At 57.0% G+C, this 57,671-nt stretch carries 51 protein-coding genes (1 of these 51 cut by a window edge); 43 read left to right on the top strand and 8 right to left on the bottom strand.

The genetic code is table 11. The features are described from left to right. The 13 genes from DQX05_RS04630 to hemW all read left to right on the top strand — a co-directional run. Positions 1 to 821: the 3' portion of a bis-aminopropyl spermidine synthase family protein gene (locus DQX05_RS04630; protein ID WP_182914616.1), read on the top strand. The gene continues 220 nt to the left of window position 1, outside the view; only the last 821 of its 1,041 coding nucleotides appear in the window; its start codon lies beyond the left edge, outside the window; its stop codon occupies positions 819 to 821. 12 nt (positions 822 to 833) lie between these two features. Beyond that, positions 834 to 2,507, top strand: coding sequence for a carbamoyltransferase family protein (locus DQX05_RS04625; protein ID WP_119791265.1), 1,674 nt, complete (start codon positions 834 to 836; stop codon positions 2,505 to 2,507). Continuing rightward, on the top strand, positions 2,504 to 3,238 hold the full coding sequence (locus tag DQX05_RS04620; RefSeq protein ID WP_119791263.1) for a radical SAM protein: 735 nt from the start codon (positions 2,504 to 2,506) through the stop codon (positions 3,236 to 3,238). Before DQX05_RS04625 ends, DQX05_RS04620 begins: the two co-directional genes overlap by 4 nt. Beyond that, positions 3,204 to 3,992, top strand: coding sequence for a glycosyltransferase family 2 protein (locus tag DQX05_RS04615; RefSeq protein ID WP_119791262.1), 789 nt, complete (start codon positions 3,204 to 3,206; stop codon positions 3,990 to 3,992). The genes DQX05_RS04620 and DQX05_RS04615 overlap by 35 nt, the downstream gene beginning before the upstream one ends. Beyond that, complete coding sequence (locus tag DQX05_RS04610) at positions 3,989 to 4,783, top strand: class I SAM-dependent methyltransferase (protein ID WP_119791260.1); 795 nt, start codon at positions 3,989 to 3,991, stop codon at positions 4,781 to 4,783. The genes DQX05_RS04615 and DQX05_RS04610 overlap by 4 nt, the downstream gene beginning before the upstream one ends. Further along, positions 4,761 to 5,420, top strand: a complete 660-nt coding sequence (locus tag DQX05_RS04605) for a PIG-L deacetylase family protein (RefSeq protein ID WP_119791258.1) — start codon at positions 4,761 to 4,763, stop codon at positions 5,418 to 5,420. The genes DQX05_RS04610 and DQX05_RS04605 overlap by 23 nt, the downstream gene beginning before the upstream one ends. A gap of 19 nt (positions 5,421 to 5,439) precedes the next feature. Then, positions 5,440 to 6,441 (top strand): ABC transporter ATP-binding protein, encoded by a 1,002-nt coding sequence (locus DQX05_RS04600; protein WP_119791450.1) that lies wholly within the window; start codon positions 5,440 to 5,442, stop codon positions 6,439 to 6,441. Next, positions 6,404 to 7,234 (top strand): ABC transporter permease, encoded by an 831-nt coding sequence (locus DQX05_RS04595; protein ID WP_119791257.1) that lies wholly within the window; start codon positions 6,404 to 6,406, stop codon positions 7,232 to 7,234. The genes DQX05_RS04600 and DQX05_RS04595 overlap by 38 nt, the downstream gene beginning before the upstream one ends. Before the next feature lie 3 nt (positions 7,235 to 7,237). Next, the gene (locus tag DQX05_RS04590; protein WP_119791255.1) at positions 7,238 to 8,026 is read left to right on the top strand and encodes an ABC transporter permease; all 789 of its coding nucleotides are present in this window, start codon (positions 7,238 to 7,240) and stop codon (positions 8,024 to 8,026) included. A gap of 29 nt (positions 8,027 to 8,055) precedes the next feature. Next, positions 8,056 to 8,709, top strand: coding sequence for a 7-cyano-7-deazaguanine synthase QueC (queC, locus tag DQX05_RS04585; RefSeq protein ID WP_119791253.1), 654 nt, complete (start codon positions 8,056 to 8,058; stop codon positions 8,707 to 8,709). Continuing rightward, complete coding sequence (queD, locus tag DQX05_RS04580; protein ID WP_119791252.1) at positions 8,706 to 9,191, top strand: 6-carboxytetrahydropterin synthase QueD; 486 nt, start codon at positions 8,706 to 8,708, stop codon at positions 9,189 to 9,191. The genes queC and queD overlap by 4 nt, the downstream gene beginning before the upstream one ends. Beyond that, a complete protein-coding gene (gene queE, locus DQX05_RS04575; protein ID WP_119791250.1) occupies positions 9,191 to 9,943 on the top strand; it encodes a 7-carboxy-7-deazaguanine synthase QueE in 753 nt (250 codons plus the stop codon). Before queD ends, queE begins: the two co-directional genes overlap by 1 nt. Positions 9,944 to 10,155: 212 nt before the next feature. Continuing rightward, positions 10,156 to 11,367 (top strand): radical SAM family heme chaperone HemW, encoded by a 1,212-nt coding sequence (gene hemW / locus DQX05_RS04570; protein ID WP_119791248.1) that lies wholly within the window; start codon positions 10,156 to 10,158, stop codon positions 11,365 to 11,367. A 119-nt stretch (positions 11,368 to 11,486) separates the two neighbouring features. Here hemW and DQX05_RS04565 read toward each other — a convergent pair whose 3' ends face one another. Further along, entirely contained in the window at positions 11,487 to 11,669 is a 183-nt protein-coding gene (locus DQX05_RS04565; RefSeq protein ID WP_119791246.1) for a hypothetical protein, read from the bottom strand. 257 nt (positions 11,670 to 11,926) lie between these two features. On the opposite strand from DQX05_RS04565, the gene DQX05_RS04560 reads away from it, so the two are divergent. From DQX05_RS04560 to DQX05_RS04520, 9 genes are all read left to right on the top strand, one after another. Continuing rightward, positions 11,927 to 12,388 (top strand): N-acetyltransferase, encoded by a 462-nt coding sequence (locus DQX05_RS04560; RefSeq protein WP_119791244.1) that lies wholly within the window; start codon positions 11,927 to 11,929, stop codon positions 12,386 to 12,388. Positions 12,389 to 12,490: 102 nt separating this feature from the next. Further along, positions 12,491 to 13,519: a heat-inducible transcriptional repressor HrcA gene (gene hrcA, locus DQX05_RS04555; protein WP_119791242.1), complete on the top strand. Its 1,029-nt coding sequence runs from the start codon at positions 12,491 to 12,493 to the stop codon at positions 13,517 to 13,519. 17 nt (positions 13,520 to 13,536) lie between these two features. Next, positions 13,537 to 15,111, top strand: coding sequence for a TCP-1/cpn60 chaperonin family protein (locus DQX05_RS04550; protein ID WP_119791240.1), 1,575 nt, complete (start codon positions 13,537 to 13,539; stop codon positions 15,109 to 15,111). Between the two features lie 101 nt (positions 15,112 to 15,212). Then, complete coding sequence (grpE, locus tag DQX05_RS04545; protein ID WP_119791448.1) at positions 15,213 to 15,764, top strand: nucleotide exchange factor GrpE; 552 nt, start codon at positions 15,213 to 15,215, stop codon at positions 15,762 to 15,764. Positions 15,765 to 15,839: 75 nt separating this feature from the next. Continuing rightward, positions 15,840 to 17,675 carry a molecular chaperone DnaK gene (dnaK, locus tag DQX05_RS04540; RefSeq protein WP_119791238.1) on the top strand — a complete coding sequence of 612 codons (1,836 nt, stop codon included), beginning with the start codon at positions 15,840 to 15,842 and terminating at the stop codon, positions 17,673 to 17,675. 185 nt (positions 17,676 to 17,860) lie between these two features. Continuing rightward, positions 17,861 to 18,985, top strand: coding sequence for a molecular chaperone DnaJ (gene dnaJ, locus DQX05_RS04535; RefSeq protein WP_119791236.1), 1,125 nt, complete (start codon positions 17,861 to 17,863; stop codon positions 18,983 to 18,985). A 243-nt stretch (positions 18,986 to 19,228) separates the two neighbouring features. Beyond that, positions 19,229 to 20,998 (top strand): ABC transporter ATP-binding protein, encoded by a 1,770-nt coding sequence (locus tag DQX05_RS04530; RefSeq protein ID WP_119791234.1) that lies wholly within the window; start codon positions 19,229 to 19,231, stop codon positions 20,996 to 20,998. A gap of 67 nt (positions 20,999 to 21,065) precedes the next feature. Continuing rightward, positions 21,066 to 21,740 carry a response regulator transcription factor gene (locus DQX05_RS04525; protein WP_119791233.1) on the top strand — a complete coding sequence of 225 codons (675 nt, stop codon included), beginning with the start codon at positions 21,066 to 21,068 and terminating at the stop codon, positions 21,738 to 21,740. Continuing rightward, positions 21,737 to 22,879: a sensor histidine kinase gene (locus DQX05_RS04520; RefSeq protein ID WP_119791231.1), complete on the top strand. Its 1,143-nt coding sequence runs from the start codon at positions 21,737 to 21,739 to the stop codon at positions 22,877 to 22,879. Before DQX05_RS04525 ends, DQX05_RS04520 begins: the two co-directional genes overlap by 4 nt. A gap of 256 nt (positions 22,880 to 23,135) precedes the next feature. Here DQX05_RS04520 and DQX05_RS04515 read toward each other — a convergent pair whose 3' ends face one another. From DQX05_RS04515 to DQX05_RS04500, 4 genes are all read right to left on the bottom strand, one after another. Next, positions 23,136 to 23,846, bottom strand: coding sequence for a glycerophosphodiester phosphodiesterase (locus DQX05_RS04515; RefSeq protein ID WP_259391771.1), 711 nt, complete (start codon positions 23,844 to 23,846; stop codon positions 23,136 to 23,138). An 82-nt stretch (positions 23,847 to 23,928) separates the two neighbouring features. Beyond that, positions 23,929 to 25,266 carry an ABC transporter substrate-binding protein gene (locus DQX05_RS04510; RefSeq protein ID WP_119791227.1) on the bottom strand — a complete coding sequence of 446 codons (1,338 nt, stop codon included), beginning with the start codon at positions 25,264 to 25,266 and terminating at the stop codon, positions 23,929 to 23,931. A gap of 54 nt (positions 25,267 to 25,320) precedes the next feature. Then, the gene (locus DQX05_RS04505) at positions 25,321 to 26,142 is read right to left on the bottom strand and encodes a carbohydrate ABC transporter permease (protein ID WP_119791225.1); all 822 of its coding nucleotides are present in this window, start codon (positions 26,140 to 26,142) and stop codon (positions 25,321 to 25,323) included. Further along, a complete protein-coding gene (locus DQX05_RS04500) occupies positions 26,139 to 27,071 on the bottom strand; it encodes a carbohydrate ABC transporter permease (RefSeq protein WP_397334914.1) in 933 nt (310 codons plus the stop codon). Before DQX05_RS04500 ends, DQX05_RS04505 begins: the two co-directional genes overlap by 4 nt. 289 nt (positions 27,072 to 27,360) lie before the next feature. Between DQX05_RS04500 and DQX05_RS04495 the strand changes: the two genes are divergently transcribed. The 9 genes from DQX05_RS04495 (at position 27,361) to deoC (ending at position 34,180) form a co-directional block, all read left to right on the top strand. Then, on the top strand, positions 27,361 to 27,933 hold the full coding sequence (locus DQX05_RS04495) for a glycerol-3-phosphate responsive antiterminator (protein ID WP_119791221.1): 573 nt from the start codon (positions 27,361 to 27,363) through the stop codon (positions 27,931 to 27,933). Between the two features lie 100 nt (positions 27,934 to 28,033). Beyond that, entirely contained in the window at positions 28,034 to 28,231 is a 198-nt protein-coding gene (locus DQX05_RS04490; protein ID WP_119791219.1) for a YfhD family protein, read from the top strand. After that, positions 28,228 to 28,422, top strand: a complete 195-nt coding sequence (locus DQX05_RS04485; protein ID WP_119791218.1) for a hypothetical protein — start codon at positions 28,228 to 28,230, stop codon at positions 28,420 to 28,422. Before DQX05_RS04490 ends, DQX05_RS04485 begins: the two co-directional genes overlap by 4 nt. 156 nt (positions 28,423 to 28,578) lie before the next feature. Then, complete coding sequence (prmA, locus tag DQX05_RS04480; protein WP_119791216.1) at positions 28,579 to 29,574, top strand: 50S ribosomal protein L11 methyltransferase; 996 nt, start codon at positions 28,579 to 28,581, stop codon at positions 29,572 to 29,574. A gap of 271 nt (positions 29,575 to 29,845) precedes the next feature. Next, positions 29,846 to 30,529 carry a site-2 protease family protein gene (locus tag DQX05_RS04475; protein ID WP_119791214.1) on the top strand — a complete coding sequence of 228 codons (684 nt, stop codon included), beginning with the start codon at positions 29,846 to 29,848 and terminating at the stop codon, positions 30,527 to 30,529. A gap of 99 nt (positions 30,530 to 30,628) precedes the next feature. Beyond that, complete coding sequence (locus tag DQX05_RS04470; RefSeq protein WP_119791446.1) at positions 30,629 to 31,393, top strand: 16S rRNA (uracil(1498)-N(3))-methyltransferase; 765 nt, start codon at positions 30,629 to 30,631, stop codon at positions 31,391 to 31,393. A gap of 3 nt (positions 31,394 to 31,396) precedes the next feature. Next, positions 31,397 to 32,746: a tRNA (N(6)-L-threonylcarbamoyladenosine(37)-C(2))-methylthiotransferase MtaB gene (mtaB, locus tag DQX05_RS04465; protein ID WP_119791212.1), complete on the top strand. Its 1,350-nt coding sequence runs from the start codon at positions 31,397 to 31,399 to the stop codon at positions 32,744 to 32,746. Positions 32,747 to 32,908: 162 nt separating this feature from the next. Continuing rightward, on the top strand, positions 32,909 to 33,334 hold the full coding sequence (locus DQX05_RS04460; RefSeq protein ID WP_119791210.1) for an NUDIX hydrolase: 426 nt from the start codon (positions 32,909 to 32,911) through the stop codon (positions 33,332 to 33,334). Between the two features lie 132 nt (positions 33,335 to 33,466). Then, positions 33,467 to 34,180: a deoxyribose-phosphate aldolase gene (gene deoC, locus DQX05_RS04455; RefSeq protein ID WP_119791208.1), complete on the top strand. Its 714-nt coding sequence runs from the start codon at positions 33,467 to 33,469 to the stop codon at positions 34,178 to 34,180. Here the strand turns inward: deoC and DQX05_RS04450 are convergent. After that, complete coding sequence (locus DQX05_RS04450; protein WP_119791206.1) at positions 34,113 to 35,078, bottom strand: Na/Pi cotransporter family protein; 966 nt, start codon at positions 35,076 to 35,078, stop codon at positions 34,113 to 34,115. The two genes, deoC and DQX05_RS04450, sit on opposite strands and share 68 nt — an antisense overlap. 150 nt (positions 35,079 to 35,228) lie before the next feature. On the opposite strand from DQX05_RS04450, the gene DQX05_RS04445 reads away from it, so the two are divergent. Further along, a complete protein-coding gene (locus tag DQX05_RS04445) occupies positions 35,229 to 36,617 on the top strand; it encodes a class I SAM-dependent rRNA methyltransferase (protein WP_397334877.1) in 1,389 nt (462 codons plus the stop codon). 84 nt (positions 36,618 to 36,701) lie between these two features. Here the strand turns inward: DQX05_RS04445 and DQX05_RS04440 are convergent, their stop codons facing one another. Further along, positions 36,702 to 37,667 carry a DUF1835 domain-containing protein gene (locus DQX05_RS04440; protein ID WP_119791204.1) on the bottom strand — a complete coding sequence of 322 codons (966 nt, stop codon included), beginning with the start codon at positions 37,665 to 37,667 and terminating at the stop codon, positions 36,702 to 36,704. Between the two features lie 322 nt (positions 37,668 to 37,989). Between DQX05_RS04440 and addB the strand changes: the two genes are divergently transcribed. The 5 genes from addB to DQX05_RS04415 all read left to right on the top strand — a co-directional run bounded on the left by addB (position 37,990) and on the right by DQX05_RS04415 (position 51,672). Further along, complete coding sequence (gene addB, locus DQX05_RS04435) at positions 37,990 to 41,532, top strand: helicase-exonuclease AddAB subunit AddB (protein WP_119791202.1); 3,543 nt, start codon at positions 37,990 to 37,992, stop codon at positions 41,530 to 41,532. After that, complete coding sequence (gene addA / locus DQX05_RS04430; protein WP_119791200.1) at positions 41,513 to 45,880, top strand: helicase-exonuclease AddAB subunit AddA; 4,368 nt, start codon at positions 41,513 to 41,515, stop codon at positions 45,878 to 45,880. Before addB ends, addA begins: the two co-directional genes overlap by 20 nt. Before the next feature lie 351 nt (positions 45,881 to 46,231). Then, entirely contained in the window at positions 46,232 to 47,428 is a 1,197-nt protein-coding gene (locus tag DQX05_RS04425; RefSeq protein ID WP_119791198.1) for an exonuclease SbcCD subunit D, read from the top strand. Then, positions 47,425 to 50,916 (top strand): AAA family ATPase, encoded by a 3,492-nt coding sequence (locus DQX05_RS04420; protein ID WP_119791196.1) that lies wholly within the window; start codon positions 47,425 to 47,427, stop codon positions 50,914 to 50,916. Before DQX05_RS04425 ends, DQX05_RS04420 begins: the two co-directional genes overlap by 4 nt. A gap of 555 nt (positions 50,917 to 51,471) precedes the next feature. Further along, complete coding sequence (locus DQX05_RS04415; protein ID WP_147385151.1) at positions 51,472 to 51,672, top strand: hypothetical protein; 201 nt, start codon at positions 51,472 to 51,474, stop codon at positions 51,670 to 51,672. A gap of 103 nt (positions 51,673 to 51,775) precedes the next feature. Here the strand turns inward: DQX05_RS04415 and DQX05_RS04410 are convergent, their stop codons facing one another. After that, a complete protein-coding gene (locus tag DQX05_RS04410; RefSeq protein ID WP_119791193.1) occupies positions 51,776 to 52,543 on the bottom strand; it encodes an alpha/beta hydrolase in 768 nt (255 codons plus the stop codon). A gap of 115 nt (positions 52,544 to 52,658) precedes the next feature. Between DQX05_RS04410 and DQX05_RS04405 the strand changes: the two genes are divergently transcribed. The 6 genes from DQX05_RS04405 to DQX05_RS04380 all read left to right on the top strand — a co-directional run bounded on the left by DQX05_RS04405 (position 52,659) and on the right by DQX05_RS04380 (position 56,963). Next, on the top strand, positions 52,659 to 53,009 hold the full coding sequence (locus DQX05_RS04405) for a histidine triad nucleotide-binding protein (protein WP_119791191.1): 351 nt from the start codon (positions 52,659 to 52,661) through the stop codon (positions 53,007 to 53,009). A 170-nt stretch (positions 53,010 to 53,179) separates the two neighbouring features. After that, positions 53,180 to 53,353, top strand: a complete 174-nt coding sequence (rpsU, locus tag DQX05_RS04400; protein ID WP_005547957.1) for a 30S ribosomal protein S21 — start codon at positions 53,180 to 53,182, stop codon at positions 53,351 to 53,353. 15 nt (positions 53,354 to 53,368) lie between these two features. After that, complete coding sequence (locus DQX05_RS04395; protein WP_006676232.1) at positions 53,369 to 53,812, top strand: GatB/YqeY domain-containing protein; 444 nt, start codon at positions 53,369 to 53,371, stop codon at positions 53,810 to 53,812. Between the two features lie 152 nt (positions 53,813 to 53,964). Next, on the top strand, positions 53,965 to 55,338 hold the full coding sequence (locus DQX05_RS04390; protein WP_119791189.1) for an NfeD family protein: 1,374 nt from the start codon (positions 53,965 to 53,967) through the stop codon (positions 55,336 to 55,338). A gap of 133 nt (positions 55,339 to 55,471) precedes the next feature. Beyond that, positions 55,472 to 56,467: a flotillin-like protein FloA gene (floA, locus tag DQX05_RS04385; RefSeq protein WP_119791187.1), complete on the top strand. Its 996-nt coding sequence runs from the start codon at positions 55,472 to 55,474 to the stop codon at positions 56,465 to 56,467. Between the two features lie 10 nt (positions 56,468 to 56,477). After that, complete coding sequence (locus DQX05_RS04380) at positions 56,478 to 56,963, top strand: hypothetical protein (protein ID WP_119791185.1); 486 nt, start codon at positions 56,478 to 56,480, stop codon at positions 56,961 to 56,963. Positions 56,964 to 57,671: the final 708 nt, after the last annotated feature.

Here is a 57,671-nt window from a genome sequence, read left to right as displayed (position 1 = left end):
CGCTGCGCCTACTGGAAGTATGCCGGCATGCGGGCCTCGTAGACATACAGGGTGACGGAGCATTGCAATGGAAGCAACCATTTGCGAGCTGGCGCTCTCGCTCTCCCGCCCGCATAAATGATAGCGAGCTGCGCAAGGTCAATGAAGGGCGATACGGGCAGTTTCGGGCGGATTGGACGAGCTCCGAACTTCGCGCCCATATTATTCATGAGGAGATTCCGTCGACGCAGCGTATTTTCTTCTGCGGAGACGATGACTATTCAAGTGTTGCCCTGGCGTTGTACGGGGAGCGGGATATAACGGTAGGGGACGTGGATCCCGAAGTATTGCAGCGTATTGACTCCGTGGCGGAGGCGCACCATTTGACCATGGATACGCTTCGGTTCGATGTGGAACAGCCTGCGCCTTCCGATCTGATTGGCCGGTTTCACGCGTTTCATTGCGATCCGCTGGACAGTGGCAAGGGGCTGGGGCTATGGCTGCTGCGTGCGGATGAACTATTGAGCGGGGAAGTAGGCGACACGTTATTTATAAATGTAAGCATAGAGCGATTGGGGGCAAGGGTGTCCTATTTTCAGCAATATTTGATGGGAAAAGGCTTTTGTCTGGATCGGATATACCGGAATGCGAATAATTACCCGTTAAGTGAAGAGCCGTTCATCAACAGAGCAGCGCTGCAGCAGAAGTTGAACCGGCTAGAGCTCCATTCACTTGCGTTGGATACCTTGTTTATACATACAGATATGCTTGTTTTTATTCGTACAACAGATGAACTGCCGTTATTTCCGCAAGAGTTCATTGAATTCAGACGTGAGATATAAGGAGGCTGCTTCATGTATGTGCTGGGTGTAAACGGATGGAACAGTGGAACTCACGATGCAAGCGCTTGCTTATTCCGGGATGGCCAGATGATTGCCGCGGCGGAAGAAGAGCGTTTTTCGCGCCAAAAAAAAGCGTTTAATGCGCTCCCTTATCATGCTATCGGTTATTGCTTGCACGAAGCGGATATTTCCGCCTCGGTGATCGATCAGGTCGCCGTGGGCTGGGACATCGGCAAATTAACCGGAAGTGAAGTGACGGCGCAGCAAGTCTTGAACACCATACTGCCCAAACATTTGTTTCCCCGCAAGAGAGAACCGGAATGCCGAATGTATGCCCATCATGCGGCCCATGCGGCGGGAGCGTACTTCAGTTCCGGTTTCGATCAGGCGGCCATTCTCGTCATCGACGGTTCTGGCGAAGATATTTCCGCGACGATAGCCAAGGGGGACGATGGGACCATCCGTATGATGGATACGATGCGCATTCATCAATCCATCGGAATTTTTTACGAGGCGGCGAGTATATACCTTGGTTTTGGGCGATTCAACGAAGGGAAGACGATGGGACTGTCTTCCTATGGCGACGATGTATACTCTTTTCCTGATATTTTGGCAGGTCCGCCCGGGTTCACTCCAGGGACGCTGGCACCCGATGAGCTATACTCACGCACGACAGCGGCGTGGATTGCGTATATGCAAAAAGTCACCCGGCTGCCGTTGCTTCAACCAAAGTATGCTTACAGCGTCCTGGACGCCAAACTGAAAGCTGGCTCGGATGTGATGCCGTATCGTTCCCTGGCCGCTTCCGCGCAGAAGGCCCTTGAAAGGGCCGCTGTCGCGCTTGTCCGGCAAGCTGTAGAACGCACAGGCTGCCGGCATGTCTGTATTTCGGGCGGTGTCGGTCTGAACTGCGTCGCCAATGGTATTGTAGCGGGATTGGAGCAGGTGGAGGAGCTGTATATCCAGCCTGCCGCTTCGGATTCGGGGACAAGCATCGGTGCGGCGACGCTCTTGCTGAGCGAACACGGCATTCGGCCTCATATCGATCGCACGCATGTTTATTCGGGTCCGGAATATAGCAGTGATGCGATTGAACGTTTGCTCCGGCACAATAATATCAACTATGAAGTGCTCGGGGATAACAGTGCCGATCGCATATCCGAGCTCCTGCTGCAAAATAAAGTAGTGGCCCGGTTTCACGGCAAGATGGAATTCGGCCCACGGGCGCTGGGGAACCGCAGCATTATTGCCAATCCGCAGCAGAGGGACATGTTAGTGCGCGTTAACAGGATCAAGCACCGGGAACAGTGGCGTCCTCTTGCTCCCAGCCTGATTGAGGAAGCGGCCGGGCAGGTGCTGAAAAATGCGGTCGGCGGCTCGCCTTATATGATTCTGAATGCCTACATTACAGATGAGTATAGATCGCAAATACCGGCTGTCGTGCATGTGGACGGATCGGCAAGAGCACAAGTCGTTGATAAGGCATTTAACCCGGAATACTGGCGGCTGATTCGCGCGTTCTGGGAGAAGAGCGGCGTTCCGGCCGTCATAAATACTTCATTTAACATTGGCAACGAGCCCATCGTATGCTCTCCCGGCCATGCCATCCGTTCCTTTTTCGGTTCCGAGCTGGATGCGCTGCTGCTTGAAAATATATTATTGGTAAAGCAGGTGAACATCGGATGAGTAAAATCAACAGTCTGAATCGCAGGACGTATCCCGGTTTTCCGGAGTACATTCTCCTAGATCTTATCGGGGAGGGAGACACGTTTTTTAAGCGCGGCGCCAAGCCGGAATTTCTTTACCATCCGCATTTTGAACAGTGGCATCGATACTTTTGCGGACCGGATTATCATCCCCCGGCAGGTAAAACGATCGCCTTCTTCCAGACGTGCACTTGGTCGAAACCGTATGACTTCTCGTACATCGGGCGCAAGATTCGCACCGTTACCGATAAATATCCCAATGTGCATCCTATTATTTTATCGAATGCGGGCGTAATTCCTTATGAGTATCAGATGAATCCGACTTTTTGCGCATATGACTGGATTGTAGAGGAGGAAGCCGAGCGGGAGGCCGAGCGCAGCGTCGCCGAACAATACCAGGAAGTGACGCTGAAGAGGATAAGAAACTATTTAACAGCCAACAGGCAGGTTTATGACTCGGTTGTCCATTATTGCATGCCCGTCACGCAGTCGATGTCATCTCACATTCAGAACATTTGCAAAGAACTAGGGCTTCCCTATTATCTTGCGGTTAGCGCGGACGTATATCGGGCGGTTCGGGAGAGGCTGCTGCAATTAAGGGATGTCGGTCAATTTTACATCTTTGACGAAGTGCTTGCCTCCCTGAAGCAAATTTTGGAGAAAGTGAGCGAGCGTTATGGATTTGGCGATAGTCATCCCGGCGTACAATGATCCGCGGCTGGAGCGATGCCTGAAAAGCATCGATGAAGACGTGGAAGTTGTCGTCGTATTAAATGGCGCCACGCCGGAAATCAAGCGGATCGCAAAGTCGCATCCAGTACGGATACGGGAACTGGACGAGCCGAATCTGTCCCGTGCTTATAATGAGGGCATTTTGTCTGCGGCAAGCTCCAATGTTCTTATCATGGATTCGGATTGCGTATTTGAACCCGGCACAATACGCAGCCTGTACCGGCTTCTGGATGAAGCGCCGCTTGCCAAGGGAAGGGTAGTATTCGCTTACCGCTCATTTATCGGCAAGACGGTTGCTAGGGCAAGACATATTCATACCACCCGCAAAAATGCTTACTCTCCACCGCTGGCCTTCCGCAAATCGATTGTCAATAAGATTGGGAACTATTATTTCGACGCCGAGCTGAAGTGGACGGAAGATTTTGACTTCGACGCGCGGGTGCAACGGGCCAAGCTGCCTATCGCTTATGAGCATTCCGCGAAAGTGATCCACCCCGAGTTGACATTGCGGCAAGACCTGCGCAGCGCGTTTCATTATGGCACAGGCCATGCAAGAGGCGTAATCAAGCAAAAAACAGGGTATGGACGTCTCGGCAAGATGTGGGCCGGTCTCCCGAAATTATATTCGCTCATCAAAAAGAAGTACGGCGCTGCGACCGCATCCTATTATGTTGTTTGGCAAATCAGTTTTTGGTTGGGCTACAAAAAACAAATGCGGAGGATGTCGCTATGACTCAATATGACACGATTGCTCCAAACTATGAATCTTTTATACCCGAGCCGGAATATTTTTTCGATTATTATACCCGCTTTGCGAAACCGGGAAGCCGTATTTTAGATATTGGCTGCGGAACGGGGCGGCTCGCGATGAAGCTGGCGGAGCGGGGAGCAGTTGTTACGGCTGTCGATATTTCGCCCGGCATGATCGAGGTGGCACAACAGAAGCTTGCATTGCGGCCGGAGCTGGCTGCGCGGCTGCACTACGAAGTATCCGACGCAACGAGCTATAGAAGCGAGCAACAATTTGATCTGATTCTGATGACGGGGGGCGTGTTTGAGTATTTACTGACGCCTTCCCAGCAAAAGCGGACGCTGTGCGCCATTCGGGAGATGCTTAAGTCAGGCGGGCACTTTGTATTTGATATTATTTCTCCTCCGCAAATATGTCCTTATGCCAAGCGTCAAAAAGACGGAGCCTATTCATTGGGCTCGGGCGGAAATTCCGCCCAGACCCTCAAGTCGTGGAATAAAGTGAGAATTGATCATTTCAGGCAAGTAGTAGAAACGACTTGCTTTTTCGAACTGTACAATGACAAGGAGGAACGGATCAAGCAATTTGACTACAAGTTTATTTCCCGTTATTCGCTTCCGGCCGAAATGATCCATTTACTTGATTGTTGCGGGTTGGCCATCGATCGGTTTTTTGGCAACTACGATCGTTCTCCGTTTCAACGAGGAAGTGAATTTATGATATTCGAGACATCGCTCAAGGAGGACACCCATGACTGTTCAACGGACGCCTAAGCGTCATCTCGTCATCGCCCCTCATCATGATGATGAAGTGATTGGCTGCGGGGGCACGATAGCCAGGGCATTGCAGCTTGGCGATGAGTGCCGCGTTGTTGTAGTGACCCGGGGCGACTTGTCGATTCCCGGGATGCCGGCGGAGGAGCAGGTGCAATTGCGTGAGCAAGAATGCGGGGCGGCCGCCCGTGTGCTAGGGACCGAAGATGTGATCTATTTGCGGGAACCTGATCGTTCGTTACTCTATTCGCGGCGGCTCGTGGAGGAACTGATTCGCCAACTCGCGGATTACGGGCCTCATTATGTATATTATCCGCATGGCGATGAGGCCGATCGCGATCATCGAGTCGTGAACGAAGTGGCGCGCGAAGCGATTATGCTGGGCCAGTCGGCGTTTTATGACATGCCTAGACGAATTCAGCGTTCGCTTCAATATGAAGTGTGGACACCACTGCGGAGCTTTCAGTACAGTACGGACATAACGGCCGTCATGGACATGAAATTAGAAGCGTTGCAGCGCTATGGCTCGCAGTTGGCCCGCATGAGGCTGCTGGAGGGCAGCAGAGGATTGAACGCGTACCGCGGTATGCAGGTGGGCGTGCCTTTTGCCGAGGTCTTCAAGATGGAAAATATGTAAAATGGAGCGGAGCCGATTCATGAGTCAGATCATTCTGAAGGACGTATCGAGATCTTTTGAAAGAGCAAAGATGGATACCGGCATGTGGAATTCGGTCAAGGGGCTGTTTTTCCGCAGGACGGAACAAATTCAAGCGATAAAAAACGTGTCATTTGAAATTGCCAAGGGACAAATCGTCGGCCTGATTGGAGCCAACGGCGCGGGAAAATCAACGTTGATCAAAATGATGACAGGCTTAATCAAGCCGACCTCCGGCACGATTTCGATAGCTGGCCATGTCCCGCATCTGAAGCGGGCTGCTTTTCTTCACAATATCGGCGTCGTGCTGGGGCAGAAAAATCAGCTTTGGTGGGATTTGTCCCCGTATGAGACGTTTATTTTGAACCGGGACATTTATGAGATCGACCATCATCAGTTCGAGCGAACGGTCAATGACTTGTCGGCCAGGCTCAATGTGGAGCATGTACTGAAATCGCCGGTGCGGAAGCTCTCTTTAGGGGAACGCATGAAATGTGAATTGATCTCTTCCTTGCTTCATCAGCCGGGCATCCTGTTTCTAGATGAACCGACCATCGGCTTGGATTTTGTGGCGCAAAAAAATATTCGCGCTTTTTTGAGCGATTACAGCAAAAATAACGGGACGACTATCCTACTGACGAGTCATTATTTGCCAGATATCGAGGAGCTGTGCGAGGACGTTATTATTATGAATCAGGGTCAAGTCTATTATAAAGGAAAACTGGCGAAGTTGAAGGCGAACAATCAGCATTTCCGCTACATTTCATTTAGCGTGCAGGAAGAAATTGATGAGCAATGGTTCCGGCAATGGGGGGAGATTGTGGAGCTTGCCGATCAGACAGTCAAGCTGAAGATTCCGCATGATCAAACGCAAGCGGTAGTGCGGGCTGTAATTCAGACGCTCAGTGTCGTCGATTACCATGTAGAAGAAATGACTACACAAGACTTATTGGAGGAAATCTTTCATGACCAAGCGAAGGAGCCGGTTTTTCAACCGGTGTAAGCCGAGAAAGTATTACAATCCGTTTGCCATGACGATTCAGGCCACCTTTCAATACCGAATGAACATGCTGCTCATGATGCTGTTCTCATTGGTGCCGCTCGTGGCCATCATCTCATTATGGCATGCATTGTTCGCGGAGAGAGAAATGATTGGCGGCTATACGCTGGAAATGATGATTACGTACTTACTGGTGGCCAAAGTTTTGGAACTGGTGCTGCTGCCGGAAATCCATTGGTCCATCCAGGACGAGATTAGTTCCGGAGGATTATCAAAATATTTGATCAAGCCATTTTCTTATATTGGCTATTGGTTTGCCAACAATCTCGGCACGAAGCTGGTTCAAGTGGCTATCGCAGCAGTACCGCTTTCGCTGATTATATTGCTCAATTTGGAATCGTTCCAGGCGCCTGACTGGCAGCATGTCCTTCCCTTCCTGCTCGCTTCGGCGGCGGCTCTGGTGCTCTACTTTATGATTTACTATAGTCTCTCTTTGTTATCGTTGTATTTCGTGGAAATATCATCGTTTTTTTTCACGGTGGACATCATCATTGAGCTGTTGGCAGGCACGCTTATTCCGTTGGACCTGTTGCCTTCTCCATTCAATACGGTGGTGCAATGGTTGCCTTTCGGTTACTTGATTAACTTTCCCGTCAATATTTATTTGGGATATATTCCGGTGAGCGAGATGTGGCAAGGCATTGGGATTCAAGCAATATGGTGCGTTTTATTCTATAGTTTGGGCAGGCTGCTGTGGAAGCGCGGATTGACTAAATATGAATCGGTCGGAGCATAGAACATGATTAAATATTTGAACTTGTTTGGGAGTTTTGTAAAAATCAACGTGGTCAAGGCAATGACGTATCGGGCCAACTTTTTTCTTAATTTGTTGGACAGCGTGCTATGGTTCGGCATTACATTGCTGTTTTTCAATAGTATTTATGGTTATGTGGATGAAATAAAAGGTTGGAGAATCTATGATATTTACTTGTTAATCGGTACGAGCGAACTGATTAAATCCGTCATGTTCACCTTGTTCATTAATAATCTGCCAATGATTCCGAATCTGGTCAACCGTTCACAGCTTGACTTGATTCTGATCAGGCCGGTGAACAGCCAATTTCTGATTTCGCTTCGGAATCTGGATTTCGGCAATTTCGGTAATATTCCGTTGGCCGTCTATTTGATCGTTTATGCGATAATCAACAAAGGGGAAGCGGTTTCCTTTCTCGATCTATGCAGTTATCTCGGGTTGCTGCTGGTCAGCATTATTCTGGCGTACTCGCTCTGGTTCACGATTATGACCTTGTCTATCTGGCTATCCAAAGTTCAAGGCATGCATGAGCTGTTTCTGGGAGCGATGACGCTGATGCGCTATCCTTCCGTCCAGTATAAAGGCGTTGTCAAATTCGTGTTTACGGTTATATTCCCGATTGTGCTGGTCAGCAATGTGCCGGTGATTGCGCTGTCAGATGTGCAAACGTATACGGGACTGTATTATTTTTACGCGTCCACGCTAGCGTACTTTTTATTTTCGATATTTTTCTGGAGATTTGCGCTGCGCTACTATCAGAGCGCCAGCAGTTGACAAGTGGATAAATGGAGCGGAGGGATAACGTGCGCAATGAAAAAGCGATAGTTGTCTTTAGCGGCGGGCAGGACAGCACCACTTGCCTGTTCTGGGCGCTGCGGCGGTTCGGCCAGGTAGAGTCCGTCACGTTTGATTATGGCCAGCGGCACCAGAGCGAGATTGATCACGCCCGGGCCATCGCCAGGGAATTGAACATTCCGCATTATGTTCTGGACATGGGCGTGTTGAATCAGCTTGCGCCCAATGCCTTGACGCGCACGAATATTGACATTGAGCACGCAGATGGCATGTTGCCGACGACATTTGTTGATGGCCGGAATTTGCTGTTTTTGTCATTTTCGGCGGTATTAGCCAAGCAAGCAGGGATCCGCCATCTTGTGGCCGGCATGTCCGAGAGCGACTACAGCGGGTATCCCGATTGCCGCGATGCCTTTGTCAAGTCGCTTAACGTTTCTTTAAATCTGGCGCTGGATTTCTCCTTTGTGATTCATACGCCATTGATGTGGCTGGATAAGCAACAGACCTGGCACCTTGCCGATGAACTGGGAGCGCTTGAATTTATTCGCGAGAAAACAGTCACTTGTTATACCGGGGTGCCCGGCGACGGCTGCGGATCATGCCCGGCATGCAGATTGCGGCGTGCAGGCCTGGAGAAATATTTGGAAGGGGTGAGAGCATGAAAGCGCCAGGACCTTTTCGCATCGTAGACAAGCTGGAGAGATTCGGTGAGGATATTGCGCCAGAGGAGCTTAAGTATCATCATCGGCGCGTGCTTGTCAGCAAGGAGTTCACCTTTGATGCGGCGCATCATCTGCATGCGTATGAAGGAAAATGCAAAAATTTGCATGGCCATAACTATAAAGCGGTGTTCGGGATTAGCGGCTACGTAAACCAAATCGGCCTAACGCTGGATTTTTCGGCCGTAAAAGCGATTTGGAAGGAACAGATTGAACTGTATTTGGATCATCGCTATTTGAATGAGACCCTGCCCCCGATGAATACTACCGCAGAAAATATGGTTGTCTGGCTATTTGAGCAGATGGAGTCGGCGCTGAATGCTTCCCCGTATCGGGAAGAGATTTGCGAAGGCAGGACCGAATTTGTCCGGCTGTATGAAACGCCGACCAGCTATGCGGAGATTAGACGGGAGTGGATGCTGTAATGCTTGCGTCTTCCTTGTCGAGAAAATCGCTGATTCCCGTAATCGAAATTTTTGGGCCGACGGTGCAGGGGGAAGGGGTGCTGTCGGGATGTAAGACGATGTTTGTACGCATGGCAGGCTGCGATTATCGTTGTTCCTGGTGTGATTCCGCTTTTACATGGGACGGTTCGGAGCGGGGGCGAATCCGAATGCTGCACGCAGAGGAGATATGGGCTGAACTGGAGGGTCTTGCCTCCTCCCGCTTCCGGCATGTTACTCTGTCCGGCGGGAACCCTGCCCTGCTGCCGCAGCTCGAATCGCTTGTGCAGCTATTGCGGGAGCATGGTGTCAAGAGCGCAGTGGAGACGCAAGGGAGCTGCTGGCAAGACTGGTTGACCGAAGTGGATGATGTAACGATTTCTCCAAAGCCGCCCAGCTCGGGGATGGAGACCGATTGGGGAAAGCTCGATCGCATGATCGAACGGTTGACAGAGGCGGACAGACAAGCGGCCGTGAGCCTTAAAGTGGTCGTATTTGATCAGGCCGATCTGGAATATGCGGCGGCTATACATAAGCGCTACCCGAACGTGCCGTTTGTGCTGCAGACGGGCAATGATCAGCTTGGCGCCAGTGATCGCGCATCATTGGCCGAGTCGCTCTTGAAGCGTTATGAGTGGCTGGTCGATGCGGTCAGCGCCTCGTCTGAACTGAATAACGTTCGGGTGCTGCCGCAGTTGCATGCGCTGGTGTGGGGGAACAAGCGGGGAGTGTAAGTCCGCTTCTTTGGAACCGGAAGCGGATGGCGTATAGAAGCTTGCAAGGCAATTCGGCTGAGGCGGATCTGAAGCGGCATCAGCAGCCCGCGTTGTGCAAACGGTCATAATATGATACCCTTGTCGTACTGCAGGGGGAGTCCGGCGGCTAGAGCCGGACGGACTTCTCGCGTTTGTATTGACGCCAGTGATTGGATGGATTGGAGGATATCATGGCACATATTGCCGAGTTGCAACTGCGAGAAGACGGGAAGAAAGGCCGCGCTCCGCGCGCGGTCTATATCCACATCCCGTTCTGCACGAATAAATGCCACTATTGCGATTTTAATTCCTATGTGCTTAAGGGGCAGCCGGTGATGGACTACCTTAGAGCGCTGGAGCAAGAAATGGAGCATACCGTTCAACAACATCCCCCTGGAATAATTGATTCGATATTCGTTGGCGGAGGGACGCCGACCGTACTGACGCCGGAGCAGATGGATTATTTTTTGACGTCGGTGCGGCGCGCCTTTCCGCAGTGGAGCCCGGATATCGAGTTCACGATGGAAGCCAATCCCGGCACAACCGATGCGGACAAGCTGCAGGTGATGCGGGAGGGCGGCGTGAACCGGATCAGCTTCGGGGTCCAATCCTTCAACAATGATCTGTTGACCGGCATCGGCCGGATCCATAATACGGACGATGTGTACCGGAGCATCGACAACGCGAAGCGCGCCGGATTCGCCAATATGTCCATCGACCTGATGTTCGGCCTGCCCAACCAGACGATCGAGATGGTAGGGCATAGCGTCGAGAAAGCGTTGGAGCTCGATCTCCCTCATCTGTCCATATACAGCCTGAAGGTAGAAGAGAACACGCTGTTCCATGCGATGTACCACCGCAATGAGCTGCCGCTACCGAGCGAAGAGGAAGAGCTGGATATGTATATGCTTATCATGGATCGGATGAAGGCGGCCGGCTATGAGCAGTACGAGATCAGCAACTTCGCGCGGGCAGGCTACGCGAGCCAGCATAATGCGACCTATTGGCGCAATGAGGACTATTACGGCCTTGGCGCCGGCGCGCATGGATATGTCGGCCGCCAGCGGCATCTGAACATCAAGGGCGTCACTCCGTATAATGACGCCTGCAAGCAAGGCTTGCCGCGGCTGAATTCATTTCGGGTCGAGGAAGCGGAAGCGATGGAAGATTTCATGATGGTCGGCCTGCGGATGCTGGAAGGGATCAGCATTGAGCGCTTCTCGGAGCAATTCGATGGCGCATTGCTCGACAAAGTGTTCGCTCAACCGATCAAGCGGCTGCTGAAGAAGGGACTGCTGGAGCCGACGGAAGCGGGCTATCGGTTGACAGAGCAGGGGCTGTTGTTCGGCAATGATGTGTTCGCCGCCTTTGTCGGCGCCCTGGCACAAGGAACGAAGCAATAAGGTACAAGCAATAAGGTAATGATTCAAGAACGACAGGCATATGGCCGCAGGCGACCGCCGCAACTTGAGCTAATCAGGTTGCGGCGGTTGTGTTTATATGTTAGGGCTCGCAGCCGGGGCTAGCGCTTCAGCAGTAAACGCATGAAGAGGGAGACAGCGAAGCCCATGAACAGCGAGCCGACAAGCAGACCTGCGAATGTGAACACGATATCGCCCATCGACGGCTCGATCATTTGCGGAATCACGAACATGGAGCTGATGACCGCGAAGAACGCGGTAATGAACAACACTCTTTTTGTCATATCGCTCTTACTCACCTGCCTTCTCATGAGACGATGCGTTATTGCTAGTATGTCCCGGGCAAGCGGAGTCATGTACCGCATACATAGGTTTCGCGGCGGCGTCCGTCTCAAGGGCGGCAATAGGAAATGATGAGGGCGCAGGCGATAGAGTGTGGCGGTTTTGCAGGAAGGGAAAATCCCCCTTGAAAAACTATGCATCATATTGTATATTCATACATAAAACAATGTGAGGCAGGTCACACTCGGAGGGACTCAACATGATACCCATCGTAAGAAAAGCTGTACCGGAAGACATTCACGCTTTAACTGAACTTATTCGTTTTTATGCAGAGCAAGGGATCATGCTTCCCCGTTCGCGCAAGGTGCTGGAGGCGCAATTGGAGCACTTCGTTGTGGCTGAGCTCGATGAGCAGTTGGTCGGCTGCGGCTCGTTGTGCCAGCTCGGAAGCGATCTGGTCGAGATCCGCTCGCTGGGCATCGTTCCCGAATGCAAGGGCCGGGGCATTGGTTCGCTCCTGGTTGACAAGCTCCTGGAAGAGGCGGAGGCCCGCTCGATACCGAAGGTGATGGCCTTGACGTATGAAGCGCGGTTTTTTCAGAAGAATGGCTTCGAGATCGTGGAGAAGGAGATTTTCCCGGAAAAGGTATGGACCGACTGCGTCCATTGCAAAAAGCGGCACTGCTGCGATGAAATAGCTGTCCTGAAAGTACTGAACTGACTTGACAATCGTCTTGTCCGTTTGGTATTTTTGTAGTGACGGTTAGCACTCGACGATGATGAGTGCTAACGGATATCCTACTACATCTAAGGAGGGATGCGCATGTTGACGGAACGCCAGCGTATGATTTTGAATGCTATCATAGATGATTATATCCGTTCTGCGGAGCCGGTCGGATCTCGCAGCATTTCGAAGCGGGGCGATGTGAATTTCAGCCCGGCTACGATTCGCAACGAGATGTCCGATCTGGAAGAGCTCGGTTATCTGGAGCAGCCGCACACGTCAGCAGGGCGCATTCCATCTCATAAAGGGTACCGTTATTATGTCGATCATCTCGTTCGTCTTGATCGTCTGTCTAGCGAAGACATCTTGCGGTTGAAATCCGTCTTCGCGGAGAAGATAACAGCGATGGAAGAGATTGTGCAGCATACGGCATCGATTTTGTCTCAATTGACCAATTATACGTCAATCGCGCTGGGGCCGGAAGTTTTCGACGCCTCACTTCGTCATTTTCAGCTTCTTCCGCTGAATGAGAATACGGCGGTCGCGATTGTCGTGACGAGCACGGGCCATGTCGAGAACAAGACCGTCACGCTGCCGGAGGGCGTCTCCGCCTCCGAGCTGGAGACCGTGGTCAACCTGCTGAACGCGAAGCTAGTCGGCGTTCCTCTATATAAGCTGCGCGCGCAGCTGTATAACGAGATTGGACAGGAAATGAGCCATTATGTGTCGCATGTCCAGGAGCTGATGGCGCTCGTGGAAAGCGTCTTGGCCGACAATAACGATCATCGGCAAGTCTATTTGAGCGGGGCCACGAACATGCTGACCCAGCCTGAATTCCAGGATGTCGACAAGATTAAGACGATCTGGGAGCTACTCGAAGAGACGCCGGCCTTGATCAAGGTCGTGGGCTCTGCTCCTACCGGCATCCAGGTCCGTATCGGCCAAGAGAATGTGCATGCCGCGATTACGAATTGCAGTATGATTACCGCAACCTATTCGGTTGACGGACAGACGCTGGGTACGGTGGGCATTCTGGGGCCGACCCGGATGGAGTATGCGAAGGTCATCAATCTGATGAACCATCTGTCCGGTCAAATGGCGGTATTCCTGCATCAATGGTATAAATAAGCGGGAGGGGGCGGCTTGTGACTCAAGGACAAGGACAAGTACAGGAGACCGATGAGCGCTATGCGACGCTCCTGAATAATGCCAATGCCGTCCGGGCGCTCAGCTCGGCTGTCGAAGGCACGCTTGGCCCGAAGGGGCTGGATGTCATGCTGGTCGGCGCCAATGGCGACGTCGTCATTACCAATGACGGCGTCACCATTTTGGAGAAGATGGATGTGACCCATCCGGCCGCCCGGCTGCTTATCCAGGTGGCTCGCGCCCAGCAGAGCGAGGTCGGCGACGGCACGACGACGGCGACGGTACTGGCTGGTGCGCTTGTGCAGGAAGGCGTCGCCCAAGTGACGAGAGGCGTGCCCGCGGCGAAGGTTGTGACCGGAATGCTCGAGGGCATCCGTGTCGCGGCTTCCCGGCTGGCGGAACGCGCACTGCGGCTCGAAGGCTGGGACGACCCGAAGCTGCACCGCGCGGTATATATCGCGGGCCGGGAGCAGGCCGACATCGTCCGGCTCGTGCTGGAGGCGGGACAGGCGGTAGGCTGGGAGCAGCTTCAGGATCCGGCCTACCGGCTCGCTGAACAGATTGTCGCGCACGAGAAGGCGAGCAATGAATGGTTCCACGGCGTGCTCCTGAAGCAGAAGCCGCTGCAGCGGGATTGGCTGCCGGAACGGACCGGATGCCGCGTCCTCATCCTGCAGGATGCGCTCGAGCCGGACACGCTCGACGAGCAGCTGCTGACGACCGAAGCCGGCTTCCAGCAGTATATGGCTCACCGCTCGGCCTTCATGGAGCGGCTGCAGCGTCTTCACGAGCTGGGGGTCGGCTTCCTCGTGCTGGAGCGAGGGCTTCATCCGGAAGCGGAGCAATTTTGTCTCGACCATGATATGATGGTCGTGCAGCGGGTCAGCCGCGAAGATATTATGCGCGTCTGCCGCCTTACGGGCGGCAAGCCGTTGAAGCGGGCCGCCCTGGCCAAGGATGCGGCGGTGCTGGAGCCGCTGCTAGGCCGCACCGCCTGCGTGCGCTACGATGAGCGCCTGGAGCGCGTGCGGCTGTACGCCCCGCAGACGGCGCTCAGCTCTGCGGGCACGCCGGAGCCGGCGGGCCTGCGCCGCGCGCAGGTGACGCTCATCGTGGGTGCGAGCACGCGTGAGATCGTGGGCGAGCGGGCGCGCATCGCCCAGGATGCCGCCGCGGCGCTGCAAGCCGCTATCCAGAGCGGCGTTCTGCCGGGCGGCGGCACGACGGAGCTAGCGCTCTCCTACATGCTGGAGCGCTACAGGGAGACCGTCCGCGGCATGGAAGCCTTCGGCGTGGCCGCGGTAGCGCAGGCGCTCCGCAAGCCGATGGCCCAGATTGTGCTGAACGCCGGGTTCAACCCGCTGGAGAAGCTAGAGGAAGCGCGGGCGGCGCAGACCGCATCGGGATCCGATGCCATCGGCATTGACTGTGACAGCGGAGCGCTGCTTGACTATGGCGACGCAGGCATCGTCGACCCGGCCGCCGTGAAGCTCCATGCGCTGCGGGCGGCCGGCGAAGTGGCCGCCGCCGTGCTGCGGATTCACACGGTCATTATGATGAAGCCGGAAGCGTAAGGCTCCGGCTTCCCGGAGCAGGAAGATAGAAGCTTGACTACATAAGGGAGGTGCAAGGATTGAACCCGGAACAAGAAGAGAAGATCGAGAGAAACGATCAGGTGGACTCGGAGGCTGTGGAGACAGCCGACGTTGAACATAACCAAGAGGCTGCGGAGACATCCGAAGCAGAAGGCAAGACAGCGGAGGAAGCACAGGGAGAGTCGCCGGAGCTGAAGAAGGCCCGCTTGCAAGCGGAGGAGCTTCAGCAGCGCCTGCTGCGTGCCCAAGCGGACTTCGATAATTTCCGCCGCCGCACGGTGAAGGAGAAGGAAGAACTGGCGCAGTACGCATCGTCCAAGTTGGTGACCGAGCTGCTTCCCGTGCTTGACAACTTCGAACGCGCCTTGGCCGCAGCCCAGACGGGCAGCGAGGAGCAATCGTTCGCCAAAGGCGTGGACATGATCTTCCGCCAATTCACGCAGGTGCTGGAGCAGGAAGGCGTGAAGGCGATGAACGCTGTAGGCGAGCCGTTCAACCCGGAATTCCACCAGGCGATTATGCAGGTGGAGTCGGAAGAGCATGAGGAAGGCATCGTCGTGGAAGAAGTCCAAAAAGGCTATATGCTCAAGGATCGGGTGCTTCGCCCGGCCATGGTCAAAGTAAGCGGCTAAGAGATGGCGTTCACATGCTATCCGCTTGGTTAATATGAAATAGATTGAGAGCCAGTTGAGGAGGTTACATTTGCAATGAGTAAAGTTATAGGTATTGACTTGGGAACAACCAACTCTTGTGTTGCGGTAATGGAGGGCGGCGAAGCCGTCGTCATTCCGAATCCGGAAGGCGCCCGCACAACCCCTTCGGTTGTCGGCTTCAAAAAAGACGGGGAGCGCATCGTCGGCGAGACGGCGAAGCGCCAGGCGATTACGAACCCGGATCGCACGATCAGTTCGATTAAGCGTCATATGGGCACGACTTTCCCGACGACGATTGATGGAAAAACCTATACGCCGCAAGAAATTTCTGCAATGATTCTGCAGAAGCTGAAATCCGACGCAGAGGCTTATCTGGGCCAGACAGTAACGCAGGCGGTTATTACCGTACCGGCGTACTTCAACGATTCCCAGCGCCAGGCGACGAAGGATGCCGGCAAAATTGCTGGTCTGGAAGTGCTGCGCATCGTGAACGAGCCGACAGCGGCTGCGCTTGCCTACGGCGCTGACAAAGAAGGCGATCATACCATTCTCGTCTACGATTTGGGCGGAGGCACATTTGACGTGTCGATCCTCGAATTGGGCGACGGCTTCTTCGAAGTTAAAGCGACGAGCGGCGATAACCAGTTGGGCGGAGATGACTTCGACCAAGTGATTATCGACTACTTGGTAGCGGAGTTCAAGAAAGACCAAGGCATTGACCTGAGCAAGGACAAGGCGGCTGTGCAGCGTCTGAAGGATGCGGCCGAAAAAGCGAAAAAAGAGCTGTCCGGCGTATTGACGACGACGATTAGCCTGCCGTTCATCACGGTCGTTGACGGCGTTCCTCAGCACTTGGAGCTGAACCTGACTCGCGCCAAGTTCGAGGAGCTGTCCGTGCATCTGGTTGAGCGTACGCTCGGCCCAACGCGCCAAGCGATGCAGGATGCGGGCATGACTCCATCCGATATCGACAAAATCGTCCTCGTCGGCGGATCGACTCGGATCCCAGCCGTCCAGGAAGCCATCAAGAAACTGACCGGCAAAGATCCGCATAAAGGCGTGAACCCGGATGAAGTCGTCGCCTTGGGCGCAGCCGTGCAAGCGGGCGTATTGACAGGCGATGTGAAGGACGTTGTCCTGCTCGACGTCACTCCGCTCTCCCTCGGCATCGAGACAGCCGGCGGCGTATTCACGAAGATGATCGAACGCAATACGACGATCCCGACGAGCAAGTCGCAGATCTTCTCGACGTACGCGGACAATCAGACGAGCGTCGAGATCCATGTCCTGCAAGGGGAGCGCTCGATGGCGGCGGACAACAAGACGCTGGGACGCTTCATGCTGGGAGACATTCCTCCAGCGCCGCGCGGCGTGCCGCAGATCGAAGTTACGTTCGATATCGATGCGAACGGTATCGTCAAAGTATCCGCTCAGGATAAAGGAACCGGCAAAACGCAGAACATTACGATTACCTCCTCCAGCGGCTTGAATGACGAGGAGATCGACCGCATGATGAAGGAAGCGGAATTGCATGCGGAAGAAGACAAGAAGCGCAAAGAAATGGTCGAAGTGAAGAACAACGCCGATCAATTGGTATATACGACAGAGAAAACGTTGAAGGACTTGGGTGACAAGGTCGACCAAGCCGAAATCGACAAGGCAAACGAAGCCAAGGAAAATGTGAAAAAGGCGCTCGAAAGCGGCAATACCGACGAAATCAAAGCGGCAACCGAGAAGCTGTCCGAAGTGGTGCAGCAATTGTCCGTCAAGCTGTATGAGCAGGCGGCGCAAGCACAGCAGGCCGGTCAAGAGCAAGCGAATGACGGCGCGGCCACAAAAGATAATGTAGTCGATGCCGATTACGAAGTCGTGGACGAAGACAAGAAATAAGCGCGGATAGACAGGGTCAAAGCCGGGTTTCACCCGGCTTTGGCTTTGCCTGTTTACGATGAAGAATGTGGGGCAGCATGGCGTTCGCGCCGTGGTGCATCAACCCGGCAAGCGATCCGCTCTGACGGCACACAGTAGAGCGGATGCATGGAACCGGGCTTTCAAGTTGCAATGGGGGTGGAAGAGTGGCGCAAAAGCGAGATTATTATGAAGTGCTCGGCGTAAGCAAAGGAGCAGGCGAGGATGAGATCAAGAAGGCCTACCGCAAGCTTGCGCGTCAATATCACCCTGACGTGAACAAGGCAGCGGACGCAGAAGAGAAGTTCAAGGAAGTCAAGGAAGCGTACGATGTGCTTGGAGACGATCAGAAGCGGGCGATGTATGACCAATACGGGCATGTAGATCCGAATCAAGGCATGGGCGGAGGCGGGTTCTCCGGCGATTTCAGCGGATTCGGCGACATATTCGATATGTTCTTCGGCGGAGGAGGACGCACCCGCGATCCGAATGCGCCGCAGCGAGGCAGCGATCTGCAGTATACGATGCAGATTGAATTCAAGGAAGCCGTCTTCGGCAAAGAGACGGATATTACGATTCCGCGGACAGAGCAGTGCGACACCTGCTTCGGGACCGGGGCCAAGCCTGGCACGAAGCCGGATACCTGCTCGGCCTGCCACGGATCGGGACAGCAGGAAGTCGTGCAAAATACGGCATTCGGCCGCATGGTCAACCGGCGTACTTGTACGGTATGTCAAGGCAAGGGCAAAATTATTCGCGAGAAATGCGGCACCTGCCATGGCAACGGAACCGTGAAGAAGCAGCGTGTCATTCATGTGCGCATTCCGGCAGGGGTGGACGATGGAGCCCAGCTGCGAATGAGCGGAGAAGGCGAGAGCGGATTGCGCGGCGGTCCGAACGGCGATTTGTACATTGTCATCCGCGTGAAGTCGCATGAATTTTTCGAACGCGACGGCGATGACATCTACTGCGAGGTTCCTCTCACATTCGCTCAGGCGGCGCTCGGCGACGAGATTGAGATCCCGACGCTGACCGAGAAGGTCAAGCTCAAAATTCCGTCCGGCACGCAGACAGGGACCTTCTTCCGGCTGCGCGGCAAAGGCGTTCCGCGTCTGCGGGGTCATGGGCAAGGCGATCAGCATGTCAAGGTTGTCATCGTGACGCCGACGAAGCTGAATGATGAACAGAAAGAGCTGCTTCGACAGTTCGCAGCCAGCGGCGGCGAGCATACGAACGGCGGGCACGAGGAATCGTTCTTCGAACGGATGAAGCGGGCGTTCCGGGGGGACTAGAACTCGGACTCACTTGATCACATGGTCCATATCCTTTATCATACTCGTATAAGTTCATCGCATGGGTCGGAGATACGGATCAGGACCACAACTGCGCATAGAGGACACTCTATCGCGATGGTTGTGGTCCTTTTTTATTCTATGGATACAGCAACCGCTGATCAGTTTACATTCCGTTTACATTCGTTGTATATGATGGATTCCATAACATAGTTGGGTGCAGGTAGGGAAGGAGTGGATGTTATGGACAATGAAATCGAACAGACGAAGGGCGCGATAGGCAATTGGCGTCAATTTCTGGGGCTGATTAATGAGACCAAGCCATCCAAGCTCATGTTATGTGTCGCTCTGCTGATGAGCATCGGCGGGGCGGCCGTATCGCTCGTCATTCCGATGTTCACCAAGGGGATGGTAGACAACTTCTCCATGTCGCAGCTCAATACACTGCAGATTGGAGCATTGGCAATCGCGTTTATCGTTCAGGCGGTGGCCGCCGGCTTGTCCATCTATTTGCTCAATCTTGTCGGACAGCGCATCGTTGCCGGCTTGCGCGACCGGCTGTGGAAAAAGATGCTGGTGCTGCCGGTGTCATACTATGACCGGAACAAGACCGGCGAGACAGTCAGCCGCATCACGAATGATACGGGAATTGTGAAAGGATTCATTTCGGAGCATCTGTCCAGCTTCTTCACTGGCATCATCTCCGTCATCGGCTCGTTCATCGTATTGTTGTATCTCGATTGGCAAATGACGGCCATTATGCTCCTTGTTATACCGGTCGCCGCATTGGTGCTGTTCCCGCTTGGCAAGCAAATGTTCAACATATCCAAAGGATTGCAGGATGAGACGGCCTCCTTCACTGCCGTATTAAGTCAGGTGTTGTCGGAAATAAGATTGGTGAAGGCATCCAATGCCGAAGCGAGGGAATACGAGAACGGGCGCAAGGCCATTAACAATCTGCTTCGGTTCGGCACTAAGGAAGGCGCTGTACAAGCGATGATCTCCCCGATCATGTCGTTCGTACTGATGGTGCTGCTTGTCGTCATTATTGGCTACGGCGGCATGCGCGTCTCGTCAGGAGCGCTGACTGCGGGCGAACTGGTCGCCTTCATTCTGTACTTGATTCAGATTGTGATGCCGATGAGCCAGTTATCCATGTTCTTCACGCAGCTTCAGAAGGCGATTGGAGCAACCGACCATATGCTCGCGATTTTACAAGCACCGGAAGAAGATCATGTGCAGGGGAAAGAGGCCGGTCCGGCGAACCTGCCGATTCATGCAGAACATGTGCACTTTGCATATGCCGAAGGAGAACCTATACTTGAAGATATCAGCTTCACTATCAGTCCGGGCAAGGTAACGGCGATTGTCGGGCCCAGCGGGGGCGGCAAGACGACGCTGTTCTCCCTCTTCGAGCGATTCTACTCGCCGACTTCCGGTGCCATCAAGCTGGGGAATGAAGACATTAATGAATTCTCGCTGCCTTCCTGGCGCGCTCTGATTGGATATGTGTCGCAAGAGAGTCCGCTGATTGACGGGACTATTCGGGGAAATATTTGTTATGGAATGAATCGGGATGTGACGGAAGAGGAACTGAAGCGGGCTGCCGCAATGGCTTATGCGGATGGCTTCATTGAAGAACTGGCCGACGGATACGATACGGAAGTAGGCGAGCGCGGCATGAAGCTGTCAGGCGGTCAGCGCCAACGGATTGCTATCGCACGGGCGCTGCTTCGCAATCCGCGCATCCTAATGCTGGATGAGGCGACGTCGAGCTTGGACAGCAAGTCCGAGATTGTTGTTCAGAAGGCGCTGAACAATCTGATGAAGGGACGGACGACACTGGTCATTGCCCACCGGCTGTCAACAGTAGTAGATGCGGATCAGATTTTGTTCATCGAGAAAGGGAAGCTGACGGGATGCGGCACGCATGAACAACTGCTGGAGAGCCATTCCATGTATCGGGAGTTCGCAGCGCAGCAGCTCAAAATTCAGGAGCAGTACGGAGCCTAAAGGCGTAAAGGCGTGAAGGCTTAAAGCGGTAACGCGTCCAACAACGAGAAAGGCGGTAACATGCGAGATGGCAACCATTCTTGTCGTAGATGACGATCCTTATATTCGGGAATTTGTCACCGTATTATTGCAGAAGGAAGGCTTCCGGACGACGGAAGCCTCTGACGGCGTAGAGGCGCTCCGTCTTATGGAGACGGACAGAGCCGATCTTGTCGTACTTGATATTATGATGCCAAATATGGATGGATGGGAACTATGCCGCGAGCTTAAAGCGCTGCATGATATTCCGCTGTTGATGCTGACTGCCAAGGGAGACACGTCGCAGAAGGTGAAAGGCTTCAATCTGGGAACCGACGATTACTTAGTGAAGCCGTTCGAGCCTATGGAATTGGTCGTGCGGGTCAGGGCGCTGCTGAGAAGGTATCAGATTGCCACATCCCAGATTGTTCAGATCGGCCGTCTGGTGGTGAACCGCCAGACATTCGAGGTGACCTCGGGGAGCAAGAAGATTGCCTTGCCGCTGAAGGAATTCGAGCTGCTTTTCAAGCTGGGCGGAGTTCCTGGCAGGACATGCTCCAGAGAGCAGTTAATCGAGGATGTATGGGGCTATGATTATGAGGGGAACGAACGGACGCTGGATGTGCACATTAACCGCTTGCGCGAGCGATTCTCCGCGACCGAACACGGATTCCGGATCAAGACCATTCGCGGGCTCGGTTATCGGCTAGAGGTGCTCGCATGAAGCCGCTCGAACGAATCGACAAGTTCAAGACAACGAAGACATGGAGAACGATCAAGTTCATAGGCAGCATTGGCGTAATTCTATTGTTCATGTACGCGTCGTGGTCGATTGCCTATCTCATCAATCCGATTCTGCTAAGGTGGTTCGGATGGGAATTGACGGAATACGGGGCGTTTGTCATGACAGGGACGGTCGGTTTCCTGATTCTGTGGGCCGTAATCGGCATCTTTGCCCCTTTTGCGCGCACTAAGCATCTTCTTTTCTATCATTCCATCATCGAAGCCGTCAATCGGATTTCCAAGGGAGATTTCGACGTGACGATCACGATGAATGAAGATTTTGAACATGAATACGGCATGCTGATCGAGAGCATCAACAAGTTGGCCGGCGAGCTGGGGGTGATGGAGAAGATGCGTCAGGAATTCATTTCGAATGTGTCACATGAGATTCAATCGCCGCTTACGTCGATTCGCGGATTTGCCCACGCCTTGCAAAGTAAAGAATTGAGCGAGGAGGAGCGGCAGCATTACTTGCAGATTATCGAGATGGAGACGACAAGACTGTCCAAATTAAGCGACAATTTGCTGAAGCTGACGTCCTTGGAATCAGAACATCATCCGATCAAGCCTCGAACTTATCGCCTGGATCAGCAATTGCGCAATCTTGTATTGTCAAGTGAGCCGCAGTGGGCTGCCAAAGGATTGGATATCGAGTTGAACCTGGATAAGGTTCACCTTACGGCAGATGAGGATATGCTGAGCCAGGTGTGGGTCAATCTGATTCATAATGCCATCAAGTTCACGCCGGAGAGCGGCTTCATTCACATTGGGCTGACGGTGCATGAGCCCTATGTTGAAGTGAGAATAGAAGATAGCGGCATTGGAATTGATGCGGAGCATATCCCGCATCTGTTCGAGCGATTTTTCAAGGCCGATGTGTCCCGCAACCGGATGCATGGAGGCAGCGGATTGGGGCTATCCATCGTGCAGAAGATTGTTCAGCTCCATCAGGGGACGATTGCCGTGAGCAGTGAGAGAGGAAGCGGTTCTCTGTTTTGCGTGAAGCTGCCGCTGCGCATATCGGACCACGATCATCATGTTGAAAAAGAAGGGCTCATTGTTCCATCAAATGAGGATTAGCTTAGCACCGTAATTAAAATTGCGGGCGCCTGTCAAGACGCTAACCTTGGACCGTGGCGGCAACGGCGCATAACCGTACCGATGGTGAGCCCGGTATAATGCATCGGCAGCGGCAATGTTGCATGCCAGCCCGACAGCACCCTATCCGACATGTAGAAACACAACCCCGGAGGCAGAATATTGTCCTAAAAATAAGGCTGCGGAACGCAGCATGACCATGCCCGATCGGGGCTAATCATGAGGACGGGTGCAGCTGTTATCCGAGCTGATCCGGCACGTTGGAGAAGATGCCGTCGATGCCGGCTTGCTTCAGCATGGCTGCCCACTCCGGCCGGTCGACGGTGTAGGCGTATACCTTGCAGCCTGCCCTATGGCATTCCGCGATGAAGTCCGCGTCTGCGAACGAAAAATGAGGATGCACGCTATAGACCGGGAAGGGCAGCGACTGGATATATTGCCCCGGACGGTAGAGACGATCGGCCATCAGCACACCGAGCTTCACCCCGGGCTCCAGCCGGGCAATCGTATCCAGCGCTTGATGGTCGAAGGAGGAGACGATAATCCGATCCAACAGTCCGCGCTTCTTGACGGCGTCGAGTAGCTTTTGTTCGATTCCGTCATAGAAGAATGGGATGTTCTTAATCTCGATGTTGGTGATAAGATCCTGGTCCTCCACCAGATCGAGATATTCATCTAGCAGCGGAATCCGTTCCGCCGTGAAGTCAGTGTGGAACCAGCTTCCCGCGTCAAGCGCCCCCAGTTCCCCCCAAGTCAGGTCCGCGATATAGCCTCGGCCTGACGTCGTGCGGGCGACGTTTTCGTCATGGATGATGACGAGCCGGCCGTCCTTCGTCTGTTGAATATCGAGTTCAATGCCGGCACAGCCGCGATCGAGCGCCGCCCGAAAGGCGGCCATCGTATTTTCCGGCGCATACCCCGATGCGCCTCGGTGAGCAAATATGAACATGTTAACCAACCCCTCGTTCATGATGGAGGCGGACAAGGAAACGGAGGTCATTTTCCCCATCCTTGTCCGCCGGATTAACGGTTTATTTCGGCGCGTTCACCTTGTTGTCCTCTGCGATGAGCTTGTCGATTTTCGTAGTCAAGTCATCAACGGCCTTCTGCGGAGCGTCTCCCTGGTAGAGCTTCTCGATCGCCGTCGCGACTTCATTGCGTGTCTCCGGGAAGACGGAAATCAGCGCGCCGCGGGTAGCCGAACCGATCTTCGTATTCTGGAGCTGCTTCACGGTCGTAAGGAACTGTGGCGCCTGCTCATATTTCTCCTTCAGGACCGGCTCCTCATGCGCGGCCTTCGTGATCGGGAAGTAGCCGGTGCCCGCCGCCCATTCGGCCTGAACGGCAGGGGTGGTCACATATTTCATGAAGTCCCAGGCTGCTTCCTTTTCTTCTTCAGCGACGCTATTCATCAGCCAGAGCGACGCGCCGCCCACGATGACGCCGTTCGCTTCCTTGCCGTCCGGCGTCGGCAGGAACCCCGTGCCGACTTCGAAAGGCGACGCCTGCATTACGCCGGCAATGCCCGCGGTCGAATCCATGTACATGGCGACCTTGCCAGCGCTGAAGGCCGCACGGATATCATCCCATTGCCGCCCGTAGTTGCCGAGCGTGCCTTCCTTGTTCATATCATCGAGCCACTGGAAGATGCCGAGGCTTTCCGGAGAATTGAGCAGCGACTTGGTGGCGAGACTGTCGCGCCCATTGCCGTTATCCACGAAATCGGCTCCTTGGTTGGCCAGCAATTGCTCGATGAACCATCCGTAGATGAGCAGCGCGAATCCTTTTTCATTTTTCGAATTGTCGGTCAGCTTCTTGGCCATTTCCCGGATTTCCCCGAAGGTCTTCGGCGGCGACTCCGGATCGAGTCCGGCCGCTTTGAATTTGTCCTTATTGTAGATTAAGATGGCGTTCGATGTGTTGAATGGCAGCGAGTAGAGCTTGCCGTCGATTTGGTAATAGCTGAGGATATTCTCCTCCCATTGGGACAGGTCGAATTTGTCTTGGTCAATCAGGTCTTGAACCGGCTGGATATAACCGCTGTTGACCATATACTTCGTTCCGATCTCCTGCACCTGCATCAGCGTCGGCGCCTCGGACGTGCCGCCCACCGCCTTGAGCTTCGTCAACGATTCCTCGTACGAGCCTTGGAAAATCGCATCAACGAAGTATTTGTCCTGCGATGCATTGTAGTCGTTCGCCATTTTGGCGATCAGTTCCCCGGCACTGCCGCTCATGGCATGCCAGAAGGTCACCTTGATACGCCCGTCATCCGATTGTCTCGCCTCCGAGCCGGACGAATTCGTGCAGCCGATAGCGGACAGCGACAGCACCGCCAGCAGCAGCATAATCATGCCTGCTTTCTTCACTTGGATATCCCCCTCGTGAAATTTTATCGTTTGCGACAAGCCATGCTGATGAATTTATCCTTTTAATGCCCCGGACATCAAGCCGCGCTTGAGCTGCTTGAGGCTGAGGAACAAGAAAAGCAAGGTTGGCACGAGCACGATGACGACGCCGGCCATAACGACGGGCCAATTCGTGTTCGTCTCCTGGGCCTGCATCATCTTCAACCCGATCTGCACGGTGCGGACGGAATTGTTGGTCGTCGTCAGCAGCGGCCATAAATACATGTTCCAGGTCGTCAAAAACCCGTAGACGCCTAGCGCGCTTAGCATCGGCAGGGAGAGCGGGACGACGAAGGAGACCAGGTAGCGCAGCCGGCCGCATCCATCCAATTGGGCGGATTCATGCAGCTCCTGCGGCAGCGTCAGAAAATGCTGGCGGAGGAGAAACACGCCGAAAGCGAGCGCGAAGAACGGCATGGACAATCCTTGATATGTATTGACCCAGTTCAGCCCGACGATGGTCAAATAGTTCGGAATCATCGTCGCTTCCCAAGGAATCATCATCGTTGAAATCAACAGGAAGAACACGAAGTTGCGTCCTTTGAACGGAATAAATACGATAGCGTAGGCCGCGAGGCTGCATACCATGATCTGGCCGATCATGACGGTGAGCGAGACGATCAGGCTGTTCAGCATGAACTTGAGCAGCGGCACACTCTTGAGGGCCATCGTGAAATTGTCGAATACGAAGCTGGCCGGGAACAGCTTGCCGGTCATAATCTCCTCGGTCGTCATCAGACTGGCGAGGAGAGCATAGACGATCGGGAAGAACATAATGCCTGCGGCCAACAGCAGCAGAATGTAGAACACCCATTTCTGGGACAGTGCCATTCTCATTGATAATGCACCTTCTTTTCGCCGACTTTGAACTGAATCAGCGTTGCCAGCAGCACGATCAGGAACAGAATTATCGCTTGTGCGCTCGCAATGCCGAATTTGTAGTGAATAAAGGCGTTCTGATAAATGGAATACACAATGAGATTGGTTGATTCCGCAGGCCCGCCCTTGGTCAGGATGTCAATCTGGCCGAACGATTGAAACGAATGGATGACGGTCACGATGATGACAAAAAACAGGGTCGGCGAGACCATCGGCAGCGTAATGCGGAACAGGCGGGACCAATAGCCGGCGCCGTCAATGCGAGCGCTCTCGTAAATGTCCTCGGGAATGCTTTGCAGCCCGCCGAGCAGGATGATGTAATTGAAGCCGACGCCCATCCAGATGCTCGTCGCGGCGATGGAGATCAGCGCCCACTTCGGATCGGTCAGCCAATGGATTGGCGGCAGTCCTACCCAATCAAGCACATGGTTCAGGAACCCGATGCTGGGATGGAACAGGAACAGGAAGATCATCGAGCCTGCGGCCACCGACACGCCGACCGTGGAAGAGAAGATGACGCGGAAAAATTCGATTCCCCGCAGCTTCTCGCTCGAGATGACGGCCAGGAAAAAAGCGAAGGCGACGCCGAGCGGAACCGTATAGAGCACGAACAGGAACGTGCCGATCATGCTTGTCAGGAAGCTGTCGGACTGGAACAGGCCGGCGTAATTATCGAAGCCGACGAACATCACCGGAACGCCGCGCGCGTTCGTCGTGAAGAAGCTGTAATAAAGCGTTTTCAACATAGGGTAAAACGTAAAGGCCGATAAAATGATGAGCATCGGACTTAAATAGAGCAGGCCCGCTGTCAGGAGGCGCAGCGGCGAATCTTTCTTGCGGTGGGTTGTGGCAGATGGCTCCATTGAATATTCCCCTTTCTTAACCAGCGCAACGGTCAGAAAAAAAGAAGACCACAGAACAACCAAATGGCAGCAGCCAATTGGAACTAGCGTGGTCTTCTCCGTTTCCCGAAACCGGAACATTAACTTGCATCCCAGTATAATTCACACAATATTAAAAATCAATACAAAATATGACTGTTTTCTATGATATTTGCGCTTGACGAGGCGGCGAGGATGTTGACGGGCGGCGAGTTGGGCATTACGATAGCGTTAGAGGCAGCAAGATTACCGCATCAGAGAAACACAGAGCCAGAGACCGAAGGGAGAGCGAGCTATGCACTTCGCCAACCAGTCCATCTTGCCGGCCGTACGGCAGATGAAGGAGATGGAAAAGCTGCTGGTCAGTCCGTTCGAATACATTGTGCTGCTGGATGTCCATATCGCGCAGCTGAAGCCTATTTTTCAGATGGTTCGTCCGCATAATAAGAAGCTGCTGCTGCATGTCGATCTGATTCAGGGGCTGCAGAACGACAGCTACGCGGCGGAATATCTATGTCAGGAATTTACTCCGTACGGGCTTCTATCGACGAAGGCGAGCGTCATCATCCGCGCGAAGCAGAAGGGCGTCGTCGCCATTCAGCGCATTTTCTTGATCGACAACAGCTCCTTCGAGAAGAGCGGTGCTTTGCTGGAAAAGACGAATCCCGACTATATCGAGGTGCTGCCAAGCCCGATGCTGCCTTTTTTGAAGCAGTTGAAGAACGGTCGCGACATTCCGCTTCTGGCCGGCGGCTTCATCCGGACCGAAGACGATGTGAACAGGGCGCTCCAGGCCGGAGCCGTGGCCGTCACCACCTCCAGCCAGACGCTCTGGAAGCAGTACGCTGCGGCGGGAGCGCACCGGTAATCATCGGCGAGGGCGGACCGAGGCCATCGTATAAAGTCACCGCTTCCTACTCATGTTATAGATGACCGTCTTGAAATGATGAGATAAAGGAGGAAGGGCAATGACCAATTACCGAGACAGCCGCCGGAAGAACCATCTCAACGCCTTCGAGGAGCAGCCGGATCTCGTCGTCGGCAAGACCAATGCGTCTGCCGGCAAGAACGAAGACGTGGAATTCTCGATCGAGCAGGCCGACGCCGACGATCTGGAGGCGCTGGAGCGCGCCAGACAAGCGGATGAACGGGCGGGACGTCTATGAGACACATCGAAGCGAAATTCCAGGACGAATCGAAGGCCGACTCATGCGGGCGCAAGCTGAATGCGCTGCGGGCGCATGCCATTCAAGTCGTTCCCCGGGAAGACGGTTATATCGTATCTGCCGATGTGAACCATGCCGTGCTCGATCAGGCGTATGCCATCATGCGCGACTACGAGGGCACGCTATTGTAAGGGAACAGAACTCCTGCGGCGAGCGGGTAAGACCGCTCGTTGTGTGGAGTTTTATTTTTGTGTACAATAAATAGAATGTGCGGACGGTTATCAATCGTACGGGGGAACACCGTTCAACTTGTCGGCACCGATATTATTCATAGGGGGAGTACCATCGTGCGCTGGCATGAATTAACGATACATACAAGAGAAGAAGCGGTTGAGATGATCTCGAACTTCCTGCATGAGGCGGGAGCGGGAGGCGTCTCCATCGAGGAATCCGGGACGCTGAACAAGGAGCGGGATACGACCTATGGCGAGCTGTATATCGCCCCGCTGAACGATATTCCCGAAGGTGAAGCGAAGATTCAAGGCTACTTCGCGGAAGGGACGGATCTGGCGGCGATCGAGGGCGAGGTGGCCAGCCGCATTCGCGAGCTGCGTACGTACGGAATCGATCCGGGCGAGGCCGCCATGTCCTGGCGCTCCGTTCATGAAGATGATTGGGCAGATGCCTGGAAGCAATATTTCAAGCCTACGCGGATTACAAGCAAGCTGACGATCAAGCCGTCATGGGAGTCTTACACGCCGACGGCGGAGGAGCAGGTGATCGAGCTTGATCCCGGTATGGCGTTCGGCACCGGAACCCATCCGACGACATCGCTCTGTCTCCAGGCGCTGGAGAGCGTCATTCAGGGCGGGGAAGATATCATCGATGTCGGAACCGGCTCCGGCATCCTGGCGATCGGGGCATGCAAGCTCGGGGCCCGGCATGTGCTCGCCATCGACCTGGATCCGGTAGCGGTCAAGAGCGCCCGGGAAAATGTCGCGATGAACGGGCTCCATGATGACGTTACGGTGCGGGAAGGTGATCTCCTGTACATGCTGAAGGCGAGCGGGACGGACGAAGCGCCGGCGCTTGGCGTCACGCTTCCTGTCCAGATTGTGGTCGCCAACATTTTGGCCGAGGTGATTCTACTGTTCGTGGAGGATGTGTTCGCGGCGCTGCAGCCGGGCGGAATATACATTGCCTCGGGCATTTACAAGAACAAGGAAGAAGCGGTAGAGCGGGAGCTGATCCGCCATGGCTTCCTTATTGATGCGAAGCATCGCGAGGAGGATTGGGTTGCTTTCGTCGCCACAAAACCAAGTCCGCTTTTGATCACGAAGTGAAGCAGGAAGTAACTCGGCATCGAATCTTGCATTCACTCTCGAAAAGCGTATGCTTCCGAAGTATGTTTCCTGCGGAAACATTTTAGCTGCTCATGTAGTCTTGCCTACATTCCGCTGCTCCTTACAAGTTTTGCGCAGCAAAACTCGCACTGGAAGCAGACGCTTCGAGTTCTTGCAACCTTCTCGGTGCTGAAAACCAGACTTTTGAACATGTATTAGTAATCTGAGAACCAGCCAGTTGAATATGTAAGAGAAGAGAGCGAGGGAAGATATGGATTTTTTTAGTAACTTTTTCGCCGTCAAGCTGGAGATGCTGCCGTTTCTCGTATCGGTGCTGCTCATTGCCTTTACGATCCATGAATTCGCGCATGCCTACTTTGCTTGGAAATTCGGGGATCCGACAGCGAAGATGCTTGGCCGCGTCAGCTTGAATCCGGCGAAGCATGTCGACTTCCTCGGCATGCTGTTCTTCGTCATCGCCGGCTTCGGCTGGGCGAGGCCGGTGCCGGTGAACCGGGATAACTTCAAGTATCCGCGGCTGATGGGAATCGTCGTATCGGCTGCCGGACCGATCAGCAACCTGCTGCTGGCCTTCATCGGGACGATCGTGATTCATCTCGGCCTCAAGTTTGGCTTTGTGCAGTTGGGTTCCACGGATCGCGTCCAACTGGCTATCTATTACTTTTTGAATTATTTCATTACTTATAACGTGCTGCTGTTCCTGTTCAACCTCATTCCGCTCCCGCCGCTGGACGGGTACCGCATCGTCGAGGATCTGGCGCCGCGCGGCTTGCGTCTGCGCCTGCAGCAGTTCGAGCAGTGGTCGATTCTTATTTTCTTCATGCTCGTATTCATTCCGCCGCTGCGGGAAAAGACGCTAACGCCGCTGTTCAACCTAATCGAGCCGATCGTATTTAACTTTTCGCGCACCGCTGCTTATCTGGTCGGCATGTAGAATACCGACCCGGCAGGCGGGGCGTGGACTTTCTGGAAATATCGCTGCAAATCTAGCGCATTGGGCGCAAAACGTGTATGATGAGGAATGTTGATTACGATGCAAAAATACTTTGTCAGCCCCGAAGCGTTCGGGGATCAGCACATACGGATTACCGGCGCGGATGCGCATCATATCGTCAATGTGATGCGGGCTAAGCCGGGCTTTACTTTTCTGGTGAGCGACGGTACCGGCCGCGAGGCCGTGGCCGTGTTCGAGAGCGGCGACGGCGAGACGGCCATCGCCCGGCTGAAGGAGCTGGTCGCTGCCGATCGGGAAGCCGCAGTCGAGGTAACCATCGCCCAGAGTCTGCCGAAGGGCGATAAGATGGAACTGATTATACAGAAATGCACGGAACTGGGGGCGGCGGGATTCCTTCCGTTCCTGTCGGAACGCACGGTCGTGCAGTATGACGCGAAGAAGGAAGCGAAGCGGCTGGAGCGCTGGGCCAAGATTGCGAAGGAAGCGGCCGAGCAGTCGCACCGCAACCGCGTTCCCGATATTGCGGGACCGGCCGCATGGGCGAAGCTGATCGGGCAGTTCGCGGCCTACGATCTCGTGCTGATCTGCTATGAGGACGAGCAGGGAACGCGGCTCCGCGACGTGCTGGAGCCTTTTTGCGAAGCGCAGCGCGGCCAGGAGGCAGCCCGCATTCTGGTCGTCATCGGACCGGAGGGCGGGTTTTCGCTGCGTGAGGTGGAAGCGGCCACGGCGGCGGGAGCGGTATGTGTCAGTCTCGGCCGCCGCATTTTGCGGACGGAGACGGCGGGCCTGGCGGCTTGTGCTTGTATCATGTATCAATTCGGAGAAATGGGAGGAAGTTGAACAATGCCATCGGTAGCGTTTTATACGTTGGGCTGCAAGGTGAACTTCTACGATACGGAAGCCATTTGGCAGCTGTTCAAGCAAGAAGGTTATGAGCAAGTCGACTTTGAAGCGACGGCTGACGTCTATTTGATTAATACATGCACCGTTACGAATACCGGCGACAAGAAGAGCCGCCAGATTATCCGGCGGGCTGTCCGCCGTAATCCGGACGCCATCATTGCGGTGACCGGGTGTTATGCGCAGACCTCCCCGGCGGAGATTCTGGATATCCCGGGCGTCGATCTCGTCATCGGCACGCAGGATCGGGACAAGCTGATGGATTACATCGCCCAGCTTCAAGCCGAGCGCCAGCCGATTAACGCCGTGCGCAACATTATGAAGACACGCGCATTCGAGGAGCTGGACGTGCCGGATTTCGCGGAGCGGACACGCGCCTTTTTGAAGATTCAGGAAGGCTGCAACAATTTCTGCACCTTCTGCATTATTCCATGGTCCCGCGGGCTGTCACGCAGCCGCGATTCGCAAAGCGTGCTCACTCAGGCCCGCCAGCTCGTAGCGGCAGGCTATAAGGAGATTGTGTTGACCGGAATCCATACCGGAGGCTATGGCGATGATCTCGAGAACTATGATCTGACCGATCTGCTCTGGGATCTGGACCGCATCGATGGATTGGAACGGGTGCGCATCAGCTCGATCGAAGCGAGCCAGATCGATGATCGGATGATCGATGTGCTGAACCGTTCGTCGAAGATGTGCCGCCATCTTCATATTCCGCTGCAGGCCGGCAACAATGAAGTGCTGAAGCGTATGCGGCGCAAATATACGGTCGAAGAGTTCGGCGGCAAGATCGCCCGCATCCGCGAGGCAATGCCGAATGTGGCGATTACGACGGATGTGATCGTCGGCTTCCCGGGCGAGACGGATGAGCAGTTCCGGGAAGGCTACGAATTCATGAAGCGGGTCGGATTCTCCGAGATGCACGTCTTCCCATACTCGAAGCGTACCGGGACGCCAGCGGCGCGCATGGAGGATCAGGTGGACGAGGAAGTGAAGCATGCCCGCGTTCACGATCTGATCGATCTGTCTGAGCAGATGCAGCTCGCCTACGCCGAGACGTTCGTCGGGCAAGTGCTTGATGTCATTCCGGAACGCGATTATAAAGGGGCTCCGGGAAGCGGCCAAGTGATGGGCTATTCCGACAACTACCTGCAGATCATGTTCGACGGCGACGAGTCGCTGATCGGCCAGCTATGCCGGGTCAAAGTGACGAAGGCAGGCGTGAACGAATGCTTCGGCGTGCTGACCCGGGTGCTTGGGGAAGAAGCGGGTCCGCAGGCAGCTAATATGTAAATGGGGTAGAACACAGAGGATTCCACTGTTGCTTCTTGTGCAAGGAGCAGGTGAAATCCTCTTTCCTTTCGGTTACGATATACATATTCATCAGTTTCAATAAGGCGGGCTGACAGATCAGGAGCACGCTAACACATTTTGTATGTTGGAGGATATCGCGCTATGAAAGAAATATCAGCGGGGGGCGTCGTGTATCGACGCTGCGGAGAGCAGATCGAGTTCCAGTTGATCCAGGATCGTTACGGCAGAACTTCCTTGGCCAAGGGAAAAATGGAGCCCGGGGAGACCATCGAGCAGACGGCTCTGCGCGAAATCCGGGAGGAGACCGGGATGGAAGGGAGCATCGTTGGCAAGCTGGATACGATCCGCTATCAATATACGTCGCCGGAAGCCGGCACGGTGGACAAAGAGGTTCATTATTTTCTAGTTGAGGCAACAGCGGGGCAGCTTACGCCCCAGGTGGAGGAGATACGCAGCGTCGAATGGTACGAGCCGCAAGCGGCATGGGCGAAGCACACGGAATCCGGGTATGATAACAATAACGGCATTCTGAGCAAGGCATTTGCGCAATTGGGGATTACATTGTAAACGGCCGTATTAGCCTTCCCGGGTCCGAGCGCAATAACCTTGGCTGCAGACGTCGGCAACAGGTACACGCAGGTGAATAGGTACAGTGATCGTACGCTTCAAGTCTAATCTGATTGCGAAGGGTGATTACAGATGAACGAACAAATCCGATTGGCTAGTCTGATTGACCACACCTTCCTCAAGCCGGAAGCGGTGCGGAGCGATATTGAGAAATTGTGCGTCGAGGCGCGGCAGCACGGCTTTTACAGCGTCTGTGTCAATGGAACCTGGGTTCCGCTCTGCCGCGAGCGTCTTGCCGGCTCCGACGTGCGTATCGCGGCGGTATGCGGGTTCCCGCTTGGGGCCGGCGCGTCCTCCGCCAAAGCGTTCGAAGCGGCAAGAGCCGTGGAAGACGGAGCGTCGGAGATCGATATGGTGCTCCAGATCGGCCGCCTCCTTGAAGGTGACGTGAAGGCGGTGGAAGCCGATATCGCCCAAGTGGTCCGCATGGTGGAAGGGAAGGCTATCGTCAAAGTCATTCTGGAGACGGGAATGCTGACGACCAGTCAAAAGATCGAGGCATGCAAAGCCTCGGAAGCTGCAGGGGCGCATTTCGTCAAGACGTCGACCGGGTTCGGCCGCGGCGGGGCTACCGTCGAGGATATCCGGCTTATGCGCGCGAACGTGTCGCCGCATATCGGCGTGAAGGCTTCAGGCGGCGTCCGAGACACGGCGACGGCGCTCGCCATGATCGAGGCCGGAGCGACCCGAATCGGAACGAGCTCGGGGATTGCGATCGTTACCGGAGCCGGTCCCACACCTTCAGATAACACAGCGGGAGCGCCAAGACAGAGCCCGCAATATTGAATACCGTCTGGGCCCGGGCGATCTGGGCGGCCGGATCGGCGGTGAACCAGGCGGACAGCGCATGGAGCTGGCCGATTAGCGGATAGAACAGGATCGCTCCGCCCACATTGAGCACGATATGGCTCCAAGCGACGAATTGGCCGTGGCGGCTTCCGCCGAGCGATGCGATGAGCGCCGTGAAGCAGGTGCCGACATTGGAGCCGATGACGATGGCTATGCCAACCTCGACCGGCAGGGCGCCGGTAGCGGACAAGCCCATCGCCATGACGATGATAGCCGCGCTGCTGTGGACGACAGCCGTAATGATCATACCGGCGGCGAGCGCCCAGAGAAGACTGTCGTTGGACCGCTCCAGGAACCAGGTGAACATGCCGCGATGCTGCAGCGGCCCCCCGATCTGCTTCATCCATTCGATACCGAGCAGAATGAGGGCGAATCCGGCAGCGGCCAACGAGCCGAACTGCAGCGGATGCAGCAGGGGGGCGAGCCGCTTCGGCAGGGGCAGGCGGTATTCGCCGCCCAGAATCGCCGCGCTCCAGCAGGCGAGCGAGCCAATGAGCAGCGGCAGCGCGTAGCGGCTGATGTTGAGGCCGATCAGCTCTGTCGTCAGGCAGGTGCCGACATTGGTGCCAAGGATGATGCCGAGCGAGCGCGAGAAGCTCATCAGCCCGGCGTTCACCAGCCCGATGGTGATGACCGTGATGGCGGTGCTGCTCTGCAGCAGCGCCGTCATGCCGGAGCTGAACAGCATGCCGTGCAGCGGCGTCCGTGTGGAACGGTGGAGGAAGCGGTTCAAATAAGGTCCTGCCCATGCGTGAAGCGCGAGCTCCATCGTTTTCATGCCAAAAAGAAACACAGCCATTCCGCCTAGCAGCGGATACCAGATTTCTGCAAACATATGCCGGACTCCTTCGTCATTCCACACAAAATGCGGGTTCTATCATTCGAGCTGGAACAGCTGGAGAGAGAATAAGTGATCAGCCTATACTGTCACTGTATGCTTGCGGATGGACAACAATGACAAGCCCGGCTGAAGCCGAGAGGGGACATGCAATTGAAGCAATCGACAATAGCAACAGTAATCTTGAGCCGGAATCGCAAAAAACGGACGGAGCACGGGCACCCATGGGTGTTCCAATCCGAAGTCGAGCGCGTGGAGGGCAATCCGCAGCCGGGGGCGCTGGTCGATGTCATGAATGCCCAAGGCCAATATGTAGCGACAGGATACTATAACCCCGCTTCCAAAATCATTGTGCGCGTCATTGGCTATCAGCCCGCGGACGCGATGGATACCGGGTTTTTCAAGGAGCGGCTGCGTCAGTGCCTGGAGCATCGCAACCGGTTCCTGCCGGGAGCGACGGCATACCGGCTTGTCTATGGCGAGGCTGATTTTCTTCCGGGGCTGATCGTGGATCGGTTCGGCGATGTGCTCGTCGTGCAAATATTGACGCTCGGAATGGACCTGGCGCGCGATGCGATTGTGCAGGCCTTGGCCGAGGTGATGAATCCGCGCGGCATTTACGAACGAAGCGATGTGCCGATTCGGGAAAAGGAAGGCCTCGAACAGAGAACGGGCGCGTTGTACGGGGAATGGCCGCGCCATGTGCTCATTACCGAGAACGGACTGCAGCTTGAAATCGATATTGTCGAAGGGCAGAAGACGGGCTATTTCTTCGACCAGCGTGAGAACCGGGCGGCGATAGCGCCGCTGATGACCGGATGGGGAGCGCGCAGCGGGATTACGCTGACCGATATTGAGACAGAGGCAGGCGTACGCACCGTCCCGGTCAATGCGAACGGCAAGGAAGTAACCTTTCCATGGTGGGACGGAGCTACCGTGCTGGAATGCTTCTCTCACACGGGCAGCTTCACTTTGCATGCTTGCAAATATGGGGCCAAGAAGGTGACTTGTCTCGATATTTCTGAGCATGCGATCGAGAGCGCGCAGCGCAACGTGGAGCTGAACGGATTTGCGGATAGGGTGGAATTCGTGGTGGCGGACGCGTTTGCGTATTTGCGGGAGCAAGTGCAGGGAAGAGAGGAGCGGAGGGAGCGCGGAACGAGCCAATCGAAGACGGATACGTCGAAGCCGATGGCCGCAGGCGGCGGCCGCACCTGGGATGTCGTCATTCTCGATCCGCCCGCATTCGCCAAGACGAGACAGGCGGTGGAAGGGGCGTATCGCGGCTATAAGGATATCAACCTTCACGGGATGAAGCTCGTCAATGAGGGCGGATATTTAGTGACGGCGAGCTGCTCCTATCATATGAAGCCCGAGCGCTTCCTGCAGGCGATCCAGGACGCCGCCCATGACGCGGGCAAGGTGCTGCGCCTTATCGATTGGCGCACGGCGGGGAAGGATCATCCGCAGGTAGCCGGCGTCGAAGAAGGGCATTACTTGAAATTCGGTATTTTCGAAGTTCGCTCCAGACGATAGCATGATGAAGAAGCACCTCATGGCGAATGTGCCGGGAGGTGCTTCTTGCGGTTGCGGTATGATGTGGAAGGGACAAGCGGCGGTCTATGGAGCCGGATTGGTAACGAAGGCGCCGCCAAGCCAGCGCGCATATCCCCGTTCGCGGGCCCAATTGCTCTCGCCGCTGCGCACTCTCCGGCCCGCCTCGGTGAGCACCACCCGTCCGGTGGACGGATCGACCGGACGCAGCGGCTCGGGCATCGGGTCGGATGCCGCGGACAGGGATAATAGCGGCGCTTCCCCGGAAATCAACCGGCGCAAATATCCCCAGTACTGCATGTCGCCGAGTCCGTACTCCGGCACATGCGGCCGGATATGCTGATACAGCTCCAGGAAGGAGCTGGCACCATCGGCGACGGCATCCAGCGTAAGCCGCTCCACGGCGCCCAACCCGTCTTCGCGCGAAGGGAAGCGGCGGAGATGGAACCGCATCGCTTCCACGATCGCATCATAAGGAGCTTCGACGGTACCGGATTCCTCGAGCCAACGCACCAATTTGCGCGGATTCGGGCTTGTATAGGCAAGCCAGGTATGGTGCATCCATGTGATCGCTTCCACGTTCAGCCGGATGCCGAGCTCGCGGTAGCGCGCCAATTGCTCCGCATCGAGGGCGCCGAAGCCGTCATAGCGGTCATGCCCGGGCACGGCCGCTATGTCGATCCAATAGACGGCCGCTTCTGGATGCTCGCGGGACAGACGCTCAGTCAACCGCAGCAGCATCGTGATATCGAACAGATCATGCTCGAACCAGAGGGCGATTTCCGGGTGCTGCAGCACATCCGCTTTCCAGGACCGCTCCTGCTCGTTGCTCATTTGCAGGTAGAGGGATGCGGGCAGGCCGCACATTTTTTCCAATTGAAGCGCGCGATACGCCAAATAACGTTCAAAGATGGGATAGACGGGTCCTTCGGTCAGCAGCTCGTGATAGACCCATACATCCTCGTTCCAGCGCTCCCGGGCGACCGGCCGTAGCCGTTCTGCCACAATATCTCCATTTACGATATGAATCACGCGGTGTACCTCCTTTTCTCTCCGGCGGTATCGTCAGCCAGGGGCTTGAATTCCTTCCTGCACATTCCAAACGTGTGTTCCAGTCTGCTCGCAATAATATGCTATAATAAAGCAAGGTTTCCGTAAAAGAGACGAATTGCGCAGTCTCTGTCTAATGAGGAAATACCGGGAATCCGGTCTTTTTGGACTTATTCTTATTTTTAATCCTTTCTTGCGATTTGTAAATACACTTTTATACATGGCATTTGTGGAAGCAGCCAGCATATGGCATGGCAACGTACATATCCATTGGTCAGTTGTACAGGAAAGCGGGGGATACACATTGGCTTTGCATTTCGTAATCGGCCGCTCGGGGAGCGGCAAGTCGGCGCATCTGCTGAATGAGATCCGGCAGAGGCTGGAGACTCAGCCCGAAGGTCCGCCGATGATTCTGCTCGTGCCCGAGCAGGGGACGTTCCAGGCGGAGCACGCGCTCGTCACCTCGGAGCGGCTGTCGGGGATGCTGCGGACGCAAGTCCTGAGCTTCCGGCGCCTCGCGTACCGCGTTATGCAGGAGACCGGCGGCACGGCGCTCACGCCGATTGGAGAGGAAGGCAAGAAGATGCTGCTGTACAAAATTTTGCAGCGGCGTAAGTCCGACCTGCCCCTGTTCGCCGGTGCGGCGGAGCAATTCGGCTTCATCGAAAAATTGAATGATCTGTTCGACGAGATGAAGCGGTACCGAATCCAGGCATCCGAGGTGGATGAGCATGCTGCGTTCGTCCAGGAGCATGTGGACGGCCAGCCGCTCCTGTCGGCCAAGCTGCACGATTTGTCCGCCGTGCTGCATGAGTTCGAGACAGAGCTGGAGCAGCATTATTTGGACGGCGAGGATGTGCTTGTCCGGTTGGCGGAAGGCATTCCGCACTCGGACTATGTCCGGCAGGCGGAGATATGGATTGACGGGTTCAACGGCTTCACGCCTCAGGAGTATGCCGTGCTGGCATCGCTGCTGCTGCATGCCCGCCATGTCACCGTAGCGCTCTGCCTGGATCGGCCCTACGCCTTGGGGGAGGAGCCGCATGAGCTGAACCTGTTCCATCCTACGGCGACGACTTTTCTCAAGCTGAGCAGCATCGCCGATACGCTCGGCGTCGATATGGGAGAAGTCATACAGCTGGGCGGGCAGGGCAGATTGCCAAGATTCGCTTCCTCGCCGATGCTCTCGCATCTGGAGCGCCATTTCGACCGGCGTTCGGCTTACCGCCCCGCCTCCCCCGCGGGGGAGCGGGCGGAGATTCGCATTCATGCCGCGGTCAACCGCCGCGCGGAAGTGGAAGGGGCGGCACGCGACATTTTGCGCCGGGCACAGAGCGAGGGCGTCCGCTGGCGGGAGATGGCCATCATGGTCAGGAACTTGCCGGATTACGCGGAATTGATCGATACGGTCTTCGGCGACGCGGGCATTCCCTATTTCACGGATCAGAAGCAGGCGGTGCTCCATCATCCGTTCGTCGAGATGACACGCGCCGCACTGGACATCCTGATCGGCTACTGGCGCTATGATGCGGTATTCCGCTATGTGAAGACGGACTTCGTCCTGCCGGAAGACGGGAGCGTGACGAGGGAATCCTTCGATCGGCTGGAGAACTATGTGCTGGCCTGCGGCATCGAGGGCTCGAAATGGACGAATGGACGCCCGTGGCCTGCCGAACCGCGGCAGTCGCTGGATCCTGACGATCCGAACGCCGCCGAGACGGCCGAGGGCGTGCCAGAGCAGGCCCCGGAATGGGCGGAGCAGTGCCGCCGCCGGATTGTCGAGCCTCTCTCCGCGCTGCAGCGATCGCTCACGCGGAGCCGGAATGTGCAGGAGATGTGCGAGGCACTGTACACGTTCTGGATCCGTCTGGGGGTGCCAGACAAGCTGGAGCGGATGAGTCAGGAGGCGCTGCTGGACGGCGACGTGCAGCGTTCCCGGGAGCATCGCCAGATCTGGGGGGAGATGCTGGATATTTTGGACCAGATGGTTGAGATGCTGGGCGGAGAGAAGATGCCGCTCGAGCTGTTCGCTGGAATGCTGGAGACCGGCTTCGAGAGCGTGAAGCTGGCGCTCGTGCCTCCCGCGCTCGATCAGGTGCTGATCGCGTCTATGGATCGGACCCGTTCGAGCCAGATTAAGCATTTGTACGTGCTCGGAGTCAACGACGGGGTGATGCCTGCGCGCCCGATAGAGGATGGGCTGCTGACCGAGTATGAGCGGGATCTGCTGCTCACGATCGGGATGGAGCTGGCGCCCGGCATTCGGCGCAAGCTGCTGGACGAACGCTTCGTCATTTATCATGCCTTCACTTCTCCGAGCGAGAGCTTGTGGCTTAGCTATGCGCTGGCCGACGAGGAAGGCCGCTCGCTGCTCCCTTCGGAGACGGTGCGGCAGATCCGGGGGCTATTCCCGGGCATGCAGGAGGAGCTCCTGTTGGCGGAGCCGAATGAATTTGTACCCGAAGCGGATCAGGCCGCTTTCATCGCCTATCCGGAAGCGGCGCTTAGACAATTAATCGCCCGACTGAGGGAGTGGCGGCAAGGCCACCCGATCGCGAATCTGTGGTGGGATGTGTACCGGTGGTTCGCAGGGCAGCCGGCCTGGCGGGATCGGCTGAAGACGGTGCTCGGATCGCTCGCCTACCGCAACCAGGCGCAGGCGCTGACGGCCGACACGAGCCGGAAGCTGTACGGACAGCTATTGCGGACGAGCGTGTCCCGCATGGAGCGGTTCGTCGCCTGCCCGTTCTCGCATTTTGCCTCCCATGGCTTGAAGCTGAAGGAACGAAGGCTGTATCGGCTGGAGGCGCCGGACATCGGCCAGCTGTTCCATGCGGCGCTAAGCCGCTTCGCCGGCGAGCTGCAGGCCCAGCACCGCTCCTGGGGGGAGCTGACGCCCCAGGAATGCGAGGCGGAAGCGGATCGCATCGTCGATCTGCTGGCTCCCCGGCTTCAAGGGGAGATTCTGCTCAGCTCCGAGCGGTACGGCCATATATCGGGCAAGCTGAAGCGCATCGTCGGACGGGCCGCGGCCGTGATGGGCGAGCATGCCAAGCGGGGGCATTTCGAGCCGGCCGCGCTGGAGATGGATTTCGGTCCCGACAAGCCGCTGCCGCCCCTCCGCTTCACGCTGGACAATGGCTGCACGATGGAGATTATCGGCCGCATCGACCGCGTCGACAAGGCGGAGGGGGAGAAGGGCGTCCTGCTGCGGGTAATCGATTACAAGTCGAGCCAGACGGATCTGGCTCTCCATGAAGTGTATTATGGGCTGTCGCTGCAGATGCTGACCTATTTGGATGTGCTCCTTACCTATGCGGAGGAGTGGCTCGGCACGGAGGCGATTGCTGCCGGAACGCTTTATTTCCACGTGCACAATCCGCTCCTCCAGGCGGCCAACGGCTTGAATGAGGAGCAGGCTTACGAGCAGCTGCTCAAGCGATTCAAAATGAAAGGGCTCGTCCTGGCCGACCGCGAGACCGTCCGCCTCATGGACGGCTCGGTGGAGCAAGGGCATTCCCAGGTGCTTCCGCTGGCGGTGAAGGCGGACGGATCGTTCTACAGCAATTCCTCCGTCGCTACGGAAGAGCAGTGGGAGCTCCTCCGGGGGACCGTCCGTTCGGTCATCCGGGATATCGGGACGCGCATCACGAACGGCGATGTGCTGATCGAACCGTACCGGAGCGGCACGGCGACGGCATGCGATTTTTGTTCCTACAAGCCGGTCTGCCAATTCGACGAATTGGTTGACGGCAATCAATATCATCTGTTGCCGCGACTGGGCAAAGACGAAGCATGGGCGAAGCTGAAGGGAGGCGAAGCGGACGATGGACAAGAACCGCGATGAACGGAATAGCAGCGAATACGAGAACGGAAGCGAGGCCGGCGGGAGCTCCCGCTTGCGGTCAGCCGCTGCCGCCGGCGGAACTGCGGACTTGCCGCCAGCCGCTGCCGCCCGGGAGGATGGTGAAGCGCGCGTCCTGACAGCCGAAGCGGCGTCTGTGGGAGAAGCGACTGCAGAGCTGCCGCCGAGGCCGGCCGAGAGCACGTGGACCGAGGAGCAGTGGCAGGCGATCGTCGACGGCGGCGAGAACATTTTGGTCGCGGCGGCAGCCGGCTCCGGGAAGACGGCAGTATTGGTCGAGCGCATCATCCGCCGCATCAGCGACGAGTCGGCGATGCTGCATGTCGATCAGCTGCTTGTCGCCACCTTCACGAAGGCGGCCGCAGCCGAGATGCGCGAGCGGATCCGCTTGGCGCTGGAGCGCAAGCTTGAGGCGAGCCCGGATTCGGAGCATTTGCGCCGCCAGCTCGCGCTGCTGAACCGCGCCTCGATTACGACGCTGCACTCCTTCTGTCTGGAGGTTATTCAGCGGCATTTCCAGGCGGTTCAGTTGGATCCGGCCTTCCGGGTCGCGAACGAGACCGAGATCGAGCTGCTGCGCCAGGACGTGCTGGAGGAGCTTTTTGAAGAGCGCTATGCCAGCAAGGAACCGGCCTTTGCGCGGATGGTCGATTGGTTCAGCGGAGAGCGCAATGACGAAGCCGCCTTTCGGCTCGTCCACCGGCTCTATGATTTCTCCCGCAGCCATCCGTGGTCGGAGGAATGGCTGGACAGCATGACGGCTTCGTTCAGCCCGGCGGACATCGAAGAACTGGGCCGCTCCCCATGGGCGGACAGCATTATGGCGGCGGCGCGGTTGACGCTGAACGGCATCGTCGAGCTGCTGCGCCAGGCAAACTCGCTGACGACGGCTCCGGGCGGTCCGGAGCCGTACCGCGCCGCACTGGAGCAGGAGCTGGCCGGAGCGGCCGCGTTGGCAGATGCGGCCTCGTCCGTCCCGTGGGAGCGGATGCATGAGTCGTTCGGGCTGCTGAGCTTCGGACGGCTGGCGGCCTGCCGCGGGGATCAATACGACAAAGAGCTGCAGGAGCAAGTGAAGCGTCTGCGCGATCAGGCGAAGAAGCGCCTGCAGCAGGTGCGCGACGAGCTGTTCCGCCGGACGCCGGAGCAGTTCCTGCAGGAGCTGCATGCGATCCGGCCGGTGCTCGAAGCGCTGACTTCGGTCGTCAGCGAATTCGGTGCCCGGTTCGAGGCGGCCAAGCGGGCGAAGGGATGGCTTGATTTTGCCGATTTGGAGCATTACTGCCTGCGCATTTTGCGCGATCCTTCCTCCACGCCGGAACGGCCAGTGCCGTCCGCAGCGGCGCTGCTGTATCAGGAGCAATTTGCCGAGATATTGCTCGATGAGTATCAGGATACGAATATGGTTCAGGAAGCGATCGTGGACTTGATTACCCGGCCAGGACAGGGCAACCGGTTCATGGTAGGCGACGTGAAGCAGAGCATATACCGCTTCCGCCTGGCGGAGCCGGGATTGTTCCAGAGCAAGTATACCTCCTACGGGAAGAAAGGCCAGGGGGATGGCATCCGCATCGATCTGGCCCGCAATTTCCGCAGCCGCCAAGGTATCGTCGATACGGTCAACATGGTGTTCCGCCAGATTATGAACGCGGACGTGGCGGAGCTGACCTATGATTCCGCGGCAGAGCTCGTATGCGGGGCGTCCTACCCGTCCGCCGATGAGATCGCGGCAGAGAGCCGCCGCGATCGGGACGAGTTTGGTCTGCCGTATTTCGCAACCGAGCTGCTGCTGATTGACAAGGGCGTGCCCGCCCCGGCAGACGAGGCGGCGGAGGATGAGGACGGCGAGACGGAACGGGCGGCGGTGGATGCCGCAGAGCTGGAGACCGCGCGCCTGGAAGCGAGGGCGATCGCTTCGCGTATCCGGCGCATGACGGGAGACGAAGGGGAACCCCCTTATTTCGTGTACGACAAGGATCAGAAGCGGATGCGCCCGGTCACGTACCGGGATATGGTTATTCTGCTGCGGTCGACCCAAGCCTGGGCGCCGCTGATGATGGAGGAGCTGAGACGGGAAGGGATTCCGGCTTATGCCGAGTTCAGCACCGGTTATTTTACGGCGACGGAAGTGGAGATCGTCTTGTCTCTGCTGCGCGTCATCGACAATCCGCAGCAGGATATTCCGCTCGCCGCGGTGCTTCGTTCGCCTATCGTCGGCCTGCAGGAGGAAGATCTGGCCCGGATTCGGCTGTACGGGAAGGGCAAGCCGTTCTATTACGCGGTTATGGAAGCGGCGCGGGCGGAAGCACAGGACGGCTCTCCGGCGGCGATGCAACTGGAGCTGGAGCTTCCTCTGTCAGTGGATGAGGCCGCGGATTCGGCTCCTCGGCAAGACCGCGGGGACTGGCAAGCGAAGCTGAGCCGCTTCCTCGACCGGCTGGAGCAGTGGAGGAATGCCGCACGGCAAGGGCGGCTGTCCGAATTGATCTGGCAAGTGTACCGGGAGACAGGGTACTACGAGTGGGTCGGGGGGCTGGCTGGCGGCCTGCAGCGCCAGGCGAATCTGCGCGCCCTGTATGATCGCGCCCGGCAATATGAATCGTCTTCAATCCGGGGACTGTTCCGTTTCCTGCGGTTCATCGACCGGATGCGGGATACCGGCGGGGACCTTGGGACGGCCCGCGCGCTCGGGGAGCGGGAGGACGTCGTCCGCATTATGACGATTCACAAGAGCAAAGGGCTCGAATTCCCGGTCGTCATCGTCGCGGGGCTGTCGAAGCGGTTCAATCAGCAGGATCTGAACGCGTCCTTCCTGATGCACAAGCATCTCGGCTTCGGACCGAAGTACATCGATGAGGAGAAGCGGGTCGCTTACCCGACGCTGCCGAATCTGGCCATTCGCCGGCAGATGAGGCTGGAACTGCTGGCCGAGGAGCAGCGCGTGCTTTACGTGGCGCTCACCCGGCCGAAGGAGAAGCTGATTCTGATCGGCACGGTGCAGGATGCGGAGAAATCGATTCGCAAATGGGGCGAGGCGCTTGATGTCGAGCGGCTGTTGCTGCCGGATTATGTGGTGGCGGAAGCCCGATCGTATCTCGACTGGATCGGGCCTGCGATCATCCGGCACCCGGCTGCGGCTGAGTGGCGCCGGTATGCCGGCCTGCCGAACCGGAACGGGGTATGCCTGCTGGATGATCCGTCCCGGTGGCAGCTCGCGTTGGTGCCGGCATCCGTCATTGCGGCGGACGAGCGTCTGGCGGAGATGCCGGTAGATGAAGAGCGGATGCGCCGCATGAAGGCGCTGCGCTGGCTGGAGACGGAGGATTTCCCCCGCTCCGCATGGGCGGAGCAGATTGGGGAGCGGCTATCCTGGCGCGATCCGCACCGCATCGTGACGCTGCTGCCGTCGAAGACATCGGTTACGGAGATGAAGTGGCTGGCCGCTTCCGATGACTGGCCGCCGGAGGACTGGCTTGGCGCTCCGGCCGGGCCGGAAGAAGAAGCGGTTGAGACGGCGTCGGAGCTCGGTGGCCTAGAGGCCGTGGATGCGGCAATAGGCGGCACTGAACCGGCCGCTGCGGCGGGAGCGGCTGCAGGCGGCGATCAGGCGGCGTCCGGACCGTATTCCGATCCGTCCCGCACCTTGTATTTGCGGCGTCCGAAGTTCATGGAACGGCGCGGCATCACGCCTGTCGAACGGGGGACGGCCTATCATCTGCTGATGCAGCATCTTCCGCTGGATCGCCCGCTGACGGCGGCCGAGGTGAATCATACTCTGGACGATCTGGTAGCCCGGCTAATTATGACCCGGGTACAGGCGGATGCGCTGGATGCGGAGAGCGTCGCCGCTTTCCTCGACAGTGAGGTCGGCCGGCAGCTGGCTGAAGCGTCGTGGGTGAAGCGGGAGCTGCCGTTCAGCTATGGCCTGACAGCAACGGAAGCGTACACGATCGAGGGACTTCGCCGGCGCGAATCGGTAACGGCCGCGGCCGAAGCGCTGGGAAGCGGGACTGCTTCCGCATCGGGGAATGAGCCGCGCTTCGTCGCGACCCCGGCCTTCGCCGCGATGGATTCATCCGGGCAGCTCGATCAAGAGACGGTGCTCGTGCAAGGGATTATTGATTGCCTGTTCGAATGGAACGGCGAGCTGGTTCTGCTCGATTACAAGACGGATAAAGTGTTGGCCCATCGGGGCGGTCTGCGCGGGCTGACGGAGCATTACCGGTTCCAGCTGGAGCTGTATGCGCGGGCGATTGAAGAGATATGGAAACGGCCGGTGAAGCGGAAGGTGTTGTACTTCTTTGACGCAAAGCAGGCTTGCGAGCTGTAAGCGGAGCGGCGGGCGGCTACGGCCTCCCGCAGTATCCTGTGTCTTCTCCTGCTCCTGCGGCCTTCCTTGCGGCCTCCCGCGGCCTTGTGTGGCCTCCTAGGGCCTTCTGTGGCTCTGTGGCCTCCTAGGGCCTTCTGTGGCTCTGTGGCCTCCTAGGGCTCCTGAGGCCGCCTGCACGATGTCCCGCGCTCTGCGCTGCTCCTGCGCAAGTCCTAGCGGGGGCAGGGATAGCCTTCGTGTTGCGGGCGTCGTTCGGCCCGGCGTAAGGCTGGGGTGGCGGCAGAGCCGCTCAGGTTGGGCGGCGCTTCTATAGTTGGTTTGATTTCGTATGGCGAGGAAGGTGATAGATTCATGCGTATTTTACATACCGCGGATTGGCATTTTGGGCGGACGCTGGAAGGGCGGAGCCGTCTGGAGGAGCAGGCGGCGTTCGTAGACGAACTGGTTGCGATGACCGAGGAGGAGGGGATCGATCTCGTTCTGATCGCGGGGGATGTCTATGATTCGGTCAATCCTCCGGCTGCCGCGGAGCAGTTGTTCTATGAGGGAGTGGCCCGCTTGTCGGACGGGGGCCGCCGCCCGATCGTCATTATTTCCGGCAATCATGACCATCCGGAACGGTTATCTGCCTCGGCCCCGCTCGTCAGGGAGCGGGGCGTTGTCCTTATCGGGCAGCCGACGCTGGATGCGGTCGTCGTGCCGTGCGCGCGGACGGGGGAGGAAGCGGTCATCGCTGCCCTGCCGTACCCGTCGGAAGCGCGGCTGGGCGAGCTGTTGTCGGATGAGGCCGAGGAGCAGGCGGTGCGCCGGGCCTACAGCGCCCGCGTGTCGCAATTGCTGGCTCGGCAGGCGCAGCGGTTCCGGCCCACGGCGGTCAATCTCGCCATGAGCCATCTGTATGTGCTGGGCGGGGCGGAGTCCGACTCGGAGCGCCCGATTCAGGTCGGGGGCGCCTATACGGTCGATCCGACCGCCTTCGCCTGCCAGGGCGCGCCGGCCGTGCCCCAATATACGGCGCTGGGGCATTTGCACCGGCCCCAGTACGTCAAGGGCCCGGGAGTCATCCGCTACAGCGGGTCCCCACTCGCTTACAGCTTCTCGGAGGCCGGTCAGGCGAAGTCGGTGACGCTGCTCGATCTGGCGCCCGGCGCGGAAGCGGTGCCCGAGGAGCGCTATCTGTCGTCCGGCCGTCCGCTTGCGGAATGGAATGCCCGCGGAGGCTATGAGGAAGTGATGCGCTGGATCGAGGAAGGGCGCGACAGCCGCGCCTGGCTGGATGTGAGCCTGACATTGACCGAGGCGCTGACGATGGAGCAGATTCAGAAGCTGCGCCGCGCCCATGACGGCATCGTTCATATCCGGCCGGTATATGCGGAAGCGGAACGGGAGACGGAGGACGAGGTGCGACTGAGCGAGCTGCCGGTGCAGGAGATGTTCCGCCGCTTCTATGAGCGGCAGACCGGCGGCGCTCAGCCGGATGACGCGCTAGTCGCCTGCTTCCTCGAACTGATTGAGCCTGAAGCAACTGAGAAGGAGGAGAGCGCATGAAGCCAATCGAATTAAGGCTGGCTGGACTTCAGAGCTACCGTGATGAGCAGCGGATCGATTTCGAGAAGCTGTGCGAGACCGGGCTATTCGGCATTTTCGGTCCGACGGGAAGCGGCAAATCCTCCATTCTCGACGCGATGACGTTGGCGCTGTACGGAAAGGTCGAGCGTGCGGCCGGCGGCACGCAAGGAATTCTCAACCAGATGGAGAACATGCTGTCGGTCTCCCTCACCTTCGCTTTGCACGGCGCAGCCGGCAAGCGCACGTTCCGGGTCGAGCGGCGCTTCAAGCGCACCGGCGACGTGACGGTGGGCAGCACCTTGACTCGCTTCATCGAGCTCCGTCCGGAAGGCGATATCGTGCTGGCGGACAAGCTGGGTGATGTGAACCGCTGCGTGGAAGAGCAAATCGGGTTGAAGATGGACGATTTCACGCGGGCGGTCGTGCTGCCCCAGGGGAAATTCGCCGAGTTCCTCTCCTTGAAGGGAAGCGAGCGCCGTCAGATGCTGCAGCGGCTGTTCTCCCTGGAGAAATACGGCGATGAGCTGGCCGCCCGGTTGGCCCGCCGCGTGAAGGAAACGGATGTCCGCTTGAAGACGTGCCTGGCCGAGCAGCAAGGGCTGGGCGACGCCTCCGCAGAAGCGGTCCGTGAGGCGGAGACATTGCTGGTCGCTGCGGTGCGCCATGCTGAGGAGGCTAGAGCCGCCCGTCTGGAAGCGGAACGGGTTCACCGTGAGCTGACCGAGCTGCGGGAACGCCTTCAGGAGCAGGAGCGGTTGCTCGCCAGACGGGGCGAATTGGAGCAGGAGGCGCCGAAGCGCGCGGCGGATCGGACGGAGCTGCAGCGGGCACGGGAGGCGGAGGCGCTGCTTCCTTATGTAAATGAGATGAAAGAGCTGGAAGGGCGACTCCAGAAGGCGGCCGCCGGTCATGAGGCGGCCCGGGACGCCGCCGCAGCAGCTGCGGAGCGGGCGGCGCAGGCGATTCGGGCGGCCGATGATACGCTCCGGCGCAAGGAAGCGGAGGAGCCGGAGCTGATGAGCCGCCATGCCCGCCTGCAGGAAGCGGTCCGCCTGTATCAGGACAGTGTGCGGCTGCGGGAAGAGGCGGAGCAGTGGACTGCGAAGCGGACCGAGGCCGCCGGCCGGGCAGGGCTGGCGGAAGCGGAGGCGGCCCGGGCCCGCGAGATGCTGCGCAAGGCGGCCGATCGGCAGGCGGAACTGCGCGAAGCGATGCAGGCGCGGGAGAAGCCGCCAGAGGAACGCGACCGGTTCCAGCAAGCTGTGAGCGAGCGGCAGCTGCTGACCGTGCAGTACGACCGGTGCCGGGAGCAGGAGGACAGCTGCGGCAAGCTGGCCGCTCGGGCGGAGCAGGCCGGGCAGACGTGGCTCGAACTGCTGCAGACGTTAACCGGCCATGTGCTGGCCGGACAGGCGACGGCGCTGGAGGGCCGGCGGATCGAATCGGCGTGGCAGCGGCTGCATGCGCAGGCAAGCGATGCGCTGGAGGAAGCGGAACGCGAGCTGGCGGCCGCGAGGGAGCGGCAGTGGCAGCAGGCAGCCGAGGAGATGGCGGCCAAGCTGGCTTCCCGGCTGGAGGATGGGCAGCCCTGCCCGGTCTGCGGCTCGACGTGCCATGCTCATCGGGCGCAGATGCCTTCCGCTTCGGAAGCGGTCCGCGAAGGTTGGACGGAATGGGAGGAAGCGAGAGACAAGCGGCGGGAGGCCGTGAGACTGGCCGAGCAGGGCAAAGAGCGCTGCGCCGGCGCGGTGCATCAATGGAGCGAGCGGATGGCGGAGCTGAACAGCCGGCTCCGGCCGATGCTTCGCCTCTGGGAAGAGGGCGCTGCCTCCCTGCCGTCAGCGGAGGCGCAGATGGCGGCGGCCTTGGAGGAAGGCGTTCCGGTACCGGGTGAGCCGGACGGCCCTAGCGGCCCGGGCGGGCAAGAAGCGGATGAAGCGGATGCCTCCTGGGAGGCGGCGATATTGAGCCTCCAGGAGCGGGCCGCTGCCTGGGAACGCGGCATGGAGCAGAGTCTGAACCGGATTACAGATAGCCAATGGGAGCTGCAGCAGACCTGGTCGGCATTTGAAGCGGCCGAGGCCGCCCGGCGGGAAGGCGAGGCCGAATGGAAGCGGGCAGGGTCCGAATATGCCCGTTCAGCGGAGCGGTGGGCAGCCAGGTATGAGCCGGCCGGCTGGAGCTTGGGGGAGATGGAGGCGATCGCAGAGCGGTGGCGTGAGGATGAAGCGTTCGTGAACGAGTGCCGGGCCCGGCTGGACAAAGGGGCAGTCTATGTCGAGGATATGCAGCAGCGGCTGCGTCAGCTCGAAGCGGAGAGCCAGCAGGCGGAGATGCAGCGCGTTCAGGCAGAGTCCGAGCTCAATGGTGTCAACCGGCTGCTGTCTGAGTACGGGCAGCGCCTGGAGCCGTGGGCAGGCGGCCCACCGATTGAACGGCAGGCCGCAGAGGCGGAGGCGCAGCTGCACGCGCTGCGGGAACATGCCGCCCGTACGGCGAAAGAGGCGGAAGCAGCACGCCAGGCCCAGGGAGAGGCGGAACGGATCGCGGCGCTGACGGAGCAGCAGCGGACCGATCTGGGCGAGCGTGCGGACGTTGCGCGAGAGCGTCTGACGGTGAAGCTTGCGGCTTCCTCGTTCGAGGCTGCCGATGAAGTGATGGCGGCGCGCCGCGGCCCGGAACGCTGCCTGGAGCTGGAAGGCGAGCTGGCGGCATATGACGAGGAACTGCGCGATCTTCAAGCGCGGTTGACCCGGCTGGAGGAGCAGCTAGGCGGCCGTACGGTCTCCGCCGTGGAGTGGCAGGAAGCGAAGGAGCAGTGGGAGCTGGCGGTCGAACGCGATGAAGCGGCGCTCGGAAGCCGTGCCCGAGCCGAACGCGACGCCGAGCATATCCGAAGCAAGCATGAGCGCTGGATGGTGCTCGAGGGCGAGCGGGTGCGCGCCGAGGAGCAGTTGGGAAGACTCCAGCAGCTGCAGAGCATATTCCGGGGCAACGCCTTCGTCGAGTTCATCGCGGAGGAGCAGTTGATGCAGGTAAGCCGGGCAGCGTCGGAACGGCTGAAAAGCTTGACCAAGCAGCGGTATGCGCTCGAAGTCGATTCGGGAGGCGGCTTCGTCATCCGGGACGACGGCAATGGAGGCATCCGGCGGCCGGTATCTACGCTGTCCGGAGGCGAGACCTTCCTGACCTCCTTGGCGCTGGCGCTGGCCTTGTCGGCCCAGATTCAATTGCGGGGAATGTATCCGCTCGAATTTTTCTTCTTGGATGAAGGGTTCGGTACGCTCGACCCCGAGCTGCTCGACACCGTCGTCACCGCGCTGGAGAAGCTTCATCATGATCGGCTGGCAGTCGGGGTTATCAGCCATGTGCCTGAGCTTCGGGCCCGCTTGGCGCGCAAGCTGACCGTGCTGCCGGCGGAGCTGACCGGTTCGGGTTCCCGCATTCAGATGGAAGAAGCGGATTGAAGCGGTGCGATCGAACGGGATGTGATGTTCGTCACAGTAACAGTTATGACCCGCTGTTATAATACAGATAGCCGACATCTTATCCAATGGCACCTCGATGACCGTACTGCTTCTGCAAGCCGTGCGCGCTCTCTGCAGCCGCATTTCGCTTGCAGGTGCACTACGTTCATAGCGTCCGTGACGCTGCCCGCTTGCTAGCGGGGGACGAGGTGCTCTTTTTTTTGTTTTGCAAAGCATATGCTTCGAGTTAAGTAAGCCTCCGGGTGCTGACAGCCGTTTTTTTGGATACCGCCATGATTGGAGCCGTTCCCTCCTCTGCACCTCTGGGCGATTGGGCAATACAGTATCGTATAGTAATAGTTCGTGCAGAAAGCGGGAGAGCGTAATGGAGAAGAAGGTTACGGGCGTGAAGCCGATTGTCAAGCTCCCGTTGAGAAGAAAGGGGACGCGGCGGGAGAGAAGCACCCGATGTAAGAACTGTGCATTAAGCATATTCACCGTACGTAGAAGGTTCACACACAAGCCGGCTGCTGTTATTACGGCGTTGTGGAGTGTGTGGACGAGGAGCATCTTCACCTTGCGGTTCCGGCGGGGCGATGGATGCATTACGGGGGAGCGGCGGCTTCGATGGGTCGCGCCTATGTGCTGTACGGATATTATGGCGAGGTTATCCCAGATATTACCCGGGCAATTATTACGGCGGCTATTATCCGGGGTGTTACCCACTCGGCTACGACCGGCCGTTCAACCGGGTGATTTTGCCGCTGATTGCGCTGACGCCTTTGGCGCTGCTGCCGTATTAGTGTTTGGTGAAGGCCTGCCTGCTTCGAGCGAACCACTGCTCCAGACAGGCCTTCTTTTACGTCCCGGATGCATTTAGCGCGGCGATCCAATCAACGATCGTGCCGACTGTTTCCTGAATTTGCTCATCGTCTGATATAGTCGCCCCCTTGTCCTTCTTTTGGATGCCGTAATCTCCGAACTGGGCATGATTGCCTCCCTCGATGACACGCTCCACGAAGGAATCTGGCATATAGGATTTGCTGTTCGTATACTGTTCCAGATTGAGCACCCCATCCTGGGAGCCGTAGATGGACAGAACCGGGATGTTCAGACGGCTGATGTCGCTGTTGGGGTATGAGGCCAGGAACACGATGCCTTGAACGTTGATTGTATTGTTCTTCGTATATTCAGCCGCCATCGTACCGCCAAGCGAATGACCGCCGATAATATTGATCCCGCGGGGATTCAACAGCGGAAGCGCGCGCTTGGCGCCCTGGATATCGAGCACCGCCAGGTTGAGCGGCATCTCGATAATATACGTATTGACCCCTTGGGCGGCCAAGGAGCGAGCCAGCACCGCGTAGCTTTCCGGCTGAACCAATCCTCCCGGATAGAAGATGAAGTTGGCCGCCGGCTCGGCTGTCGTCTCGAACCGCAGTACGCCGTCTTCCTTCGTGACGGTAACATCTTTGCCGGGAGCCATGGCTTGCTCCGCCTTCGTGCCCGCGGGGTAAGGGCGCAAATAGATGGCGAGAGCGGCGGCGAGCACAAGCAGGATGGCAGCGGCCCCGATAAGGATGCGAATACCTCTGCGGCGCATCGGCTGGTCAAGGGGTGAAGACATCGGGATATCCTCCTTTCAGTTGGCCCAGACCTTAGTTTTTGATATGATAACAGTATCCGAGATTAACCGACTGATCCACTATCAGATGGTGAGAACATTGAAGGAGGCCGTTCAAATGGACTGTATTTTTTGCAAAATTATCGAAGGTTCGATCCCTTCCAAAAAGGTATTTGAAAATGATCATGTCGTCGCCTTTCACGACATTACGCCACAAGCGCCGGTACATATTCTTATTATCCCCAAAAAGCATATCCCAACTATGAACGATCTACAAGCAGAGGATGCTTCCCTGATGGGGGAAATCCACCTGGCTGCACAGCAGATCGCCCGGGATATGGGGATTGCCGATTCAGGCTACCGCCTGATCAATAACTGCGGGAAAGACAGCGGACAGGTTGTGTTCCATCTTCACTACCACCTGCTGGGAGGAGAGCCGCTGGGCGCTCTGATAGGGCCTAAAGCATAACGGATTGGAAGGGGATTCCAGCCTCCGGTTCGCTATTCCTGCTTTCCGATGCATAAATGTAGATTAGAATGCGCCGCCAAGGTTGACACTCACTTTTACAATCACATATAATGTAGTTTGATAACCGTGTTGTTGTTCTTGGACGGTCTGGTCGGAGGGAGGGAAAACTGGTGTCTGAAACGAAAGTTCGCAAAAACGAGACAATCGATGCTGCACTTCGTCGCTTTAAGCGCTCCATTGCAAAAGATGGCGTATTGGCTGAAGTTAAAAAGCGTAAGCACTATGAAAAGCCAAGCGTTAAGCGCAAGAAGAAGTCCGAGGCTGCCCGCAAGAGAAAGTTCTAGGAGGAATACGCAACAATGGATCTTAGCCAAAGATTGAACGAAGATATGAAGCAAGCGATGAAAAGTCAAGACAAGTTCAAACTCTCCACCATCCGGATGGTACGTTCAGCGATCAAGAATGTTGAGATAGATGTTAAGAGAACTTTGAATGACGATGAAGTGCTTGAGATTCTAGGTCGTGAAATCAAACAGCGGAAAGATGCCCTCCAACAATTTGAAAGCGCAGGTCGAGACGATTTAGCTGATTCATTGAAAGACGAGATCGAGATTTTGACGCAGTATCTTCCTGCCCAACTTTCCGAAGAAGAAATTAAAGAGATTGTACAGAAGGCTATCCAAGAGACCGGTGCTTCTTCGAAAGCCGACATGGGGAAATTGATGGGTGCCCTGATGCCGAAGGTAAAAGGGCGCGCCGACGGAAAGCTGGTCAATACGATAGTTCAACAATATCTGCAGTAAGCGTCTTTGACAGCCTTATGTAACGTGACAAAAACACTCCTTTTTTCAAGAAAGGGAGTGTTTTTTTCTAGCGATTTCCTGGAACGGACGGGAGGATTGTCACGTATTACTACATAGACTGAACTGAATAGGGAAGGGGGTACACTAGAGAAATGAAACACCCGTTTAAGCATCGATTTGCAGCCATAGGCATCCTATGGCTGATGGCCGCAGCTGTTCTGCTCGGCATGCTGGGACCCGTCGTCTCGTCCGTTCAGGCCGAGGGAGAAGCGGGCAAGGGCAGCGCGGTCGTTATTCCAATCAAGGGGACGGTCGATCCGGTCATGAAGTCTTTCCTGTTCCGTGCGCTTGATGAGGCGGAGCAGCTTCAGCCGGACGCTGTCATTTTCGATATGGATACTCCTGGGGGATATGTAGATGTATCGATGGAGCTTAGCCAGCGGATCATTGGGAGCCCTGCGCGGACGGTCGTGCTCGTTCACGGCAAGGCGGCTTCGGCGGGCAGCTTCCTGGCCCTCAGTGCGAACGAAATCGCGATGACCCCGGGAAGCGCTATCGGATCTGCGGCACTGGTCGATTCGTCTCACAAGTATGTGGATGATCCGAAGGCCGTCGCGCTGTGGGTCAGCCAGATGGTATCGGCCGCAGAGAAGAATGGCCGGGATACCGGTGTCGCTACGGCGATGGCGGATCTGCAGGCCAAGATGGAGCTTCCGCAGTTGAACCGCACGAAGCAGCCGGGCGAGGTTCTCTCCCTGAGCGTCAACGAGGCGAAGCAGGCTGGATATTTGGAATATGAAGCCTCTTCCGTAGAGGACTTGCTGTCCAAAATGAATCTCGGCGGGGCCCAAGTCATCCGCATCGAGCCTTCGGGCGCGGAACGGCTCGCGGCCTATCTCGTAACACCGGCGATCGCTACGCTGTTGCTGTTCCTTGGCATCGCGGGCGTCGCGATTGAGCTCATCGTGCCGGGCTTCGGGGTTCCGGGCATCCTCGGGATCCTCGGATTCGGTCTATACTTTTTCGGGCATTTTATTGCCGGTCTGGCGGGGGTGGAGACCATCGTATTACTACTGATTGGGTTAGTACTGCTGGCGCTGGAGATGTTCATTCCAAGCTTCGGGATTCTGGGCATCCTGGGTGCGATCAGCTTGATTTCCGGGGTCGTCCGCGCGGCCTACGATACGGGGAACGCGCTCATGTCCTTGGGCATCGCCTTCGTCGCAGCCGTTGTTGTCGTCGTCATTATTGCCCGCGTCTTCAAGCATCGCGGCATCTGGAACCGGTTCATCCTCAAGGATGCGCTTACGTCGGAGCAAGGCTATGTGTCAAGCACCGATCATATGGAGCTGATTGGCAAGGTCGGGAAGGCGCTTACGCCGCTTCGTCCGTCAGGGACCATCCTGCTCGACGGCCATAAATATGATGTTGTGGCGGATGGCGCTTTTATCGCGAAGGATGAACAGGTCGTTGTCGTGATGACGGAGGGGGCGCGAATTGTCGTCAGCCCGCATGAAAGCTCTTGAGAGAGAGGAAGTTTCAGTGTCCCCAGTTTGTTCATTGACCCTGGAACGCTTTCATTGTATCGTTGAAAAGAATTGACTGCCGCTAGACGGCAGTCCCTGCATTTACATATTACAATTGGAGGTATGACTGCGTATGGATCCAACGATTGTCAGCACCCTGTTAATCGGGGCGCTCATTGTTATTGCTCTGAGTGTGTTTTTCAGCTTTTTCCCGGTTATGCTTTGGATATCCGCCATTGCATCCGGAGTCCGCATCGGCATCATCACGCTCGTGGCGATGCGTCTGCGCCGGGTTACGCCAAGCCGGATCGTCAATCCGATGATCAAGGCGACGAAGGCGGGGCTTGGACTGTCCATCAACCAACTGGAGAGTCATTATCTTGCCGGAGGTAATGTTGACCGGGTTGTCAACGCCCTTATTGCGGCGCAGCGGGCCAACATCAGCCTTGAATTCGAGCGTGCGGCCGCGATTGACTTGGCGGGCCGCGACGTTCTGCAGGCCGTGCAAATGAGCGTTAACCCGCGTGTTATCGAGACGCCGATCGTCGCCGCCGTGGCGAAGGACGGCATCGAGGTCAAGGTTCGTGCCCGCGTTACAGTTCGGGCCAACATCGACCGTCTCGTCGGGGGTGCCGGGGAAGAGACGATCATCGCCCGCGTCGGCGAAGGTATCGTTACAACGGTCGGATCGAGCTCCTCGCACAAGGATGTCTTGGAGAATCCCGATCTCATTTCCCGAACCGTGCTTGACAAAGGTCTTGATGCCGGTACCGCGTTCGAAATTCTGTCCATCGATATCGCCGATATCGACGTAGGCAAGAACATCGGCGCGCATCTGCAGACCGAGCAAGCGGAAGCAGACAAGCGCATTGCTCAGGCGAAGGCCGAGGAGCGCCGCGCGATGGCGGTTGCGGAAGAGCAAGAGATGAAGGCCCGCGTCATCGAGATGCGCGCCCGTGTCGTTCAGTCCGAATCCGATGTTCCGCTCGCGATGGCGGATGCCCTTCGCACTGGCAAGCTCGGGGTCATGGATTACATGAACCTGAAAAACATCGAGGCTGACACCCGTATGCGCGGCACGCTCGGCAAAATGGGCGAAAACGGCAGCGAAAACAAATCGGAAAGCTAGGCGATGAGCCATGGATATCTTTGAAAAGGTATTGCGTTTTCTGTTGAACAACCCATTTCTGGCCGTTATTCTGATTGGCTTCGTGTTCTCCCTCTTGCGGAAGGGCAACAAACCGGCCAATCGGATGCCGAGCTTCGGCGGCGATACGGCGGGAGGACGACCGGGTTCCGAACCGGACGATCACGATGACGAGCCGCTGATGGAAGAGGAGCGGTCTTACCGGGTATATACGGAGGAGCGCAGCTCCCAAGCCGGTCTCTCCCAAGGATATGCATCCCACGAGACGGACAACATTACGTTGGAAGAGAGAATTGCCGCCATGAAGCCTTCGGTGGGTCCGGCCAGCGCCCCGCGGCATGCGGAGTCAAGCAATAAGGAATCCGCCGCTGCAGCTTCGGCAGTGATTCGCCCGGAGGAGGCGCTGAAGGGCGTGCTCTGGTCCGAGATTCTGGGACCGCCGCGGGCCAAGCGGCCTTATGGCCGCCGCTCTTCCTAAGCTGGTGCTCTACTCGGTATGAAGCGGCTTCTCGCATCGTCGGGATGTTCGTCTGTTCATGGGTTACTATGTTTTTGTTAGCCGGCTCTTAGAGCCACAAGCCAGGCCCACGCGGGGATGATGTGACGGGACACCGTACGAATCTTCGCGGGCTTGGCTTTTTTAGATGCGTGAACACAGGGAAGAGCGGGTTTTCTCGGCTCTGATTGTCGGTCTAATATACCAATCCTGCTCAAATGCAGTATTTTTATCGTGTTGAAGCGATTTGGGCGAGAATTGCTGCAAATCTGCAGCTTTTTGACCCGATTTTTGCTGAACTGCTCCATAACGAGTGATATTACTGCCGATTTGCAGGATTTCTTTTGGGGCGACTTAGTGTCGATGAAAAAGCTGTAAATTTGCAGTATTTTGGCGTTCACGCGCACGAACAAGCATCTTCTTCAATCGGATATGCCCGGAAGGGACTTGCCCATTACCGATTTCTCCTCCTTTCTTCGCCCGTTGGTCACCCCAACTCGGGAGGCTAGGTTGCCCGAGGTCCGCTGCAACCGCTGTTCGGGCGCTGCGCCAAGCCCCGAGGGGCCAGCAGCCTAGTTCCTGGCCGGGCTAGCGGACAAGCAGCGTCATGCTGGAAAGCGCCCAAGCCGCCGCAACGCGTCCCGCAATGGAGCGATGCGCCTAAGCCGCCGCAACGCGCACCTCAAAGGA

The organism is Paenibacillus thiaminolyticus (assembly GCF_003591545.1).
Taxonomy (GTDB): Bacteria; Bacillota; Bacilli; order Paenibacillales; family Paenibacillaceae; genus Paenibacillus_B; species Paenibacillus_B thiaminolyticus_A.
Note: the sequence above shows the minus strand (reverse complement) of the source record. Positions and strands in the feature narration are given on the sequence as shown.

Bases quoted from the DNA above. Each gene is read 5' to 3' on its own strand.
- DQX05_RS04565 (WP_119791246.1), bottom strand. From the start codon at position 11,669: ATGACAAAAAGAGTGTTGTTCATTACCGCGTTCTTCGCGGTCATCAGC.
- addA (WP_119791200.1), top strand. From the start codon at position 41,513: ATGGACAAGAACCGCGATGAACGGAATAGCAGCGAATACGAGAACGGA.
- DQX05_RS04485 (WP_119791218.1), top strand. From the start codon at position 28,228: ATGAGACACATCGAAGCGAAATTCCAGGACGAATCGAAGGCCGACTCA.
- DQX05_RS04470 (WP_119791446.1), top strand. From the start codon at position 30,629: ATGCAAAAATACTTTGTCAGCCCCGAAGCGTTCGGGGATCAGCACATA.
- DQX05_RS04600 (WP_119791450.1), top strand. From the start codon at position 5,440: ATGAGTCAGATCATTCTGAAGGACGTATCGAGATCTTTTGAAAGAGCA.
- DQX05_RS04395 (WP_006676232.1), top strand. From the start codon at position 53,369: ATGGATCTTAGCCAAAGATTGAACGAAGATATGAAGCAAGCGATGAAA.
- DQX05_RS04595 (WP_119791257.1), top strand. From the start codon at position 6,404: ATGACCAAGCGAAGGAGCCGGTTTTTCAACCGGTGTAAGCCGAGAAAG.
- DQX05_RS04405 (WP_119791191.1), top strand. From the start codon at position 52,659: ATGGACTGTATTTTTTGCAAAATTATCGAAGGTTCGATCCCTTCCAAA.
- DQX05_RS04560 (WP_119791244.1), top strand. From the start codon at position 11,927: ATGATACCCATCGTAAGAAAAGCTGTACCGGAAGACATTCACGCTTTA.
- DQX05_RS04495 (WP_119791221.1), top strand. From the start codon at position 27,361: ATGCACTTCGCCAACCAGTCCATCTTGCCGGCCGTACGGCAGATGAAG.
- floA (WP_119791187.1), top strand. From the start codon at position 55,472: ATGGATCCAACGATTGTCAGCACCCTGTTAATCGGGGCGCTCATTGTT.
- DQX05_RS04410 (WP_119791193.1), bottom strand. From the start codon at position 52,543: ATGTCTTCACCCCTTGACCAGCCGATGCGCCGCAGAGGTATTCGCATC.
- DQX05_RS04525 (WP_119791233.1), top strand. From the start codon at position 21,066: ATGGCAACCATTCTTGTCGTAGATGACGATCCTTATATTCGGGAATTT.
- deoC (WP_119791208.1), top strand. From the start codon at position 33,467: ATGAACGAACAAATCCGATTGGCTAGTCTGATTGACCACACCTTCCTC.
- DQX05_RS04390 (WP_119791189.1), top strand. From the start codon at position 53,965: ATGAAACACCCGTTTAAGCATCGATTTGCAGCCATAGGCATCCTATGG.
- hrcA (WP_119791242.1), top strand. From the start codon at position 12,491: ATGTTGACGGAACGCCAGCGTATGATTTTGAATGCTATCATAGATGAT.
- DQX05_RS04590 (WP_119791255.1), top strand. From the start codon at position 7,238: ATGATTAAATATTTGAACTTGTTTGGGAGTTTTGTAAAAATCAACGTG.
- DQX05_RS04450 (WP_119791206.1), bottom strand. From the start codon at position 35,078: ATGTTTGCAGAAATCTGGTATCCGCTGCTAGGCGGAATGGCTGTGTTT.
- DQX05_RS04380 (WP_119791185.1), top strand. From the start codon at position 56,478: ATGGATATCTTTGAAAAGGTATTGCGTTTTCTGTTGAACAACCCATTT.
- DQX05_RS04620 (WP_119791263.1), top strand. From the start codon at position 2,504: ATGAGTAAAATCAACAGTCTGAATCGCAGGACGTATCCCGGTTTTCCG.
- DQX05_RS04625 (WP_119791265.1), top strand. From the start codon at position 834: ATGTATGTGCTGGGTGTAAACGGATGGAACAGTGGAACTCACGATGCA.
- DQX05_RS04515 (WP_259391771.1), bottom strand. From the start codon at position 23,846: ATGTTCATATTTGCTCACCGAGGCGCATCGGGGTATGCGCCGGAAAAT.
- DQX05_RS04605 (WP_119791258.1), top strand. From the start codon at position 4,761: ATGACTGTTCAACGGACGCCTAAGCGTCATCTCGTCATCGCCCCTCAT.
- mtaB (WP_119791212.1), top strand. From the start codon at position 31,397: ATGCCATCGGTAGCGTTTTATACGTTGGGCTGCAAGGTGAACTTCTAC.
- DQX05_RS04445 (WP_397334877.1), top strand. From the start codon at position 35,229: ATGCAATTGAAGCAATCGACAATAGCAACAGTAATCTTGAGCCGGAAT.
- dnaK (WP_119791238.1), top strand. From the start codon at position 15,840: ATGAGTAAAGTTATAGGTATTGACTTGGGAACAACCAACTCTTGTGTT.
- hemW (WP_119791248.1), top strand. From the start codon at position 10,156: ATGGCACATATTGCCGAGTTGCAACTGCGAGAAGACGGGAAGAAAGGC.
- DQX05_RS04610 (WP_119791260.1), top strand. From the start codon at position 3,989: ATGACTCAATATGACACGATTGCTCCAAACTATGAATCTTTTATACCC.
- DQX05_RS04475 (WP_119791214.1), top strand. From the start codon at position 29,846: ATGGATTTTTTTAGTAACTTTTTCGCCGTCAAGCTGGAGATGCTGCCG.
- queD (WP_119791252.1), top strand. From the start codon at position 8,706: ATGAAAGCGCCAGGACCTTTTCGCATCGTAGACAAGCTGGAGAGATTC.
- DQX05_RS04425 (WP_119791198.1), top strand. From the start codon at position 46,232: ATGCGTATTTTACATACCGCGGATTGGCATTTTGGGCGGACGCTGGAA.
- DQX05_RS04490 (WP_119791219.1), top strand. From the start codon at position 28,034: ATGACCAATTACCGAGACAGCCGCCGGAAGAACCATCTCAACGCCTTC.
- DQX05_RS04460 (WP_119791210.1), top strand. From the start codon at position 32,909: ATGAAAGAAATATCAGCGGGGGGCGTCGTGTATCGACGCTGCGGAGAG.
- DQX05_RS04530 (WP_119791234.1), top strand. From the start codon at position 19,229: ATGGACAATGAAATCGAACAGACGAAGGGCGCGATAGGCAATTGGCGT.
- DQX05_RS04420 (WP_119791196.1), top strand. From the start codon at position 47,425: ATGAAGCCAATCGAATTAAGGCTGGCTGGACTTCAGAGCTACCGTGAT.
- DQX05_RS04505 (WP_119791225.1), bottom strand. From the start codon at position 26,142: ATGAGAATGGCACTGTCCCAGAAATGGGTGTTCTACATTCTGCTGCTG.
- DQX05_RS04615 (WP_119791262.1), top strand. From the start codon at position 3,204: ATGGATTTGGCGATAGTCATCCCGGCGTACAATGATCCGCGGCTGGAG.
- DQX05_RS04520 (WP_119791231.1), top strand. From the start codon at position 21,737: ATGAAGCCGCTCGAACGAATCGACAAGTTCAAGACAACGAAGACATGG.
- queE (WP_119791250.1), top strand. From the start codon at position 9,191: ATGCTTGCGTCTTCCTTGTCGAGAAAATCGCTGATTCCCGTAATCGAA.